Raw genomic sequence first — 54,984 nt, 5'->3', positions numbered from 1 at the left:
ACCAGCTGAGCTATGCTCCCTTTTTTAAACCCGCCTTTCAAATAGCGTGGTTGATTTTGGGACTGCAAACATAGGCACTTATTTTATTTATTCAAAATAATTTTTCAAAATTAATGTAAGGCGCTGATTAGGTTTCATTTATTTTTTACTGACATATTGCAGCCAAATAAAACATCCTTTACCGTTGTTATGTTATCTGACTAAACACTGCACTTATGACTGATACAACCAATAATAGCACAAATGGCAAACAAGAGTTTACCATTAATTATTCTGAGCGTGAGTTAACCTGTTACGTAGAAAGAGAAGGTAACACCCTGCATCTGCACATTGATAATAACATCAATGCAGATCTGGAAATACAATCAGATGGTTCGCTGGAGCAAACTTCTGGTCCAACCCTGCCTCCTTCTACATTAGAATTCATTAAAAAAGAAGTACTCGGTCAATCATAAACCGGGCCCATGCTTTATTTATACAGGCAAGGTTAATAGTAGCCTTGCCTTTTTTCATTTTCAACTATTTGCTATGCCTTATTTATCACGCACGCTTCGTATTCTAACCTTGTTTCTTTTATCGGTTGTACTTTTATATTTGGCCGCACCGGTACTTATACCCCTTACTTTTGGTGCCGTATTGGCTATGCTGCTTATTCCTGTAAGCCGATGGTTAGAGAACAAAGGTTTAAACCGGGTTTTATCTTCTTTTTTAAGTATTTTCTTTTTTCTTATCCTGGTCGCAGCACTGGTAGCTTTACTACAATGGCAAATTGGCGACTTGGTTAAAGATTTTTCTAAAATTGAAGCACAATTACGCTCTTTGTTAGGCCAGGTTAAAGATTACGTTTATGAAAAGTTTGGCGTATCGGGCAGGCAACAGCAGCAAATTTTACAAGAGCAGCAATCGGGTGGTATGGAAAAGGCGGCCGGCATAGCGTTAAGCACGCTTACTTCTTTTTTTGGTTTGGTGGTAGATACCGTGCTGGTAATGGTATATGTATTTCTGTTCATTTACTTCCGTAGCCATTTTAAAAATTTTGTATTACGATTAGTAGCGGTTGAGAACCGCCTTACTGCCGAAAAAATTATTTACAGATCTACCCGTGTTACACAGCAATACCTTACCGGGCTGGGGATGATGATTGTGCTTTTGTGGGTGATGTATGGCATCGGCTTTTCCATAGTAGGTATCAAAAATGCGGTGTTCTTCGCTATTTTATGCGGTATACTCGAAATTGTACCTTTTGCGGGTAATATTACCGGTACTGCCATCACGGTTTTGATTGCGCTAGGTCAGGGTGGTAACAGCAATTTGGTTGTTGGTGTGCTGATTACTTATGCCATTGTACAATTTGTGCAAACTTACGTTCTGGAACCACTTGTAGTAGGTAATCAGGTAAATATCAACCCGTTGTTTACCATCCTGATTATTGTAGTAGGCGAGGCGGTATGGGGAATTGCCGGTATGGTACTGGCTATACCGGTGCTGGGCATGTTTAAGGTAATGTGCGACTACATCGAACCACTTAAACCCTATGGCTACCTCATTGGCGCCCAGAATGCCAAGGAGGACAAGAGCATATTCAAGAAACTATTTGGCGGAAGTGCTGATGATTAACTCAGCACTTCTTCTAACACCTCGTGCGATTGGATATAGCCAAAACCTTCAATATGCAAGGCATAGTACTCCAGTATACGAGAGATCAGGTACCGGCGTTCATCGTTAGAAAGGTTAATACTAGTCAAATTATCAAAGCCAAGGGCAAGCAGCTGGTAAAAGTTATAAGTATGCGGAGGCGACAAAAACTGGTCACTTTCGGGTTTATAACGGGTAAACACGCCATTACGCATGTCAAAATAATCAGCATTTGTAATACTGGTAACGTCCGGGTAAAATCCTAAATAACGGGTAAGGCCAATCAAAAATAATAAGTGAAAGTTGGCTAAACCCTCAGTTATGTTATCCAGCAGCTCTATCCCCTTAAATACATATTCAAACAGCTGCTCATCGGCGGTTTGTTGCTTAACAGCCTTATATAGCACTTCGTTCAAAAACAGGGCAATACTGCTTTTTACCACCTCGTAAGGAATATGCAACAGCAACGGCGAATTCTTCAGTTCCCGAATACGTTGTACGGCACCACTATTTTTGTAATATACTATCAAATCCAGTAGATGTAGCGGCTGCAGCATATTACGGGTAATTCTAGCTTTGGGCTTTTTTACGCCGTTGATAATGTACGATTGCAGCCCGAATTTTTCGGTAAATATTTGAACAATGACACTGGTTTCGCCATAATCGGTCACTTTAAGCACTATTCCCCGTGTTTTATGCAGCATGATGAATGAGGTTTAATAATTTAGGTAAAAATATAACCAAGCCGGTTATCAGCGCAAATATGGCTGCAAGGAGTACAGCCCCGGCGGATACATCTTTCACAATACCTGCCTTTACATTATAATCGGGCGATACCAAATCTGTCAGTGTTTCAATAGCAGTATTAATCAGCTCTACTACCAACACCAAGGCTATACACAAACCTATCCATAGCCATTCTTGCTGCGATATATGCAGCGCATAGCCCATAAAAGCAACCGTAAGCATAGCCACCAGGTGCACCCTGAAATTCAGTTGGGTAGCCGTAGCATATCGCAAGCCTTTAAATGCATAACCAAAACCACGGATAAATTTTTGCATAGCAGCCACTAAAGTACAATAACCGCCCGAACGGTTAAAATTACCATCATCATAACAGTAAACAATTTAATTGGTTAGCAGGTACAAACAAGTCATATATTTTGAGCCAATCTTAAAGCAGTTTTGACATTACAACAAAATTGCACTTACAGCTGTTTTCACCGTATACATGCTCAATCCAACCGAGATACAATACTACTTAAAGGCGTTTGAAGGCCTGAGCTTACCAGATGTAATGGAGCTATTGCAAATGGCCCACACCCGGCACTTATCGGCCGGTAGTATTTACATCAGGGAAGGTGCCGATACCCAAAAGCTGGCTTACATCAGCAAAGGCCTCATCAGGGTATATAAGCTGAAAGAGAACGGTGATGAAGCTACCCTGATGCTACGCTGGGAAAACCAGTTTATTGCCTCGCATGATAGTATTATCCTTAACCAACCTTCCCGCTTTATTTATCAGGCGCTGGAAGATACCGACCTGCTGGAACTGGATTATAGCAAAACACTGCCGCTAATGGATCATAACCCGCGCCTGTCATCATCACGCAACTCCTTTTTACTGCACATGCTGGCCGAGGCACTGGATAGGGTAGAGTCGTTTGTGCTGCTATCACCCGAAGAACGCTACCTGCAATTATTGCATAATAAGCCTGATATTTTAAACCGGGTACCTAATAAGTATCTGGCTACGCTATTAGGCATCACGCCAGTATCGCTTAGCCGCATCCGCAAAAGAATTGCCTCGCCAGTTAAGCGTTAATTATCTTTTGTTAATTTTAAGCCGTGCCTTGCCTGCTAACTTTGCGTTGTTGAAAGGATAAGGAGAACACGATAATGATACCCATAATCAAACAGTTAATGCAACTTTTCAGCATGTCGGCTATTCGCTATTTTGTGATTGCCGGGGTGCCTTTTATAATATTTTACAAGTTACTGGCTAACTGGTTCAGCCAGTCAAAAATTCAGAACCGTCAAGCCAGCCGCAAAGATTTTATTCGAGAAATTTTGCACTCTATGCAAACCACAGCCGTGTTTGCTGTTATTGGCTATTTAGTTTTATTTACGCCGCTTAAAAACCATACGCTGGTTTATACTGATATAAATGCTTATCCACTGTGGTGGATTCCGGTAAGTTTAGCCATCAGCCTGGTTATACACGATACTTATTTTTACTGGATGCATCGTTTGCTGCATCATAAAAAGCTATTCCGCTACACTCATCTAGTGCATCATCAATCTACTAACCCATCACCGTGGACCTCATACTCTTTCCACTTTTTGGAAGCATGGACCGAGGGCGCTGTTTTATTTGTGATTGTACTGCTAATGCCGGTGCATCCGCTTACCATTGTGCTGTTTACCATTATTGGTTTTATGATTAATGTATACGGGCACTTAGGTTACGAAGTAGCGCCGCGCTGGTTTAGGCATACGTTTTTGTTCGAAATCCTGAATACATCAGTGCACCATAATATGCACCACAGCAAATTCAAAGGCAATTACGGGTTATATTTCCGCATTTGGGACAGGGCGCTGGGTACAGAACACCCCGATTACGTAAAGGATTATGACCGCATTCAGCAAAACAGATTCGGTGTAAACACTAACCAAGCTATTAAAGCCTAATTTTTCTCAGATTGAGTAAAGGAATAAGCCTTTGGCACTGATTATGAAGGTTTATTTATGCAGTACAGTTTTATTGCAACTCTTTGTGCTGATTATCAGTACAAAGGAAACTAACTATTGTGTATTATAAACCCTAATACTATGATTGAACCATTACCAATGCCAGTAAACGAAATGGACAGGTTACTGGCCTTATCTGATTTTGACCTGGACTATTCTAACTTAGAAGAAAATTTTAAAGACTTAAGTAAGCTGGCGGCTAAAGTGGCTGGTGCCGATATATCAATGGTAAACCTGATTGATACTTTTACGCAATGGACCGTATCTAGCTATGGTTTAGATATGGAACAAATGCCGCGCGAAGAATCTGTTTGCCAGTATACTATCGTAGAGCAGGATAGCTTTGAGGTACCCGATTTGTCGGCAGATACCCGCTTTATGGATAAGTTTTATGTGGCCGGCAATCCGCAACTGCGTTATTATTTTGGCATACCGCTACGGGTAGATGGAGGTCATCATATAGGCGCTTTATGTGTTTTGGACACGCAATCGCGTGTACTTACTCCCGAAAAAGTAGAGTTACTCAGAATTATTGCCGATGAAATTGTTACCCGCCTAAAAACGGTAAAAGCCATTACCTCTTTGCGCAACCGCATGAGCCAAGCTGCCGAAACACAACGCCGGGTAGCACATGATATTCGTGGCCCATTGGGCGGCATTATCGGCTTGGCACAAATCATCAGCGAGCAGGGCGATGAAAATCAAATGGATGAAGTGCTGGAATTTGTGAACCTGATTCATAAAAGCGGCCGATCCATTTTAGAACTGGCCGACGAGATACTGACGGCCAATAAGCCAGCACAGCTCGAAGAAGTAAAACTAAGCAGCAATGAATTTAACCAATTGGTGTTAAAAGAAAAGCTGGAAAAGCTTTATGCACCGCAAGCCGTTAACAAGAAGATAAATTTCACCGTGACGGCAAGTCCGGAAAATCAGGTAGTACCTTTTTCTAAAAATAAGCTGCTGCAAATTATCGGCAACTTAGTATCAAACGCTTTAAAATTCACACCGGTTGGCGGCCATGTGGCCGTACGCCTGATGTTAAAGCTAAACCACCCTGAAAACTTGCTGCAAATACAAGTAGAAGACAGTGGCGTAGGCATGGGGCATGACAAAATTATGCAGATATTAACGGGAAAAGGCGAATCAACCACAGGTACAGGGGGCGAGCAAGGCTACGGCTTTGGCTTGGCGCTGGTTAAACATCTGGTGGATAGTTTGAAAGGAACGCTGGATATTTATTCGCAGCCTGAAAAGGGAACAACTTTTACTATCAACTTGCCGCAAAGCAAAATTTCAAAATAAACAAGCGAAGGCACATCAGGCGTTATATCAATGGCTGATGTGCCCTTCTTTATACCATATTTCGCTGCGCTCATCTTTAAAGTTGCGGGTAGATACGGCTACCAGCGTGCTATCATCTTTTAAAAATAAAGAATTGAAGTAAGCGCCATCAGTAACCGGCAAATTAGGCCAGGGATATGACTTCTGACTAAAATTTTGTGCCATGCTGTTACCTACCAATACCAGCATGGTGCTTTTTTTCCATCCTTTAAAGCGGTCAATTTTGCGACCGCCGTCATCTTGTACCGAAATAATAGTTTCGCCGCTTGGTAGTTGCACCAAGTAAGGTGCGCCGCCCCATACATTACTAGTACCGCACCAGCGTCGTCCGTTTTGCTCGGTTGCCAAGCTATCATACTTAAACTGCGCTTTTTCAGACGACCATATAAAGCATGGCGATTTAGGGTTACCCACCGATTCGAAAACCGCTACAATACCTTTATGGTTTTTAAGCACCACGGGCACCGGCATACCATCCCTGCGCCCTTTTACAAACGCCACCGGTTTGGGCTGCTGCCAGTGCCAACCATTATCATTTGAGGTCATAATCATCAGCTTTTGCTCGTGCCTGCCGCCAGCCCCTTTGGAGCTAACTAATTCGGTTGAAAAAAACAGTTGAATTTCGCCGTTAGGTAATTGTACCATGCCCGGCTCCCATGATCGGCCAATGGCTATCATCTGCGGTTTACTCCAGGTGTGGCCTGCATTTTTGCTGATGCAAACCTGGATGTTATTATGCGTACTATCATCTGGCCTTCCGCGTCCGGTAAAGGCCAGCAGCATCCAGCCGTTGCGCAAGCGCAACAATTCGGGGGTTGAAAAACCGTAGTACCGGCGCGGAATGCTATCCGGCACAACCACTTTAGGCTTTTCCCAACTTTTGCCGTTGTTAAAACTTCGACGCAGCACAATATTATCCCACTCGTTGCCTTTGCTGCCACAGTGATAAGTAAGTAGCAAAGTATCTTTATTTAAGCGACTGATACGACCGTACTCAGCAAAGTATACATCGTGTGATATTTTTTTTCCAATACTATCCCACCTTATCTTCAACTCGGGTCTGGATTTGTCTCTCGGTGCAGCCTCGTTTGCTGCATTACTATGCCGGTTACTTTCACGACATGAAGCAACAGCAAATGCGAATAAAATAAAAATGAGCCATCGAAAGTTTTTCATAGCAGGTAATTGGCACTTGTATAAATACTTATAACACCGTTTTGTTTCTATTTACCAGTAAGCTATTACCACAACTATTCATTAACACGAACGCTATATAACAGAAAAAGCCCTGCACATATGCAGGGCTCTTTTTGTTATTAAAAAATTTTTACTGGTAATTTTCTGTTGTAGGTTGTGCTTGAACCGGCTGCGTTACTTTAGATAAAGTTTCATCACCAAACTTTTTGGCTTTTTCCATCCACTCTGGTGCTTTTTCATTCAAGTCGTCCAGTATTGATTTACCATCGCTTTCGCGTTTTTTAGTTACGTATTGGATGCCGTAAGCTGCTGCTGCGCCCAAAATTGCATATCTTAACAAACTCATAGTGTGTAGATTTAAATTATTTACGCTGAACAGGTTACAAGTATGATGCCATAATGTATTTTTGAGGCCGAATATTTATGCCCTTTTATTTAAACCAGCCAGGCGCTCTTAAACAGCGAGTTATCTATAGCGGGCTTGCTTTACTTACTATTACATTAGGCTTACTTTCCAGGCATTACAGCATTTTTCCTTTATGGATAGGCAGTGCCTTATGGGGGTTGATGGTCTATTATATAGTACGCTTTATATCACCAGCCTTTTCCCTTTCTAAAGCAGCCATATGTAGTTTGGCTTTTAGCTATGCTATAGAGATTTTTCAACTCTATCAGGCTCCTTGGATCAACGCCATTCGTCAAACTCTTTTTGGTCGTTTAGTTTTAGGCCAAGGTTTTGAATGGGGCGATTTGGCGGCTTATACTTTGGGTATTGCTATTGGTTTATTGGGTGATAAGTGGGCGAACAGGTAAATTATTTTAATACTTCAACTGAGTAATTAAAAAGTTCACATATTAGCAGCCTTACTTCAGCTTTTCATTATTCCGGTGCCTGTCAGCATCCCGAATACTTTTCTTTTCCAAGTTTTTTTGCAAGGCCTCGGTTAGGTTGATACCGGTTTGGTTGGCTAAACAAATCAGCACAAACAGCACATCGGCCATTTCATCAGCCAGGTTTACTTCTGTGTCCGACTTCTTGAAAGACTGTTCGCCATATTGCCGGGCCATAATACGGGCTACCTCGCCTACTTCTTCCATTAAAATGGCGGTGTTAGTCAGCTCGTTAAAATAACGGATACCTGTGGTATTAATCCATTGGTCTACCAACTTTTGGGCTTCTTCGATAGTCATGCCAGATAGTTAATTAGTGATTTTCTTTATCCTTTGTGTCCATAATGATAGTAACCGGCCCGTCATTCAGGAGGTTAATTTTCATATCGGCACCAAAAATTCCTGTAGCGATATCCTGACCTGTTAATACTTTAAGGGCCTCAATAATCTGCTCATATAACGGAATGGCCTTATCAGGTTTAGCCGCACGAATAAACGATGGCCGATTTCCTTTTTTAGTTTGGGCAAATAAGGTGAATTGTGAGATGAGCAAAATGTTGCCGCCTACATCGGCCAAGGCCTTGTTCATCATGCCGTTTTCATCGCCAAACACGCGCATACCTACTATTTTTTGCGCCAGCCATTGTACATCTTCGGCGGTGTCGGCATCTTCAATACCTAACAGAATTAAAAAGCCAGTATCTATTTGCCCGGTAATATTGCCTTCTACAGTACAGCTGGCTTGGGTAACACGTTGTATAACTGCTCTCATTATTTATCAATCCTAATTTATGCTTGCAGCTAATATTATGACCTTGTATCGTTGCCGTTATAGATACTCAAGTAGCTTTCATATCTTGAAGGTTCAATTTCGCCATTTTCCAAGGCATCTAATACAGCGCAGCCGGGCTCGTTAATGTGCCGGCAATTATTAAAGCGGCAGTCATGCATACGGCTCCGCATCTCCGGGAAAAAGTGGCTCAGCTCCTGTTGCTCAATGTCAATAATACCCAATTCACGAATGCCGGGCGTATCAATGATATGCCCCCCTCTGGGTAAGTCATACATTTCGGCAAAGGTAGTGGTATGCATACCCTTGTCGCTCCATTCGGACACTTCCATGGTACGTAATTCCAAATCGGGCAGTATAGCATTCATCAGGCTCGACTTACCCACGCCGGAATGCCCGGAAAACAGGGTAATTTTATCTCTTAGCCGTTCTATGAGCTGTGGTATGTTCGTGCCTTTTAGTGCCGATACCTGATAACACGGGTAACCTAAATTTTCATATATGGCTTTGTATTCGGCCAGTATTTCCAAACCCTCATCGCTGAACATATCCAGTTTATTAAACACCAAACTGGCAGGGATATCGTATGCCTCGGCCGTTACCAGAAAGCGGTCGATGAAACCTAGTGAGGTTCGGGGGGAAGCCAGCGTTACCACCAGAAAAGCCTGATCCAGATTAGCTGCAATAATTTGTGCCTGTTTAGACAGGTTGATGGATTTACGGATGATATAATTTTTGCGATCGTAGAGTTTGTTAATTACGCCCGATTCTTGTTCGGGTTCCAACTCAAAATCCACTTTATCTCCCACCGCTACAGGATTTGTAGTAGTAAGGCCTTTGATGCGGAACTTGCCTTTAATACGGCAATCGTACCGCTGCCCGTTGGGTCCTTGAACCTGGTACCAGCTGCCGGTTGATTTAGTGACGAGTCCTTGCATAATTGAGCATGTAAAATTATAAAAGTTTATGGAGCCGTTATTATTTAAAGTAATTTGCTGCCACAAACCCAAGTATCACTAACAAACATATTTTCATAATTGTTATCTGCACAACATGATTAACACTATAATTTTCGACTTAGGTGCTGTTTTAATTGACTGGAATCCTAATTACTTATACGATAAGATTTTTACTGATATAGAAGAACGCAATCAGTTTCTAGCCAACATTTGTACCCCTGCCTGGAACGAAGAGCAAGACGCTGGCCGCACCTTAGCCGAAGGCACCGAACTATTAGTACAACAATTTCCGGAACATGAGGAAAATATCCGGGCTTTTTATGGACGTTGGGAAGAAATGCTGGGTGGCGTTATTGACGGCACCGTTGAAATATTTAAAGAATTAAAAGAAAGCGGGAAATATAAAATTTACGCATTAACCAACTGGTCGCATGAAACTTTTGAGATAGCTAAAGGCAAATACGATTTTTTAGGCTGGTTTGATGGCATTGTGGTATCTGGCGAGGAAAAAACCCGCAAACCGTTTCCCGAGTTTTACCAGATACTGTTAGACCGTTATCAGGTAAAACCGCAGGAGGCGGTGTTTATTGATGATAATTACCGTAATGTGGTTGCTGGTGAGAGGATGGGTATTAATAGTATACACTTTACCTCGGCACTTGAGCTGACCGAAGAGCTAAGAAAACATGGTGTAACTGTAAGCTTGTAAAAGAACAATAGCTTAGAGCTACTACAGATTATCTTACTGCTGTATCTCTAAGTTGTCTATTAAGATTTATTTATAAAAGAAGTAGTGCAAACCAGCACCATATATTTTGTTAGCTATCGAAAAGTTACCATAAGTTGTGAAGGCAGTAAAACCTGTGTAATAAGTAAATATATCTATTTTTCTGCCAATGGTTGCCCCAGCCTGTACCGGAAAATTAACCCAAAAATGTGCTAAAGAATACCCCATATCTGATGAAGTATAACTTGAGTAGGCCGAATAGTAATTAGCTTTTTGGTTGCTGTAAAATGAGTAGTTAAAGCCCGCCCCAGCACCGATAAAAACCTTAAACTTGTCTTTATTATACAAGCTGTAAACAAGTTGTGGCGTAAAGGTTATTGTTTTTTGGCTGAAATAATAATCTGCCTTAGAATCTTGATTACTCGAGTAAAAAGAAGGACTGATAGATATAAACGATAGCTCTGCCCGTATATAATTTTTTTGCGTGTGCTTATTAAACAGTAAATCCACTCCGGCACTAATTCGTGGAAAATTGGTGGTGTATGGTTGATTAGCAAATCTGTTTGTCCCATCAAACTGCGTGACGATATGGGCAAAAGCGGCGCCTGCAAAAAGCCTGCTACCAAAGTTACCTGTCCCTGTTTCAGATTTATCATTATTGATTAACTTAAGTATTTTGCTGACATCACTTTCGGTATAACTAATGAAGCGTACAGGTTTAGTTATTTCTTGAAAATTAGCGCTATTATATTTTTGTGCTAATCTCAGTAAACTCGTACGGTAAGCATTTACCACTTGTATATTGCTACGTCCATCCAATCCGGTTTGAATATATTGGTAATATTTAAGCTCTTTAGGTATCTCACTTTCTTCTTTAACAAATAGTCTGCGTTTAACATCGTCTTGATGAGACAGCAAGCTCAACGGTGTCCCCTGATATACCACTTCCATAAATACCGTATCTTGTCGTGTGGTCGTGTCCAGATAGTTAGGCAAGTCGGGTAAGTCGTTTTTATCCGCACTAAGCGAACCGGTATAAGTGATATACTTATCCATATTCTTTACTTCGAAACTGCGTAACATAGCCGGTAAAAACCTGCTTACCTCAGGCTGAGACAAAGCCGGCTTAAAATCAATAAATTTAGGAGATGTCCTCCATTCCTTGTAGTTAATGTATCCCTTTAAGGTATCACCATTGGCTTTAACAACATAGCCAGGTTTATAATTAGATTGTGCTAATGCACCAAAAACAAACGCTACTGTAACCAGTAGCGTTAATAAAATACGTTTCATTATCTGCGATCAGGTTGAGGCCGCAAATATAATATATACTGCTAATGTTGTTATTAAAAAATCGCCTGTGCAATACGCTTGGTAGGCTCGGCATTACCCATCGTGTAAAAGTGCAACACAGGCACACCAAAGTCAACCAGTTCTTTGCATTGGTTAATCATCCATTCAATACCTACTTCTTTAACTTCCTTGTCGTTTTTGCAGGCATGTACCGCATCACATAAATCTTCGGGGATATCAATATGGAATATTTTGGGAAGATTGATCAGCTGTTTGGCCGTAGTTAACGGCTTTAAACCCGGGATGATCGGAATGTTGATACCATTCTCCCGGCACTGATTCACAAAAGCTTTGTATTTGCTGTTGTCAAAAAACATTTGTGTAACCATGAACTGAGCACCGCCATCAACCTTTTGCTTTAAATATTTAAAATCTGTTTTCAGATTAGGCGCCTCGAAATGCTTTTCGGGATAAGCGGCCACACCAATGCAAAAATCACTCTTCATTGAAGAATCCTGATACTCGTGCAGGTATACACCGTTATTCATATTAGCTACCTGCTCAAGCAGTTCCGTAGCATAGCAGTGACCACCGGGTGTAGGTATAAAGCCAGGATCGGTTTTACGGGCATCGCCACGCAGTACCAGTACATTATCAATTCCCAAAAACTGCAAATCAATTAAGGCATATTCGGTTTCTTCTTTCGTAAAACCACCGCACAGCAAATGCGGAACAGCATCCACCTTATACTTATTCATGATAGCCGCACAAACAGCTACCGTACCTGGGCGCTTGCGGTAGGTCACTTTTTCCAGCAAGCCATTAGGTTGCTCTTTATAAACCAAATCCTCACGTGAAGAAGTTACGTCGATAAACGGCGGTTTAAATTCCATCAAAGGGTCAATGGCATTATAGATGCCTTGCAAGCTTTGACCCTTGATGGGTGGTAAAAGCTCGAACGAAAAAAGTGTCTTCCCTTTTGCGTTTTGAATGTGCTCTGTTATCTTCATTGTAGTCCCTAAAGGGGCTCTTTATAATTTATCTAAAATATAAACTTGTATACTTACGGCTGTACCTAATACCAAAATCAATAATTTAAATTCGGGCTTAGCCATCTCTCCACCGTTTCAACCGACATGTTTTTCCGTTTAGCATAATCCTCAACTTGATCTTTGCTGATTTTACCCAAGCCAAAATAACGTGATTGCGGATGGGCAAAGTAAAAACCGCTTACCGAGGCGGCCGGTAGCATGGCCAAGCTTTCGGTTAGATGCATGTGGGCATTGTCTTCTGCTTTCAGCAATTCAAATAATGTCGTTTTTTCAGTATGGTCGGGGCACGCCGGATAGCCCGGTGCCGGGCGTATACCCTGGTACTGTTCCTTAATTAGGTCCTGGTTGGTGAGCTGCTCCTCTTTGGCATAACCCCAGTATTCGCGGCGTACCAGTTCGTGCATTTTTTCGGCAAAGGCTTCAGCTAAACGGTCGGCAATGGCCTTGGCCATGATGCTGTTGTAATCGTCGTGGTCTTTTTCAAACTGGGCTACCAACTCGTCGCAACCAATACCTGCCGTTACAGCAAATCCGCCAAAATAGTCGGGCACGCCGCTGTCTTTTGGGGCGATGAAGTCTGATAACGCATAATAGGGTTCGCCGGCTGCCTTTTCGGCTTGCTGGCGCAACGTATGTATCTTGCTTAGCAATTGCGTGCGGCTTTCGTCACTGTACAATTCAATATCATCACCCACACTATTAGCTGGCCAAAAACCAATTACGCCGTTGGCCTGCAACAGGTTTTCTTTGATTACCCGGTTAAGCAAAGCCTGCGCATTATCAAACAACTCGCGCGCTTCCTGACCCACGTTTTTATCCTCAAAAATTTTTGGATAACTGCCGCGCAGCTCCCAAGTATGAAAAAACGGTGTCCAATCAATATACGGTACCAGTTCTTCTAATGGGAAAGCCTCGAATACCTTTGTACCGGCAAACGTTGGTTTAGGTGGCACAGAACCATTCAAGTCGATTTGGCAACGAAGGTTGCGGGCATCATCTATAGATACAAAACGCTTGTCTGACCGTTTATTCATGTGCGCTTCACGGGCTTTGGCATATTCGTCTTTAATAGATTGTATATAACCATCGCGTGCATCTTTATTCATTAAACTGCTGCACACTGTTACACTGCGCGACGCATCCAGCACATGAATGGCCGGACCGGAATAATTAGGCGCAATTTTTACGGCGGCATGAATGCGTGAAGTAGTAGCGCCACCCACAATCAGCGGAATAGTAAAACCTTCGCGCTCCATCTCTTTGGCAAAATGCACCATCTCATCCAGCGATGGAGTGATTAGACCACTCAAGCCGATGATATCTACCTGTTGCTTCTTGGCTTCTTCAATAATTCTTTGCGCCGGGACCATTACCCCTAGGTCAATCACCTCGAAGTTATTACAAGCCAGTACTACGCCTACTATATTTTTACCAATGTCGTGCACATCGCCTTTAACGGTGGCCATCAATACCTTACCGGCATTGCTGCGCTGACTGGCATCGGCATTCTTCAATTTTTCCTCTTCGATAAAAGGCAGTAAATAAGCCACGGCTTTTTTCATTACCCGGGCTGATTTTACTACCTGCGGCAAAAACATTTTACCTGAGCCGAACAAATCACCCACGATGTTCATGCCGTCCATCAGCGGGCCTTCAATTACTTCTAATGGGCGAGGGTATTTCTGGCGAGCTTCTTCCACATCATCATCCAGGTATTCTACAATACCTTTTACCAATGAATGCGATAGCCGCTTTTCAACTGGCTCGTTGCGCCAGGCTTCGTCCCGCACTATTTCTTTGCCTTTGGCTTTTACCGTTTCGGCAAATTCAACCAGTCGCTCGGTAGCATCCGGGCGGCGGTTCAGTAAAACATCTTCTACTCTTTCCAGCAATTCTTTAGGTACTTCCTGATAAACTTCCAGCATACCGGCGTTTACAATGCCCATATCCATACCGGCTTTAATGGCATGGTATAAAAATGCCGAGTGCATAGCCTCGCGTACCACGTTGTTGCCACGGAAAGAGAACGAGATATTACTTACCCCGCCGCTCACTTTGGCTAAAGGCAGGTTTTGTTTAATCCAGCGGGTGGCATTAATAAAATCAACCGCATAGTTATTGTGCTCTTCCAGACCGGTGGCAACGGTTAATATGTTGGGGTCAAAAATGATATCCTGCGGTGGAAAACCAATTTCGTTGACCAATATGTCGTATGATCGTTTACAGATTTCGATACGGCGCTCCAGGTTATCGGCCTGACCATTTTCATCAAATGCCATTACCACCACAGCGGCACCGTAGCTTAATATTTTGCGTGCGTATTCACGAAATTTATCTTCACCTTCTTTCAGGGAAATTGAGTTTACAATGCCTTTGCCCTGCAGGCATTTCAAGCCAGCCTCAATCACAGTCCATTTAGAAGAATCGACCATTATAGGCAGTTTAGCAATATCCGGTTCGGAAGCTACCAGGTTCAAAAATTTCACCATTACGGCTTCCGAATCAATCATGCCCTCGTCCATGTTGATATCGATTACCTGGGCACCACCTTCTACCTGCTGACGGGCAACGGTTAGAGCTGCTTCGTAATCTTCGGCCAAAATGAGTTTTGAAAACTTGGGTGAACCGGTGATATTGGTACGCTCGCCTACGTTCACAAAAATACTTTCAGGTGTAATGGTCACCGCTTCCAAGCCGCTCAGACGCAGATACGGTTCTACCTGCGGACGAACGCGTGGCCGATACTTGGCCGCCTTTTCGGCAATGCAGCGGATGTGGTCGGGCGTGGTACCGCAACAACCGCCTACAATGTTTACCAAACCGGCCTGCATAAAATCATCTACCTGGTGGGCCGTTTCATGCGGGGTTTCGTCATATGCGCCAAACTCGTTAGGTAAGCCAGCGTTAGGATAGGCGGAAATGAATACTTCGGCTTTTGTAGAAAGCTCTTCCAGGTAAGGGCGCATCTCCTTAGCCCCCAAAGCACAGTTTAAACCAACCGACAATAAGTTAGCATGGCGAATAGAGTTCCAGAAAGCTTCAACCGTTTGGCCTGATAGGGTACGGCCCGAAGCATCGGTAATAGTACCTGATATCATGATGGGCAATTGCTTGCCAGATTCCTGCGCATAGCGCTGTATAGCAAACAGGGCCGCCTTGGCGTTCAGCGTATCAAAAATGGTTTCTACCAATAATACGTCCGAACCGCCGTCAACCAATCCGCGTACCTGCTCGTAATACGCATCAGCTAAAATATCAAATGTTACAGCCCGATAGCCCGGATCATTTACATCGGGTGATATGGATGCTGTACGGTTGGTAGGCCCTACAGCACCGGCCACAAAGCGTGGTTTATCGGGCGTTTTCAGGTTATATTCGTCGGCAACTTCACGGGCCAGGCGTGCGCCTTCGTAGCTTAGTTCATAATCCAGCTCCTCCATATGGTAATCAGCCAGGGATATGCGCTGGGTACTAAAGGTGTTGGTTTCAATAATATCAGCACCTGCTTCCAGGTACTCGGCATGAATGGCTTTGATTACATCAGGCCGGGTCAGGTTCAACAAATCATTGTTGCCTTTTAAGTCCGACGGGTGATTTTTAAAACGCTCTCCGCGAAAATCCTCCTCTGACAGTTGATAGCGCTGTATCATGGTACCCATGGCGCCGTCAATTACCAATATGCGTTTTTGTAGTTGTTCTCTAATATCCATTTGATAGTATCAAGTAGTTAGTATCAAGTATCAAGACCAGCTTCATACTATTGGCTACTAAGCAATCAGCACCAAAAAACTTGATACCAATTAATTAATACTTGATACTAAAACGGCTTATATCGAAAAGTCGGTTGATAAATATTGACTCTCGCTTATCTGTCTTAAAACTTTACAGTGGCAGTTTTAAGTAGAATGTAGCACCTTGTAAGCACAGGTTGCCAAGACTTCGCAGGGTCCAGTCCCTCCATCTTTCTCTATAAGCAATGCAAATTTGCACAATAAGGCGGTCAATTGCAAGCGTGTATACTATAGTACTGTAAAATATTACCGTTGTCATAAATAAAGAAGCCGCATCATCCCTTGCGGATAATACGGCCTAAGATTAAACGGAATGAAGAACTTAAATTTTATAACCGGTAGCCTACGCCAAAGCCAACAACCCACGGGTTAATTTTAACATCGGCACCTATGTTGCGCAGCACCGGTGCTAATGATGGATTGCTAGCCGGTGTCAGGTTAGATGCATCAACTGTAACATCGGTAGACAGGAATATCTTTTTCACATCTACGTTCAGAAAAACCTTTTTGCTGATGTCATAATCGATGCCTAACTGGCTGGCAAAGGCAAACTTGTTTTTATAATCTATACCTTGTGCTACAGGGCCATGGTCGGCATTGTAAAAGATAGTATAGTTGGCACCGGCACCAATATAAGGCTTAAAAGCCGTACCGGTAGGTAGATGATATTGTAAAGTAAGGGTAGGTGGCAGCAGCCACACTTTGCCCAAGTTTACATCGGCTGATGATGGGCCACCTATGGCGCTCAAGTTAGAACCTTTAGTACTTACTTTGTGCTTAGAGGTGCCTAAAATCAGTTCGGCCGAAAAGTTTTTGGCGAAGAAATAGGTAAAGTCAAGTTCGGGAATGTAAGAGTTGGTGAGGTTGATATCGCCGCCAATTACACCAATATTGGCGCTCTCTTGCGGAAAGATGCCTAGTGCCCGCACCCGTATATTCCATTCATTTTTTTGTTGTGCAGCAGTTGTAAAGCCAGCAAGTATTAACACGGCAAATACTAGTAATCGTAAGATTTTCATAATACATTAGGGTTGATTTATGGCTCAAATGTATTATGACTTATTGGGCTGTGTATTGATAAGAAGCAGTATGAGTATTGATGTTCATCATTGCTAAACCTTGTAAAAATTGTTAAACTTCGCAGTGACGATAAGTGATTTTAAGCACAAAAACGAATTGTTATTAAACAACAAAGGCCATCCAAGCGGACGGCCTTTGCTGTTTTACATTATTTGCAATTAACCTCTGCGGCTACCAAATATTCTTAGTAGAGACAAGAACAGGTTAATAAAGTCCATATACAGGGTTAAAGCACCCATAATGGCCATTTTTTTAGCATCTGCCATGCCTAACTCTAAGCCTGCGCCTATACGTTTCAATTTTTGCACATCATATGCGGTTAAGCCCACAAAAACGGCCACACCAATATAGCTGATAGCTTTGCTTAAGCCTGGGCTTGCTAAGAACATATTTACCACCGAGGCGATGATTATACCAATTAAACCCATAATCATTAAAGAACCGAATTTGGTTAAGTCCTGATTGGTTGTATAACCGGCTACTGCCATAATACCAAACACAGCCGAAGCAGTTATAAATACGCCCAACACTGACGATGCGGTGTAAACCAACAGTATAAAGCTTAAGCTGGTACCCATCAGGGCGGCAAAAACTACAAACAGCAACGTAAGTACAGGAGCCGAAATTTTATTTAAGCCGAATGACATAATCATCACAAATGCCAAAGGGGCAAACATAACGATAGTACCTAAGCCAGTGCGGCGTCCGGTGTTTAAGTCAATCAGTTGACTCAATAAATTCATATTGCTAGCAAACAGGTAAGCGCAGAATGCAGAAATACCCAGTGCTACAAACATCCACATAAACACATTGGCAATAAATCTGCGGGATGACGCCTGGTCGTCCAGTTGCATTACCCGGTCGTATTGATAATCAAATTTGTTGTTTTCCATTTTTATTTATTAATCAGGTTAAAGGTATCCTTTGTTTAATATATTAGACGTAATATCGTCCAAAAAGTTTAAGCCAGCCGGCGCATTAATTGCTCTTCTACACGCTTAAATACCTGTAAGGGTTTCAAGGTGCGCCAGCTTAAATCATCCAAACCGCCGCCAAAGTTAATATAGTAGTCAATATTATTCTGTTTGAATTCATGGATCACATGCTCGCGAAAATTTACGCCCGCAATCCAACCATCTTCCACATCCTGAAACCACTCTTCGTAATAGCAGTCATCAGATGAATGAAAATTCAGAATATTCTCGCCAATCAATATAAATTTATTAATGCCCTGGTCAATCATCAATTCCATAATTTCGCGCTTAAGCAACATGATATCGTTATTGATGGCATCGTTCCACTCGCCAATAAATTCGATGATGGAGTACCCCCGGTCATAGTCGGCATATAGTACTTTTATATATAGGGTGTTCGATCCGAACGAATCCCATTGCGGGTGTAACAGATAGTTGTAAACCTGCTTATCAAACTCAAACTCATTGTACACCGTTGAATAAAAAGGCGAGTATTCGTCTTCTGCTGCGATGTAATCATCCCTCCACCTGTAATATGGCTCTATCTCGTGCATATCCCCTCCAAACCTTCTTTTCGGGAAGGCTTTTATATTTTTTATTATAGCAGCTTTCGCTTATGCTAATTTACCTTTTATCTGGCTCATTTATACATCACCCACGGCAAATTTAATATCATTTACCATAGGCTTCTGCTGCTTTGCGCACGCTGCCGTGCTGCTGCAATAGCGCCGATGCAGTTTGCTCGTCGGCACCGGTTTCTTGCATCACCATGCGGGTGGCGCGGTCAACCAGTTTATGATTAGTTAACTGCATATCTACCATTTTATTACCCTTTACACGCCCCAGTTGTATCATTACTGTAGTAGTCAGCATATTTAAAACCAGCTTTTGTGCGGTACCGGCTTTCATACGGGTAGAACCAGTTAAAAACTCTGGTCCGGTAACTACTTCAACCGGGTATTGTGCTTCAGTAGCAACCGGGCTACCGGCATTGCAAACCACACAACCGGTTATTAAACCATTTGCCTTAGCCTGCTGCAAGCCGCCAATAACATAAGGCGTACGGCCACTGGCAGCAATACCCACCACTACATCTTTATCGGTGATGTTATATGCCTGTAAATCTTTCCAGGCCTGTTCGGCATCATCTTCTGCAAACTCAACGGCTTTGCGAATGGCGCCATCGCCACCGGCTATGATACCCACTACCCAATCAAACGGAACCCCAAATGTTGGCGGGCATTCCGAAGCATCTACCACGCCTAACCTACCACTAGTACCTGCGCCAATATAGAACAACCGGCCACCTTCTCGCATCTTTTCGGTAACGGCCACCGCCAGCTTTTCTATTTGGGGCAAAGCCTTTTCTACCGCGTCCGGAACGGTTTTATCTTCTTGATTGATGTGCTGCAAAAGCTCAGCAACCGGCATTTGGTCCAAGTTGTTGTAATAGGAGTCTTTTTCGGTAGTGTTTTCCATTTTTAATATTACAAATCTGTAACAAAATTCGTTAAAAATCCGTCAATCACAAGAACTTGTTCAGTATTCAAATGTTTATTTTTGCCCAAGGGTTATATGAAACAAACAGCTGCTATTATCTTCAGGTCGGTTATATTTTTACTTGTTGGTATAGCTATTGGGTTGTTGATTAACAGCAGCCGCTCGGCCGACGACCTGAGCCTTGATGCCACAGGCAACAAGCTGGACAAGGTGATGAACCTGGTGAAAAAGAAGTATGTAGACAGTATTAATGTAGACAGTGTTGAGGGTGTAACCATCAACAACCTGCTGCAAAAGCTCGATCCGCACTCGGTGTACCTGCACAAACAACAAGCACAATCTTTATCCGAAAAATTACAGGGAGGCTTTGACGGTATAGGCGTAGAGTCGCAGTTGCTGCGCGATACATTGTTTATTACCCAGGTGCTGCCCAATAGTCCGGCTTCAAGGGCTGGTTTACCTAATGGCGCCCGTGTAGTGCAGGTAAACGGCGAGCCCTTTGCCGGTACACATTTAACTGACGACAAAGTAAATGAAGCTTTTTCGGGTAAAAATGATACCGATTTAGAACTGGGTGTTTTACAATGGCCCGGTAAAGAAATCAAAAAATACCATCTAAAACGCGGTCACGTTAACCTGAGCAGTTTGGATGTGGCCTACATAGCTGGGCCAGAAACCGGCTACATAAAGATCAGCAAATTTGGTGCAACTACCGACGAGGATTTCAGATTCGCGCTGCGAAAACTGAAAGGTGCAGGCATGAAAAAGCTGGTGCTCGATTTACGCGGTAATGGCGGCGGATACCTGAATACAGCTACTGCCCTGGCCGACGAGTTTTTACCTAAAGGCAAATTGATTGTATATACCAAAGGCAAGCACGAGCCCCGTACCGATTACTTTGCTACCGATTCGGGCGTATTTGAACAGGGCAAGCTGGCCGTGTTGATTGATGAGCATTCCGCTTCGGCCAGTGAAATTCTGGCTGGTGCACTGCAAGATCTGGACCGTGCCGTTATTGTGGGCCGTCGCTCATTTGGCAAAGGCTTGGTGCAGGAACAGTTTGAGTTTGAAGATGGCTCGGCCCTGAACCTAACTGTAGCCCGTTATTATACGCCATCTGGCCGCAGTATCCAAAAATCATACAAAGGTGGTACGGATAGTTACCGCAACGAATTAAGCGAACGCCTGCAAAAAGGCGAATTATATACTGCCCAAAACAATTTGGATGATAGCGTATTCAACACCTCAATACCTTATCATACCAGCTCCGGGAAGAAGGTGTATGGCGGAGGCGGAATTATGCCCGATGTTTTTGTACCCGAAGATGCTGCCATTAACAGCACCCTGATACAAGAACTTGGCCGCAATTATCTGTTTACCGCCTATGTGATAGACCGCCTGCAGCCCGTATTAAAGCAATACAACAGTGCTACCGATTTTTCTAAAACCTATGCCGTAACCGATGACGAGTTAACCCGTTTCATCGTCTATGCATCAGGCACACTTAAGGAAATGGACTCGCACGAGATTGCCGTTTGTAAAAATTACATCAGGCTTTTATTGAAAGCTCATGCTGCCCGTTTTAAATGGGGTAATGAGGTTTATTATCGTATATTAAATCAAAGCGATACGGCGGTAATGAAAGCTATTGAGGCGATGGGATAGATACACATTAAAGGTCTTTTACACTTTTCNTAATGAAAGCTATTGAGGCGATGGGATAGATACACATTAAAGGTCTTTTACACTTTTCCTGTCATTTCGAGCGATAGCGAGAAATCTTTTTACATTTGTTATAAAAGCTGCTTTGGTATCACAATGTGGAACTACAACTTTTACCTATATATCACTACAAACCCGACACAAACATCCCTATATGTTGGAGTAACCAATGATCTAGCTAGAAGATTGCAAGAACATTTTGAAAATAAGGGAAACCCTGTTACATATGCAGGAAAATATCATTATTGAACATGCTATTGCTCGTGAAAGGGAAATTAAAAAATGGCGGCGAGAAAAGAAATTAACACTTATTAAGACGCTGAATCCCGAGTTTAAATTCTTAAATGATGAGGTAGCTGATTAGCCGCATATTGGTATTAGCAATTTGAATATCAATGTAAAAAGATTTCTCGCTATCGCTCGAAATGACAGAATTAGAAGGATATGAACTTTATAAAGAATAAAAAAAGCCGCTCAATTGAGCGGCTTTTTTTATTCTTCAACAACCTCACTGTGGGGGCTGCTTATTTCTTCTTCCTGCTTTTTAAAATATCGGTTCTGGTAAATCAGAATCATAATTACGCCTACCGAAATGGCCGCATCAGCCAGGTTAAATATCGGGCGGAAAAATTTAAATTCTTCACCCGGACCTGCCCATGATGGAAACCAGCTGGGAAAGTGCCCCTGAATAATGGGAAAATAAAACATATCTACCACCATACCCTGAAACCACGGGCGGTTTTGAAACCACACGCCATAAAAGGTCGAATCTATTATATTGCCTAATGCACCGGCAAATATCAGTGCCACATTCATGGTTAAACCGCGATGATACTTGTGGCGTATCAGATACACTAAAGCATAACCAATACCCGCCACGGCAACAATTCGGAACAGTGTTAAAGCCAGCTTACCAGCTTCGCCACCCAGTTCCCAGCCAAAAGCCATCCCATTGTTAAGGGTATACAGCAACATGCCCCTATCGCCCAGAAAATGAATTTCCTGACCTTGGTACATATTCGTGCGCACCCATGTTTTAATGAGCTGGTCGGCCAGTACAATTAAAGCCGCTATAATAAAAGGCTTGGTATAAGTAACTTTCATCCTTACTGTTTCAGTTTGGCTTCCATGCTCAACGTAGTGTGCGGCACGGCGCGCAGGCGCTCCTTTTGTATCAGTTTACCGGTTTCGCGGCATACGCCGTATGTTTTGTTCTCAATACGTACTAAAGCAGCTTCCAGTTGCTCTATAAACTTTTTCTGACGGGCAGCCAGCTGGTTAATCTGCTCTTTTTCAAGGGTAGCCGAACCGTCTTCCAGTGTTTTGTAAGTACCGGCGGTATCATCTGTACCGTTCAGGTTAGGATTGCTTAGAGATGATGCCAGTGCATTCAGCTCTTCACGTGCTACGCGTATTTTTTCCAGAATAATCTCTTTGAATTCTACTAATTCTGAGTCTGAGTATCTTGTTTTTTCGTTCGGTTGTGTGCTCATTATACTTTACTTATTGCAATTACAATTTCGTTATCATCAATAACTGTAGTTTCTCCTTCAAATGGTTGGCTATCCAGTTGAATGTCAGTAGCTAAAATTTCGGCGCAAATATATGATAAATTGTTTTTTATAGCGCTGCTAATCAGTGGGTGATCGCTCAGGCGTACATTTATCTTATCAGTAACTTCGAAATCATTTCCCTTGCGCAGGTTTTGTATGCGATTGATCAGTTCGCGCGAAATACCTTCTTGTTTCAGTTCTTCGGTTAGGGTAACATCTAAAGCAACAGTTAGTTTTCCTAAATTTGCCACCTGCCAGCCCGGAACATCCTCAGCCGTAATTTCAACCTCAGTAGCTGATATCTGGTACTTATTATCAAGTACGGAGATCTGACCATCTTTTTCTAGCTGCGCAATATCTTCCTGTGATAGTTCGGTAATCGCTTGCGCAACTGCCTTCATGTCCTTACCTACTTTTTGGCCTAGTGCCTTAAAGTTGGGTTTTATTTTGCGTTTGATAAAACCAGCGGTGTCGGTAATATACTCAATAGTTTTGATATTGGTTTCCGACAGAATCAGGTCTTTTACTTCCTCTACCTGATGCTCAAAGTTTTTATCCAGTATCGGTAACAATATTTTACTCAATGGCTGACGAACGTTGATACCTACCTTTTTGCGCAACGACAGGGTTAGGGATGAGATATCCTGTGCCAGCTGCATACGCTCTTCCAGTTCTTTATCGACCAGTTGGGTATGATAAACCGGAAAATCGGCCAGGTGTACAGATTCAAACTGCTCTTTACCGGTAGCCGTGTTCAAATCGTTATACAAACGCTCGGCAAAAAACGGCGCAATAGGCGACATCAGCTTGGCGATGGTCACTAAACAGGTATATAACGTTTGATAGGCCGAAGTCTTATCTGCCGAGTTATCTGATTTCCAGAAACGGCGGCGGCTCAGGCGTACATACCAGTTGCTCAGGTGTGCATCCACATAATCCTGAATGGCACGGGCTGCTTTGGTTGGCTCAAAATCAGCATAATAACCGTCAACCTCTTGGGTTAAGGTGTTCAGCAGGGATAATATCCAACGGTCAATCTCCGGGCGCTGACTCGGTTCTACGTCCGGTTCGCTATAATCAAACTTATCAATATTGGCATACAGAGAAAAGAATGAGTAGGTATTGTATAACGTACCGAAGAATTTACGACGCACCTCATCCAAACCCTCAATGTTGAATTTCAGGTTATCCCAAGGTGATGCGTTGCTGATCATGTACCAGCGGGCTGCATCGGCGCCGTATTGCTCAATGGTTTCGAACGGATCAACAGCGTTGCCTAAACGTTTAGACATTTTGTTGCCGTTTTTATCCAGCACCAAGCCGTTTGATACTACGTTTTTAAACGCGATGCCCCGGTTGCCTACCTGCTCATTAACGGCTTTCACCTCATCGCTGGCTTCGCTCAGCATTACGGCAATGGCATGCAGAGTAAAGAACCAGCCGCGGGTTTGGTCAACCCCTTCGGCAATAAAATCGGCCGGGTAGGCGTTGGCAAACGCTTCTTTATTCTCGAACGGAAAATGCCATTGTGCATAAGGCATAGCACCCGAATCAAACCAAACGTCGATTAAGTCCGGCTCGCGGAAGTAGTATTGAGTATTATTATTATATACCTTATGTAAAATGATATTATCAACATAAGGCCTATGCAAGTCCAAAGAAAGGCCTTTCTTTTTAAAGAAAGCTTCTATTGGATCAGAGAATCTAGCAATTAAGTTATCTCTATTAGGGCAATTAGATACAAAATGCTTTAATTCAATCCAGTCAATATCTAATTTAATTTGCTCAAGAATACTCCAATCTTCTTGACTTACCTCCTTATAATCTATATTTAATAGTGTAGCAATTGCAGGAATATCGTTTTGCTTAAAAAAAGCTTTTGCTTCATCAAAATAAAAGTATGTTCCTTGAGATAGAATTTCTTGTAAACTGCCAATACAAATCTCGGGCTTAAAGTCAGGAGCTAAAAAATCACTCCGCCAGATAGGCAGCGGAGTACCCCAGTAACGTGAACGCGAAAGGTTCCAATCTACCAGATTTTCCAGCCAGTTACCAAAACGGCCGGTGCCAGTAGCTTCGGGTTTCCAGTTAATGGTTTTGTTAAGCTCAATCAGCTTATCTTTAACGGCAGTAGTTTTGATGAACCAGCTATCCAGCGGATAATATAAAATAGGCTCATCTGTACGCCACGAATGCGGGTAGCTGTGCTCGTAACGCTGTACGTTAAAGGCTTTGTTATCTTCTTTCAGCTTAATGGAGATAAGCACATCGGTGGCTTTAAAGCCAAGCTCATCACGTTCGGCTTGGGTGTAGTATTCTTCTTTTACATAGCGGCCGGCAAAGTCGGTTACTTCATCTACAAAGCGGCCTTGTTTGTTAACCAGCGGTACTTCTTTGCCGGTTTCATCCAGCACCATTACCGATGGCACGTCGTTTTCTTTACAAGCTCTAAAGTCGTCCGCACCAAAAACAGATGCGGTGTGTACGATACCTGTACCATCGCCAGTGGTTACAAAATCAGCTGGAATAACGCGGAAAGCTTTTTGCTCCAGTTCATCATTGGTAACATATGGCATCAGTTGATGATAGCGTAAGCCTACCAAATCAGAACCTTTAAAAGAAGCTTTCACCGTCCAAGGTATCACCTTATCGCCCGGCTTGTAATCTTCAAATGAAGCATTCTCACCTTCGGCTTTAAAGTATTTGTTAACCAGCGCCTGCGCCAATACTACGCTTACCGGTTTGAAGGTGTATGGGTTAAGGGTACTGATTTTTACATAATCAATATCCTCGCCAATGGCCAGTGCACAGTTGGATGGTAAAGTCCAAGGTGTAGTGGTCCAGGCCAGGATAGCAGTTTCTTCACCCGGTTCACTGAACAGTACCGGCATCAACGGATGCTGCTGATCGTTCTTTAAAAAGAACTGGGCCGTAATGGTAGTATCTTTCACCATTTTGTAAGTACCCGGCTGGTTCAGCTCGTGCGAGCTTAAGCCTGTACCCGATTTAGGTGAGTACGGCTGTACAGTGTAACCTTTATACAGCCAGCCTTTGTTGTACAGCTGTTTCAGTATCCACCACAGGGTTTCAATATAATCGTTCTCGTAAGTGATGTACGGATTTTCGAGGTCGACCCAGTAACCCATCTTTTCGGTCAGGTCGTTCCAGATGTCGGTATAACGCATTACCTCCTTGCGGCAGGCTTCGTTATAATCTTCGATAGAGATTTTTTTGCCGATATCATCTTTGGTAATGCCCAGTGATTTTTCGACAGCCAGCTCAATAGGCAAACCGTGGGTATCCCAGCCGCCTTTGCGTTTTACCTGGTAACCTTTAAGGGTTTTGTAGCGGCAAAAAATATCTTTAATAGAACGGGCCATAGCATGGTGAATGCCGGGCATACCATTGGCTGATGGCGGTCCTTCGTAAAAAGTGTAAGGGTTGCTGGCCGGGCGGCTACTGATACTTTTTTCAAAGATGCCGTTCTGTTTCCAGAACTCCAGCACATCCTTGCCCACCTGCGATAAATTTAATTGTTTATATTCCTTGTACATCAGTGTTTTCCACAAATTTTAAGAGGGTGCAAAAATACAGATTTTTAAAGTAATAATTTAACCGTAAAAAATCAAAGAAATATTAAGCTATTGTGAAACAAGGAAAGCATAAAGCACAAAGGGCTTGTACTACAGTTTAATGCAGTGCAAGCCCTTGGATAATAATAAGGTTAAAATACCTTACTGTAAGCTCATTTACCTTTAAGCCATTTTAAAGCCGCATTTATTTTGGCATCATTAGCCGGGTGGTTAAAATCATCGCCGGCTATTGCTTCTATATCAGGCAATACATTTTCATAGTATGGTGTGCCGTTCCTGTCGGCCTCGGTTGATGTGGCCATGATCACATTAATATCGAAAATGCGAAAAGAGTCATTGGCAGTAGTATAACCAGCCGTTTTTTCGCCAATCAGTATAGCATTCTTGCGTCCTTTAAATGTGATGGCGGTAGCTTCGCCCGAACTTGCCGTCATAGGGCCAATCAGTAAGGCCACCTTAAGTTTTGTACTGGCTTTGCCCAATGTTTTGAGGTGGCAGACTGTATCTAAGCCACCATAAATAGCCTTGCCTTTGATACCCCAGGCCTCCTGCTGCTTTGTAACAGGATCGATAAATGAACCAAACTGACCATTCCCCAACAGGTTGCCTACTCCCAAAATCATGGGATACATATTACCGCCTGGATTAGCACGCAGGTCAATAATTAAACCCTTCAGTTTTTCGGGATGTAGTTTGGTGAGCGAGTCCTGAATTTGCTGGGCCAATAAATCTGATTCGCCGGGATGAGTAGGGTTGTTACCGGGGATAAGCAGATAACCATAACTATTTTGTAGCATACGGCTTTCTACAGATGGCTTTTGTTTCATTTTGGCCCGAAGGTTACGATATACTACAGTGTCCAGCTTGGCTTTGGTTGTCCACCACTTATAGTATTTACCATCGTGAATAGCAAAACCATGAAAATCGCCTAACAATTGATAAACTAACCCCACCGAAGGCATTACTTCTTTGACAGACCGGGCATTTGCGCTGTGCTTTTTTACAGAATCTGTTAACATTGTCCAGTTTACTTTACCGCGGTAAATGGATTTGTGACGGGCATAATTAAGCACGCTATCAATTATCATCCGGGCACTATCTGCGCCCGACAAAGGCTGCTGGGCCAGTAACAGACATGGAAAACTTAAAGAGACAATTAGGGTAGTTATTTTTTTTAACATGCGTAAGGTTGATAAAGCCGGGTTAATGTTTAAAAAGCGACTAAAGATAATGATAAATTACATTCTGCCTTCCTCGGCACTGCTGCCGGTTTGGCGGTTACGGGCGGCTTTTAGCTTGGTGTTACCAAAATTGTAAGTGAAGCCTAAAGTAAAGCGGCGGCTTTCCCACTCATTGTTCCAGCGGGTGTTTACGTTATTGTACTGTTGAATGCTGCGGTAACGGTTGCCAAAAAAGATATCACGCACTTTAAAGCTCAACGTAGCGCGTTTATCCATAAAGGTTTTGCTAACGCCGGCATCAATCTGCGAGCCGGATAAGGTACGGGCCAAGCCGGATATAGAAGGTGAATAGTATTGTGCAGAAAGCTGTATTTTAAAGTTTTGCGGCAAAAAGAAAGTTTGATCCATATTGCCCGACCATGAGAAACGACTGCTGTAAAAAGGCGTGCCTTGTACCAAGGTATTTACCCGATCGTAAGCACCATCCAGCTCAGCATTTACGTTCCACCATTTAATTATGTTGAAGCTGCCAGCAGTAGTAGCACTTAAGGTACTGCTACTACCCAGATTTTCGTAACGGGCAATACTTTCTTTAGTCTCATCATTTTGATAAATAACGGTATTCTCTACATTTTTTACCCGTAAGTAACTTAAGCTTAACACTTGGAAGCTTTTGTAAGTATAATTAAACACGTACGACTGCGAGGTAGATGGCTGCAGGTAAGGATTACCCTGCATGGCGGTATATGGATCGGTATACCGGATAGCCGAGTTCAAATTGCTATATGATGGCCTGCTGATACGGCGACTTACCGACGCGTTGAGCTGGTTGTTTTCATCAACCTTGTAGGTTATAAAGGCGCTGGGGAATAACTTCCAGTAATTGCGTTTTACCACCTCATTGCGCGTAAGCGAGTTAGCGGTTGATACGGTTTGCTCTGCACGTAGACTGGCTTTGATATCCCACTGTTTGTTGAATGTTTTACTTAGCGTTACATAAGTAGCATTGATATTTTCATCATATTTAAAATTGTTGCTTCGTTTGGGGTCAATCATCCAGCCGTTCATTTTCAATGAATCGAACATTACGTTGCTGGCAGTATTTACCCAGCTGCTTCTTAAACCGGCTTCAAACTGCCATTGATTACCCAGCGGCAGTATGTAATCGGCCTTTATAGCTTTAATATTGTAGTTAACCGGCGAGCTGTTGCGCAAGCGTACTGGTGTATCAATTACGGCCCCGTTTGCATTAAAATAAGTGTTGGTGTACTGATGATTGTCGGTAGCGGCACTATGCACATAATCGGCATCTATGTTTAGTTTTTGACCGGCCGAATCGATAGCAAAGCTATAGTTCAGGTTAACGTTGTAAGTATTATTATCTGCCTTTTGCGGACTTAAGCCAACCACGCTTCCGGTTTGCTGACCAAAGCGGTTTAAAGTTACCGACTGGCTGGTAACAGCGGCATCCATAGGCGAATTATAGCCTTTAAACATAAACCCTAGCGTATGTCTTTTACCCGCATAATAATCGGCACCTACGGTATAGCTGGTAGCATAAGTTTTTGGCCGCCATAAGTTGTATTGGTTGTAAACTTCATTATCAATCTGGCGGCTCAGGGTCAGTTTATTATACGAATCGTAATAACCAGAATTAGCACGGGTGAATAAACTTAGCTTGCCCACATTATAATTGAAATTTAAGCCGCCATACAATTTAGGATATTTGCCATAGCTGGCGTTTATATTGGCAGTACCATTATAACCCTGCAGTTTATTTCTTTTCAAGATGATATTCACAATGCCGGCTGTGCCTTCGGCATCATAATTACCTGGCGGGTTGGCAATCAACTCTACTTTGCTTAATGCACTTCCAGGCATCGATTTCAGGTAATTACTTAATTCGCTACCGCTCATGTAAGTACGCTTGCCATCAATCATTACTACCACGCCGGCATTATTGCGGTACAAAATGTTATCATCCTTATCCAAACGAATACCGGGAGCTTTTTTCAGTACCTCCAGTGCATTATCGCCAGTGGTGTTCAGCTTTTCTACATTGACTACCAAACGGTCACTTTTTTGCTGGAGTTGTGGCAGGGTGGTGGTTACGGTTACTTCTTTCAAAGCATTTTTTTGTCCGGTTAAAATCAATACCGGCACTTCCATGCTTTCACCCTTAAAGTTAATTGTAGTATAAGCCGCTTGAAAACTTACCATGGCTGCCTTTACGATATATTTGCCTGCCGCCACATTGTTAAAATGATAAACCCCACTGGCATTAGCGGCTTGCCCGCCTACCTGGACAGAATCAGATGAACGTAATAGCAATACGGTGGCACCGGTTAAGGCTTGATGCTGCGCATCAGTAACTTTACCGCTGATATTGCCGGTTTGAGCTAAGGTGGTGCCGCAAATAAATAATAGTAAAAGGAGGCTGAACAGATTTTTCATGACTTGTTTTTGTTGACGAATCAAAAGTGCAGTAAGCCTATCGCGCATTAAATAAATTGATACCAACCCCACCAAATATTATCCCAAGCACCAAAGCAACACATAAAGCGACCTTTCATATGGTTTTTATGGGATTGGTATCAAAAACGAGGGTGTTGAGATAAAACTTTTAAGCTGACACTGGTTTTGACGTACTTTTATACAGCATGAAAAAGAAGGAGATTTACTACCATATAGCCGGCTGGTTGCTTTATGTATTGTACCTTATTTTAGGTGAAGTTTTAGGTTTCACGGGCAATAAGGTATCTATATTCAACTACACCTTTGTATTGGTAAAAATAATAGAGTTTTATATATGCTACTTATGGGTATACCCTAGGTTTTTAAACAAAGGCAATATACCCAAGCTCATCGGCGGAATACTAGTTGCGCTAAGCTGCTTTATTATGTTACGCTTTTTGTTAGAACAGGTGGTTACTGATTACCTGTTTAATATGACTAACTATTTTGGTTATACCATTTCATATTACATTGTAGACAATATTTACTTTGGCACTTCTGGTATTGTACTAAGTGCAGCCATATACAGCAGTTTTAGTTCGCTCTACAAACAAGAGGAAAATAAATCACTGCGTGAAGAAAAAATACAAGCCGAACTGGCTTTTTTAAAAACGCAGATTAATCCGCATTTTTTGTACAATACACTTAACTATATCTACTCGCTGGCTTATCCGGTATCCGAAAAGTTGGGTGATGCCGTTATTAAGCTTTCGCAATTAATGCGATATATGCTTACCGAAAGTGCAGCCGGTGATGTGGATTTACAAAAAGAGGTAGATTACATTGAAAACTATATCAGCATTTACCAACTGCGCTTTGCCGATGCTTTTTTTGTGGATTTTAAAGCCGAGGGTGATATTGCCGGCAAGCGTGTAGCAGCCTTACTGTTAATACCTTTTGTAGAAAATGCCTTTAAGCATGGCATTGTAAATGACCCCTCGCGCCCGGTGCGCATCCGCTTAAAAATTACAGGCAACCGTTTGGCATTTACCGTAAGCAACCAAATTAGTCGTGGGCAAAAAGACCATTCTACCGGTGTGGGCTTACCCAATATTCGTCGAAGACTGGAACTGATTTACCCCAACCGCCACGAGCTATTGATTAGCGAGAATGGGCAGACTTATAAAACCACGCTGAATATTCAATTAGATTAGTGGTAATTTTTATTTTTATAGCATGATACGTTGCCTTGCGGTTGATGATGAAGCCTATGCGGTTAAAATAATTGCCGACTATATACAAAAAATACCTTTTTTAGAACTGGTAGGTACTACTACCAGTGCCATTGAAGCTTTAACCTGCGTGCAGCAAGGCGGCATTGACCTGGTTTTTTTGGACATACAAATGCCCGACTTAACGGGTATTCAGTTTTTAAAACTGTGTGGCAGCAAGTGTAAAGTAATTTTAACAACCGCTTACCCCGAATATGCTCTAGAAGGCTACGAGCACGATGTGATTGACTATTTGTTGAAACCCATCGCATTTGACCGCTTTTTAAAAGCCGCTCAAAAAGCGTTCAATATACTGCAACCGGCATCTATACCAATGCCACCAGTTCTTAATACAGCACCAACTGTTACCGAACAAGCAGCCACGGCCGAGTATATGTTCATTAAAGGTGAGAGTAAAAACAAGTTTTTACGAGTAGAGTATGATGATATACTGTACATCGAAGGCTTAAAAAATTATGTATCGGTATTTACACCGCAACAACGGCTGGTAACTTATCAAACCCTGCGCGATTTAGAATTGCAGCTACCGCAACCCCCGTTTTACCGGGTTCATAAATCGTATATTATATCGGTTGATAAAATAAGGATGGTAGATGGCAATACAGTGTATATCCAAGATATAGCTATCCCTATAGGAGAAACCTACCGTGACGGCTTTTTGAGAATGATTAGAAATGAATGATAGCTGCAACTGGCTATTACAACTTATTCTCGTCCAGAATCACTATAAATTCCATTTGATTATCAGTAATGGCATGGCAATGCATGGTGCCATAAAATAGGTAAACCAACGTATTCAACGCTTCTTTTAATGACCGTTCACAGAAATCTGATGTAGTAAAGTCCACTTCTGACGGTTCTAGTTCAAACCGGCTGGTAACTAAAATTTGCTCGCCTTTACGATTAATATCCAGCTCAAAAAAAGCTAATGGTGTACCTGCAAAATAACTCAATGCTTTTTGTACTACCCTAAAAATAGCCGTTTCTGCATGGCTGCTCATATTTTGGGGTAATTTGTGCAAGCTGATAGCAAAACGATTGGGATGCTCTGTAAAGCGCTGCATAAACAGCCCTGTTAATGCCTCGGCTAAATCAAGTTGCTTTAATGCGTCAGGCTTTAACTCAAAAATGAGTGTACGCAGTTTGGATAACGCCATAGACAGTTTAGGACTCACCTGCGTTGCCAGCTCGCCGGCAAGCTGCATGTTGGCAATAGAAATCAGCTGTGCTATATCATCCTGCAACACATTAACAATCTTTTCGCGCTCGTCTTCCAACAGTTTAAACATATCCCTGCGGATATCCGTACCCTGTTCTTCACCGCTGCGTATGGCTGTTCGTATGCCCTGAACAGATAACCCCGCATTGCCCATTTTCATCTTGTAAGTAAGATTATTCACTATTAAAAAGGTTTAATGTTTACAGTAATTAAGCAGTTAATACTTATGGGCTAGTATGCTGGCTGGAGCTGGTATAAAGAATTTTATACGGAGAATATAAGCGCTCGGTTCTATTAATAGGCTAATATAGTTTATTGTTTCGGAATTTCGATATAAAAAGCACTGCCCTCACCTTCATTACTTTTAAATGAAATTTTACCATTATGCAAATCTACAATAGTTTTGATGATAGACATGCCCAGGCCTACCGGCTGTTCGCCACGCAGGCCATTGCGCCGGGCCCGTGTAAACTTATCAAAAAGGTAAGGCTGCACATCCTCAGGAATACCAATGCCATTATCACGTACCATGATAACAGCGGTGTCCTTCAAATCCTGAATTTCTATCTCGATAACGCCATTATCTGGGGTAAATTTTATTGCGTTAGATATCAAATTGTTGACCACCTGCATAAATTTTAAGGTATCAACATATAGGTACAACTTCTCGGTAGTGGTATTTAATATAAACGTTTTGGCTAAATTATCTTCATGCCTCTTATAATTCTGTATCACATCATTTATTTCCCACACTAAGTCTGTACGTTCCTTCCGCAGATCCACTTCGGTTGATTCTAAAAACTCCGAATTAACCAAGTTACGTATTAAGGCAATATTCCGGTTACACATATCCTGGATATATTGTACCGATTGTAAAATACCGTCTTTACTATCGGCAAGGGCTTCGCGCTGTATACTGGAGGCCAGCAGGCTTATCATGCCCAAAGGGCCTTTTAAATCATGCGCTAAAATTTCGAGTGTTGAATTTTTGCGGGCATTTATTTTTTCCATGTAAAAAATATTCCGCTTTAATACTGTTATATCTTCGGCAATGCCTGCTATTATATTAGAGGCTGGATTGCCGATCGGATAAATACTTATACAGATATACTTTTTGGTTTCATCCGGACACAAAATGCGAAATTCATATTTACGCGGCTCGCGTTCTTTAATACATTCTTCATAACACTCCTGTACAAGCTCCTTGTCTTCGGCTAAAATGGTATTGTAAATTAATACAGGTGTAGTTAAAACATCAACTTGTGATATTTGCCATATCGACTCAAAAGCTGAATTTAAGTATACAAATTTACTTTGAGATACGTCAAACAGAAAGTACACGTCTTTTGACTGATCTCCTATTTGCCTGAAAATATCAACATCGGCTTTTTGCATAAATTACAGGATGTAGTTAAGGTTATATATTGATAATAGGTTTTTAACAAGGTTTAACCAGTATTGTTGCGTAACAAATACACAGCTTTGCAACAAACGTAAAAGGCTGATTATAAAGCATAAGTAAGCTTAAAAGAATTAGTACAACACTTGAACCAAACAAAACCCTTATAAAAAGCAAAGCCTCCTGATGGGCAGGAGGCTTTTACTAACCAATTATAAACCTAAATTATGAGAAGAGCTGTTGGGGAAGGACTCGAACCTTCACAGAGTGGTTAGCCCTTTCGGGTTTCCCATAATTCTCCGCCACCGGGACAAGGAGGTGTGTCTGCCAAAAATTTCACCACCCAACATTGTTTTGTTTTTAAGAACGATCCAAACTTTTATCGTTTGCTTGATACAAATTTAAAGGGCGTATCAATTCCTTGCAAATATTTCAACAAAATATTTTTATTTTTATTCAATTTTTAATTATCCTTGTGTATAAATAGATAAATATAAATTTATGCCTCACAGAAAACCCCATAATTTAGAAATTGATAATTTGGATATCCAGATTTTATCAATTCTGATGAAAAATGCTACCACACCGTATACAGAAATTGCCAAAGACTTAATTGTATCGGGCGGAACCATACACGTGCGCATGAAAAAGCTGGAGGAGATGGGTGTAATTAAAGGTGCCAGCCTGGAAGTTGACCCGCAAAAGCTGGGCTATGATGTTACCGCTTTTTTAGGCATTTACCTGGAAAAAGGTTCACAGTACAATGAAGCGGTTAAAAAGCTTAAAGAAATTAACGAAATTGTAGAGTTGCATTACACTACCGGCGGCTGGAGCATTTTTGCAAAAATTGTATGCCATGATACCAATCACCTGCGCGAGGTTCTAAACGAACGCATTCAAAGCGTACCGGGCATACAGCGTACTGAAACTTTCATATCATTAGAAGAAAGCATTAAGCGCCAGATTAGCCTGGAGTAAACTTTACAACCTAAACTTTACTTATAAATACTACCGCTTAACTTTATAAGCAGGGGAATTGATGTGATGTGCCCATATATAAGCGTTTAAAAGCTGATTTAGTACTTCTTTACAATCAGCTTAAATAAAGAGGCGTTAGTTAAAGCCCTTGAATTAATCAAGAGCTTTAACTAACGCCTCATCAGCAAATATCTATTTTATCTTATTTAAACTTTGCTTTAAGCGCAGCCAGTTTGGATTGCATATCCATTTCGGGCTCTCTTTTTTGCCGGTTGTTTGAACCGCCAGACGGTACCGGTTTCCGGGCGCCGTTACTACTAGCACCTGTTTTTTCTGCCGCTGCTTCTTTCATGCTTAGCGATATGCGCTTGCGGTTTACATCTACCTCGGTTACCATTACTTCTACCTGCTGGTGCACTTTCAGTACCTCATTCGGATCTTTGATATACCGGTTAGTGATTTGGCTCAGGTGAACCAAGCCGTCCTGGTGTACGCCAATATCTACAAAGGCGCCAAAGTTGGTAATGTTGGTTACAATGCCGGGCAGTTTCATGCCTACTTTCAGGTCACTGATTTCGTTTACCCCTTCGGTAAAGCTAAAAGCCTCAAATTTTTCGCGCGGGTCGCGGCCGGGTTTGGCCAATTCAGCCATAATATCGTTCAGAGTAGGCAAACCCACCTTGTCTGACGCATACCGTTGCAGCGGAATACTTTTACGCAGCTTATCATCGCTCATCAAATCGCGTACAGAACATTTCATATCCTGTGCCATTTGTTCCACCAAGCTATAGCGCTCGGGGTGAACACCGCTCGCATCCAGCGGATTTTCTGCTCCGTGTATGCGTAAAAAGCCTGCGGCTTGCTCAAAAGCTTTATCGCCCAAACGAGCCACTTTTTTCAGTTGCTCGCGGCGCTTGAAGGCACCGTTCTGGTTGCGGTAATCTACAATATTTTGTGCCAGTTGTGGCCCCAAGCCCGATACATAGGACAGCACCTGTTTAGATGCGGTATTCAGTTCTACACCTACAGCATTCACACAACTAACAACGGTATCATCCAATGAGGCCTGCAGCTTGCTTTGGTCCACATCGTGCTGGTACTGGCCAACGCCGATAGATTTCGGGTCAATTTTTACCAGCTCGGCCAATGGGTCCATCAACCTACGACCGATTGATACGGCACCACGCACGGTTACATCTTTATCCGGAAACTCCTCACGAGCGACTTCGGATGCGGAGTAAATAGAAGCGCCGCTCTCATTTACCATTACCATAGTAACGCCCGGCAATTGCAGGTTGCGTACAAAGGTTTCGGTTTCGCGACCGGCAGTACCGTTACCAATGGCTATAGCTTCAATTTTGTAGGTATCAAACAAATGCTTTACCGTTTTTTCTGCCTCTCGGGCCTGACCGGCACCGGTATGCGGAAAAATAGCGGTATATTCCAGCAACTTGCCTTGCTCATCCAAACAAACCACCTTGCAACCGGTACGGAAACCGGGATCAATAGCCATTACACGTTTTTGGCCCAGCGGTGCTGCTAATAATAATTGGCGGGCGTTTTCGGCAAATACACGGATAGCTTCTTCGTCGGCTTTCTTTTTAGTCAGCAAACGAGCCTCCGTTTCCATGGATGGTTTCAGCAAACGTTTGTAGCCATCAATAATAGCCAAACGCACCTGATCTGACGATGGGTTGCTGGCTTTTACAAAGTTCCTGTCAAGTAAAGCCATTGCTTCATCTTCAGGCGGCGTAATATCCAGATATAAAATTTCCTCTTTTTCGCCACGGCGCATAGCTAGTATACGATGCGATGGAGCGGTTTTAACCGGCTCGGTCCAGTCAAAATAGTCTTTGTATTTAATACCGGCTTCCTCTTTACCAGGTGCCACTTTAGATTGGAAGGTGCCTTTTTCGATAAACAGATCGCGCATGCCGGCACGCACTTCAGCATTTTCGCTGATGGTTTCGGCAATAATATCGCGGGCACCGGCTAAAGCTTCTTCCAACGTGCTTACGCCTTTTTCGGCATCTATATATTTTTCGGCCTCGGCTTGCAGGTCGGTTTTGCCTTGCTCCAGTATTAGGTCGGCCAGTGGCTGCAAACCTTTTTCGCGGGCAGCAGTGGCACGGGTTTTACGTTTAGGGCGATATGGCAGGTATATATCCTCAAGGGCCACCATCGTTTCGGCCTCGTTGATTTGCTGCTCCAGTTCGGGTGTTAGTTTACCCATATCGGTCAGCGATTTTAGAATGGCCTCGCGGCGTTTGTCCAGATCGCGCAATTGCTGTATACGGTCGCGGATATCGGTGATCTGAACCTCGTCTAAACTGCCGGTCAGCTCTTTACGATAGCGTGAAATAAAAGGAACAGTAGCGCCTTCGTCTAACAGGCCCACAGTAGCCGTTACCTGTTTGCTGGAGATGGATAACTCCTGCGCAATTTTAAAGTGATGATCAATCATGCTCACAATTTCAATTAGAGAACGCGAAGTTGGGAAAATTTTATCAGTTGTGACGGGTGAAATATGAGTTGTTACATAGCATTAAAGATTGCAACAAACTTACCATCAATCAATGCTCCCCGCTCCAAATCCTCCGCTCACTTTCGTATATTTGGGTATGGATTCTTTCCAAGTGCGGAAGTTTGAGTTTAAGCTGGAAGAGATTTATAACCAGACCGGATGGATACAGGATGAACTACCACTTAATGAATTTATTGCCAAATTTCCAGTAGAATTTAAAGACGGCGTAGCCCAGCGCCCAGAACAACCCGAAGATTTTGATTTAGACCGTGACACAAGACTAGCAGTGCTGGTGGCATTTAGGGAGTCGTTTAGTTGATTTGGTAAAGTGTAGTAAGGAGATAATTATACGGTATATTGCACGCACTCGTCAATACTAGGTTTAAAATTATTATTGCCATGAAACATTACTATTACAGTACCATCAAAGTGTCGGCTATAATTTGGCTGCTATGTTTGTTATTCTTAGGTATCACAGGGGGAATGATTATTCGGCACGAATTAAGCGTAATAGCGTGCATGCTACTAATTCTTTTAATTGGCGAGCTTCGTAGTTATTCTCGCTATTACATTGCTGCTAAAAGACGTACACCAGCTTTAAGCATTTCAGCTAAATATATATTTGATCACCAATCAGAACGAAAGTTTTATTGGAACAATATCAAATCTTATGAGCTATATAGTGGACTAAATCGAACCGTTATTTATATTGATTTAAAGGAATCAAGTACAAGGCAAGATAACACTTTGGCAATCCCATTTATTTCTAAGTTGTGGTTGACATTGTATAACAATACGACCAACAAATTTAGTATCAGCTTACTAGAAGATGGCAATACCATAATGCAGCAATTGCAAGCGTATGAACCAGAAGGTCAAATTATGGCGCAAAATCTATAAACGAAAAACGCCGGCTACAATACAGCCAGCGTTTTCGGTTGAAATTTATCTGCTCATTACATCACCAAAGCAGCCAAAGCTTCTTTCGTAAAACCTTTCAAATCATCGGTGCGGCCTTCGCGGATTTTTTGTACCCAGAAAGGGTCTGACAATAGCGGGCGGCCAACGGCTACCAGATCAAAGTCGCCACGGTCCATACGGCGCAACAGTTCATCTAATGAGCTTGGGTCTGAGCTTTCGCCGGCAAAGGCAGCCAAAAACTCACCGGTTAAACCTACCGAGCCTACGGTAATGGTAGCTTTACCGGTTACCTTTTTAGCCCAGCCTGCAAAGTTCAGGTCGGTACCCTCAAATTCATCTTCCCAGAAACGGCGTTGCGAGCAGTGGAAAATATCTACTCCGGCATCAGCCATCGGGTTCAACCAGGCTTCCAACTCTTGCGGTGTGTGCGCCATTTTATTGGTATAGGCTGTTGGTTTCCATTGCGACAGGCGCAGTATTACAGCAAAATCATCACCTACACGTTTGCGCACCTCTTTAATCACCTCCAAGGCAAAGCGGCTACGCTCAGGCAGGGTTTTGCCACCGTAAATATCGGTACGCAGGTTGCTGCCTTCCCAAAAAAACTGATCTATCAGGTAACCGTGTGCACCGTGAATTTCTACACAGTCAAAACCCAAACGTTTGGCATCAGCAGCAGCCTGACCAAAAGCCGCAATGGTATCAGCAATATCAGATTCAGTCATGGTACGGCCGTTGCTAAAACCGGGACTGTTCAGGCCCGACGGACCTTCAAATGGCTCGGCCGGTGTCCAACCCGACTGGTGGTTTGGCATTACGCCCATGTGCCATATCTGCGGCCCCATAGCGCCGCCAGCCTCGTGTACGTTGTTAATTACGTTTTGCCAACCAGCTAAGGCTTGCTCGCCATAAAAATGTGGAATGTCTTTATCGTTTGATGATGACACACGGTTGATTACGGTTCCTTCTGACAGGATTAAGCCTACTTCACCTTCGGCACGCTTACGATAATAAGCGGCTACTTCTGGCGTAGGTACGCCATCTGGCGAAAAAGAGCGTGTCATGGGTGCCATCACCAGGCGGTTTTTAATATTCAACGATTTCAGCGCAAACGGCTGAAATAAGCTATCGGTTTTCATATGTCAATTCTGTTATTAAATTTCTGTTTGTACAAGTTCACTAAGGGCAGCAAAGGCATCCTCGTTACGTTGGTAATAAGTCCACTGCCCTACACGGGTAGATTTTACCAGGCCTGCGCGTTGTAAAGTAGCCAGGTATTCGGACACGGTAGATTGTGTTAAGCCCACTTTCATTTGAATTTGCCCTACGCATACGCCATTACCATAGCCATACACAGCTTGCTCCGGAAAATTCAACTCGGGCTGCTTTAACCAGTTCAGTATTTGTAACCGGGTTTTGTTAGAAAGTGCTTTAAATACTTCTACCTGATCCATGATGCAAATATATATCGGCTTTTTCCGATATGCCTATAAACAATTAAGAAGTGACACTGTAGTGAAGATCGATTGCTTGTACAGCATGTATTCAGTAACTTACACCAGCTTATCTTTAAATAATGACTTTTTATAATCAGCAAGTGCAGGCTATCACCAAAAGCTGTCTTCCACAACCGGAAGTAACCAGTCGTATTATTAAAGCCAAAAGACTAATGGATAACTGCTGCAATGAAGACATTGATCTGGATTATTTAGCACAGGCAGCTTACCTGTCCAAGTATCATTTCGTGAGGCTGTTTAAACGATGTTATGGTGTAACACCTCATCAGTATTTAACATCTGCAAAAATTAAAAAAGCCAAAATTTTACTCAATCAAGGCTTATCGGTTAGGGCAACCTGTTTGGCTTTAAACTTTAGCAGTATACCATCCTTTACAGCTTTATTTAAAAAGCAAGCCGGACAAACGCCCTCTGCATTTTTGCAAAAGCGCAATTTTCAATAACAGGTGTTTGACTGATATCGCTTACTTTACAACTAAAACAACATCATCATGAAAGTAAGTTTATTAAGTGTTACCGTAAATAACCAAGACAAAGCCCTTGCATTTTACACCGAAAAACTAGGCTTTATTAAAAAGACCGAAGTGCCCTTGGGCGAACACAAATGGCTAACGGTTGTATCGGCCGAAGAACCCGACGGGCCGGAAGTAGTATTGGAACCGTTAGGCTTTGAACCGGCTAAAATATTTCAAAAAGCTTTGTATGATGCCGGTATTCCTGCTGCAGCTTTCACCGTTACTGATGTAGAAGCCGAACATCAGCGGCTAACAGAGGCAGGCGTAACCTTCAGTTTGCCACCAACGCAAATGGGCACGGTTAAGCTGGCAGTATTGGATGATACCTGTGGTAACCGGATTCAGTTGCTTGAAATATTGTAAATAGTGGTGGTGCCTTAAACCGAATTTGCAAGGTACCCCCATTATTTTAAATTATAACTTAGCTTTTGCTGTTTCTAGAAAAGTTTTGAGCTTAGTTAAATCATCAACAGACAAATATGATTGCTCTCGGAAATTCCCCATACTGATATTCCATTTCCGTTTGCTTTGAAAAAGCCCTTGTGCTGCGGGGTTTTTAAGCACAAGTTTGACGCCTCCGCGGCTGATATAGTAATATTCTACATCATTGGTAGGAACTGTTTTAACGGCAACAAACTTCATCACATGGCTTATTGCATTTAATAAGCCAGGGATTTCATCACTATCCAAATAAGCTTTACTTCGGGCGTAAACGCCCGGGGTAGAACTACTAATGTAAACAAATAGAGCTGTTCGGGCTTGGTTATTAATCACATCCGTAACTTCAACCCTTTTAAACCCTATGTTTTTAACATATCCTAAATCAATACTTTCCTTTTTAAGTATCAATCCGGGCGTATGTGCAAACAGTTGCAAGCTACTTTGAGGTAATGAGTCTAAGTAACCATAATTAGGGATAGGATTTGAGTTAGGATCAACATTTTGAGCCAGTGAGGCCAAGGCAGTAGCAAATACAATAATAAAAGTAAGTAAGGTTTTCATGTGCGGATTGGTTTAAATTGGTACTAAGTAACAAACGGTGTTTTTTGCCATGCTACTATGCTATATTGGACTATTAAAACTATAGTATGTTTAATACTGCAATGCTATTGTTACAATCCGATAAAACCAAAGCAAACCGGCTAAACCATTACTATCCACCTATTTCTTTTTAAGCTGCGATTTATCAATCACCACATAAATAGTATCAATTACATGGCCTACAGGCGCCTGATTTTTATTACTGAACAAGGTGGCCATGTTTTTATCCAACACTTCAACTTTATTTATGAAGTGATCGGTTTGCCCACGGTTGTTGAAAAAATTCTTGCCTTGGGTTTCATGATAAATTAGTTTCACTTTCCAGCCATTTTCTGCCGCCTTGGTTAAGGTGTTAATAACGGCTGTATCTTCATGATCATTGTCTATCGAAAAGTCGAACGGTACACTGCTGTTCATACCGGTTTGGGTAACATTCAGGTGCCCTTCGTACGATTTCCAGAAAACGCCGGTACGCGACAATTGGGTAATCACACCGATGCGCTCGCCGTTAGAGTAATTTTCGGTACAGGAAGAGAATGCAAGTACAATTAAAGCTAGTGATAAGAGTTTTTTCATGAATTAAAGATAAAGCACCTATTAGATGTTGAATACTATAGATTGTTACAAGCTTTGGCAGAGTCAGAACAAGATTAAAACAGAAGCATAATAGCGAACAGCAGTTTAATTGCAGGCTACCTTAATAAATTTCTTTTACTACGACATCCCTATATTTTATATAAGCATTATTTTCATTCAATCGCTGTAGAGAAAGAACTTGGTGTAAATTCTTGTCAACTATAAATTCGTACAGGTTGTGCCGCTTTGAAGCAGAACTAAACTCGTGCGACATCCTATATACTTTCAGTTTTTGATTTGGGTCAAGAACAGAATCAAGGAATGTGAAACTGCCGGGCTGATAACCCGGAAACTTGCTACTCGCATAGCTTGAAATTACTTCATGAACTTTCAATTCATTTACTGCGTATGCAGATAGCTTTGGTTGCGTACATCCGAGCAAAAAAATATATAAATTGCAGCTTATAACAGACAGATAGGATTTCCTAAAGTTGAACATGTACTGTTTCTTTTAAGCAAGTTATCATTTAAATCACCACAAAACCAAAAAAGCCCCGCTAATGCAGGGCTTTCTACTATTTAAGTTTACAATTACTTGGTTACGTACATAACTTCCTTAACGGCTTTGATTACGCGCTCAGGATTTGGCAGGTATTCAGCAATCAGGGTTGGTGCGTATGGCAGGGGCACGTCGCCACCCATTACACGCAGTACTGGTGCGTCTAAGTAATCAAACGCATCTTTTTGTACTTTGAAAGCAACCTCGGTGGCAATAGCCGCTAAAGGCCAGCTTTCTTCTACAAACACCATACGATTGGTTTTCTTAACCGATTCAATTACGGTTGCGTAATCGATAGGACGTACAGTACGCAGGTCAATTACTTCAGCGTTGATACCTTCTTTTTCCAGCTCGGCAGCAGCGGCGTTAACCACTTTCATGATTTTACCATAACCTACCAAAGTAACATCAGTACCTTGTTTGGTTACGGCAGCTTTACCTAATTCAATATAATATTCGCCTTCCGGAACAAGGCCTTTATCACCATACATTAATTCCGATTCCATAAAGATAACCGGATCCGGATCCAAAATTGATGATTTTAATAAACCTTTAGCATCGGCCGGGTTTGATGGCACTACCACTTTTAAACCAGGGCAGTTAGCATACCAGTTTTCAAAGTTTTGGCTGTGCTGAGAGCTTAACATACCTGCGTTACCAGTTGGGCCACGGAATACGATTGGCACAGAAAACTGGCCACCGCTCATGCTCATGATTTTGGCTGCACCGTTAATGATTTGGTCAATTGCCACCAACGAGAAGTTGAAGGTCATGAACTCGATAATCGGACGCAGGCCATTCATGGCCGAACCGATACCGATACCGGCAAAACCCAGCTCAGAGATAGGGGTGTCAATTACACGTTTGGCACCAAACTCATCCAGCATGCCCTGACTTACTTTGTAAGCACCGTTATATTCGGCAACTTCTTCACCCATCAGGTATATATTCTCATCCTTGCGCATTTCTTCGACCATGGCCTCACGAAGCGCTTCTCTGAACTGTATTTCTCTCATTATATATATGTAAATGAAAATTTTTCGTCGCAAATATAGCTAATGGATATTTAAAAACAACTGGCAGTAGGGGATATAAATGTTGTTACATAAAATTTATGATTAAGAAGGAAGAATTAAACATTAAATAGGCTTTTATATTGATGGTTTTGCAGCTCGTTTATGTGCTTTCTTTTGTTGGCTTGTGCGGTTAGTTTAACTTCTTTTAGTGGTCATTTACTTACTTCGTCTGCTCATTGCCGCAGGGGCTAGATACTTTTGTCATAGCCACAAAAGTATCCAAAAAGGCCTAGCTCTCGCGATCCCCTGTCTGCCCACATCACCCAACGCTGGCCCGGGCGCGATAGCGGGCCTTTACGCTTCTTTTCTTTTTCTATCACCATTCAATGTGAAGCACTGCCAGAAGATAACAGACAAAAAGAATCGGCATTCCGCTTTTCCGGCTACCACTGTCTTAAGTTAAAGTACAGGCCGAACATAGGAAAAGGTGCGGCCGAGAGCTTTTCTTTTTGGTTACTTTTTCTTTTCCGGCAAAAGAAAAAGTAACATCCACAGGATGTGGTTTAAGGAAATCCTTATCCTAACAGGGCACAACCAGAAGTCAAAGCACTAACAAAAATCAAACGAAAACAAAAAAGCGGACTCTCATCCGCTTTTACATTAATTCTTTCTTTCTCCTTTAACCTTCCCTGCTATCAGCACCGCATCATAAGCATTTACGATGCCGCCAGATTTGCTGAGGGTTGTAAAATCTACTTTATCGGTTTTGCTGCCAGGCAACAAAACTTGTTTATTAATGGGTTTGGCCGATTGCAAAATGATTTGCTTAAGCTGACGAGCGCTCAAGTTAGGATAATACTCGAGCAACAGTGCCGCTACACCGGCTGTTATAGGGGAGGCAAAGCTGGTACCATCGGCTGTGTTAAACTCGGCATCTTTATCTACTGATGTTACCTTTACACCAGGTGCAAATACATCCACATTGCGTTTGCCATAATTGCTGAAAGAACCAGCCAGCGTTTCATCCGCGCGCGAACCAGACGCGCCTACGCAAATTACATTGTCGGCATCAGTAGCCGAGCCATCTTCGAAAGTATCATTCGGGAACTGCGGCTTAGTGTCCACATCCTGGTTATCATTGCCAGCAGCTTGTACCAATAACACATCGTGCGCGGCAGCGTATTTAAAGGCTTCATCAACCCAAGCTTTATGGGGCGAAAGCTTTTTGCCAAAACTCATGTTTATGACTTTGGCACCATTGTCTACCGCATAGCGGATGGCACGGGCAATATCCTCATCGTATTCATCCCCGTTGGGCACTGCTTTAATAGCCATAATGCGCACGTTATCGGCTACACCATCAATACCATATTTATTGCCGTGCAATGCACCAATCAAACCGGCTACGCCGGTACCGTGTGAGGCATCTTCAAACTTGAGCAGATTGCTGCCATGGGTTGTGCTTTCCCAAACATTGGGATCGTCGCCTACAATGCGCTGGCGAGCTTCCAGATCGGGATTGATATCGTTGTTTAGCTTGGCCAGGTATTCGGTCAGTTCTTTGATAATCTGTGCGCTGGTAGTGGTTGCGCTTTCTTCCTGCATCACTAATTTCCAAAAATCGCGGGCTTTCTGTACCGATTCATCCGTGCTCTGCAGTTTACTAACCGAAGCGAGTGTAAATGAATCGTTAGGTTGCAAATTAAGCGCACGCTTTAAGTACGCACTACTAGCAACCAATGCATTTAAAAACTCCGAATAATCTTTCAGCTCGCGGGCTGATTTAGCAATGGTCGAATCATACGTCATTTTTACCTGCTGCCAGTAAGCAAAAGCTTTCTTGTCGGTTGCAGTAGCCTCTGTTAATGGTGCATACTGGGTACGCAGGCGGTTGTATTCGCGCACTTCTTCGGTGGTTTCAGTAAAATCGCATTTACCGCCGGGGCCGCCTAAAAAGTTCCAGCCATGTATATCATCTATATAACCATTGCCATCATCATCCTTACCATTGCCGGGAATTTCTTTCGTGTTTATCCATAAAATGCTGCGCAAATCTTTTTGCAGGGTATCAATACCACTATCTATAGTAGCTACTACTACTGGTTTGCTGCGTTTACCTTTCAAAGCAGCATAAGCTTTGTGTAAGCTGATGCCATAAAAACCCTCGGTTTTTAAATCGAGCACATGCCAGTTTTTTGGCGGATCGGGCTGGGGTATGGTAACGGTTTGGGCTGATACTGTGATGGCGCTTAGTAAAGCACTGCAAAGTATCGCTTGGGTAAAGTAAATAGGAAAACGTTTCATTCGTATTATTGGTCGGCAAGATAAGGACAAAACCGCCTTATTTGTTTAGCCGAATCATCAATTTACATAAAATTGCCAGCCCTACAGTGTGGCTTAAACAGGTCAGGCAATAAGGTATATCAATGTCTCGTTCATATATAACTAACCGACACATGAAATATTGGCAGGCATCAGGTAAAAATTCATTAACCGCAGTGTAATATTTTAGTTTCAAAACTTACTAACGCCGCTTCCAAAAGCCTATTCATAATCAATATGTTACCAAATACTTATCCACACTGCCTGTTTGTGGAAAACTTATTTACTTACGTACGCCTTATAATTGTACCTTAAACTTGGTTAGCGCTTTCATATTAGCTTACTTTTTGCTATATTGATAGAGTAACTGTAATAATGATTGAATGGAAGAAGAATATGATTTTGGTTTTAGCGAAGATCCTAAGTTTTCGGTAGAACGATATGAGGAAATGATCCGTAATCATGATCAGTACTTTTTTGATGCGCAGGCATTTGAAAACATTATTGATTACTATATTGAAAAAAACGACCCGGTTAAGGCCTTGCAGGTGGTAGAGTACGCCAAAAACCAGCACCCTTTTGCCGCCGTGTTCCTGATAAAACAAGCCCAGTTGCTGGTAGTAACCAACCGGGTTTCTGAGGCTTTTGCCGCGCTGGATAAAGCTGCGCTGCTGGAAGCGTCAGATGCTGATATATACATCATCCGCGGCAACCTGTACGAAAGTATGGACCGTTACAATGAGGCGCTCGAAAACTATGAGAAAGCCTTAGGCATGGCCGAAGAAACAGACGACATACTGCTGCATATGGCCTACGTTTACCAAAACATGGGCGATTATGATCTGGCTATCCATCACTTAAAACAGTGCCTGGAACAGAACATGGAAAATCAGGATGCCCTGTACGAACTGGCCTTTTGCTATGATGTAATAGACAATCAGCAGGAAAGCATCCAGTTTTACCAGCAGTATATAGATAACGAGCCATACAGCTACGCCGCCTGGTATAATCTGGGCAACGCTTATACTAAGCTGAGCCTGTTTGAAAAAGCGATTGATGCATATGACTATGCTATCCTGATTAAAGACAGCTTTGCATCAGCCTACTTTAATAAGGGTAACGCCTTGGTGAACCTGGAAAAATATGCGGAGGCTATTGAAGTATACCGCCAGACGTTTGAGTATGAGCAGCCTAATGCCGATACTTATTGTGCCATTGGCGAGTGCTACGAAAAGCTGGAGCAAATGGACGAGGCGCGCTCTTTTTATAAAAAGGCTGTGCGCATGGACAGCAAACTGGCCGACGCCTGGTTTGGTATTGGTGTAACGCTCGATTTTGAAGAACGCTATTTTGAGGCCCTGCATTTTTATAAAAAAGCACTGGACTTAGATGCACTCAATGCCGACTACTGGTTTGCCATTGCCGATGCCGAATACAAGCTGGGTCACTTAAACGAAGCGGAGATTGCTTATGACCGTGTGGTGGAACTAAACCCGCTGGATGTAGACGCCTGGCTGGATTATTCGTCTATTTTATATGAGCAAGACCGACTGATGGATGCCATTGAGGTGATAGCGGATGCCATTAAACATAACCCCGATGCAGCTGAGCTGTATTACCGAATGGTAGCCTACCTGTTTGCCAAAGGCGATTACAACGAGGCTTTATCTAATTTGGAAATGGCTTTAACGGTTGACCCTGATAAACACTATATCTTGTTTGATTATCTGCCACAATTACAGAAAAACAAGATTATTTTGGATATCATTAACCGCTATACCAAATAAGCGATATTACTAACCAATTATATAACTGGCCAGCGCTTTATAAGCGCTGGCTTTTTTTATGCTTTTTGATCAGTATCGGTATCGGGGTTATTGGGTTTGATGTACAATTCATCAACCAAAACCATAGTGATAGCCAGCATTGGCGTAGCCAGAATAATACCTAAAGCGCCCGATAGTGTTCCCATTAATACCTGTCCGATGATGAGCAGTGCCGGTGGCAGGTTAATCATGCGTCGCTGAATGGTTGGGGTAATCACATTACTTTCCAGCGTTTGTATTAATATATATAAGGCTGCTACAATAATTGCGGTTTGGGTACTTTCGGTTAAGCCCAATAATACGGCCGGCACCATGGCCATGATAGGGCCAAAGTTGGGTATAAAGTTAAGTATACCGGCAATTACCGCCAGTGCCAGTGCCATAGGTATGCCTATGATGGTAAGACCTGTAAAAGTTAAAATAGCAATGAGCACCATAGCCACCATCATTCCCTTTAGCCAGCCTTTTAAAACTACACTTAACCTGTCCATTACCTGCCGTGCTTTAGGCTGGCCGCTACGAGGTATAAGCTTTATCACGCCGTTTTTATAAACCGATGGCTGCAGGGTAAAAAATATACCCAAAAACAAAATGATATACATATCGCCCAGTACGCCAAAACTGGTTCTGAAAAAGCTTTGTGCAGTATTGGCTATTTTTTGCGAGTTATCACCTGATATATTATCCAGCATTTTTTGACCCAGCGGATAGTGCTTTACCTGTGCTTCCAACTTACTGACCAGTGCTGGAAAATCCTGACTCAGCGCACTTACCTGCTGCTGAATTTTGGTTCCCATAAACCAAAACAAGGTACCGATAATAGCAAATGTACCCAGCACCGAAATAAACATACAAACGCGCCTGCTTAAAGGTGTGCGCCGTTCAATAGCATCGGCCAGACCATGAAAGTATACGGCTATCAAACTGCCGGCCACCACCATCAGTAACACATTAAATGCTACTTTAATGATAAAGATAACAATAACCAGCAGTGCCACGCTTCCGGCAGCCATCCACACTTTTTGCAGATAAGTATAATGGTTATCGGATGATGGCTGGTTGGAAGAGTTTTCTATTAGAGGCATAAGCTAATTGTAAGTATTCAGTTACAAAGCGTATAAATAGCTCTATTGTTTGTGATAAATAAAACCTTACGGCATATCAAACCACTAAATTGTACCGTAACTATCTTTAAGCAAGTACTAAATTTAACATGGCACAGACATCCAAAAACATAAAATTTTGCAATCTTTGCAACATTAAAACTTTTGGTTATAGTCTATAACTAATTTGCGATACTATGAACTATTCTTTAAACAACATACCCGACCGCACCATAAAACCACGCACCAACGGCATGACAATGGTGATGGACAAGGGCTTAAGCTTGCGCCAGGTGGAAGATTTTTTAGAAGTAGCAGGCCCATATACAGATATTGTGAAACTAGGGTGGGCAACATCTTATGTTACGCCTAATCTTACAGATAAGTTAAACTTATACAAACAGGCAGGCATTCCAGTATATTTTGGCGGTACTTTGTTTGAAGCATTTATCATACGCAACCAGTTTGACGACTATTGCCGCATACTGGACAAATACCAGTTGCAACACGCCGAAGTATCTGATGGTTCTATCACTATTGAGCACGATATTAAATGCGAGTACATTCGTAAGTTAAGCCAGCAGGTAACGGTTATATCCGAAGTAGGCTCTAAAGACGTGCAAAAAATATTTGCCCCTTATAAGTGGATACAATTGATGTCGGCCGAGTTAGAAGCCGGTGCCTGGAAGGTAATCGCTGAAGCTCGCGAAAGCGGCAACGTGGGCATCTACCGCGATTCGGGCGAGGTACGCCAGGGTTTGGTTGATGAGATACTAACCCAAATTAAAGACGAAAACATTATTTGGGAAGCGCCGCAAAAAGCGCAGCAGGTGTGGTTCATCAAATTGCTGGGTAGCAATGTGAACCTAGGCAATATTGCCCCGGCTGATATTATCCCGCTGGAAACTTTACGACTGGGTTTGCGCAGCGATACTTTCGATCATTTCTTAAATCAATAATTACCCTTGCCTGTTACAAAGTAAAACAGCACCTTCGGGTAAATATTGATTATACCATGAAACAGTACGGACTGATTGGCTATCCGCTATCGCATTCTTTCTCTAAAAAATACTTTACTGAGAAGTATGAGCAGCTGGGGCTAACCGATCATGTTTATGATTTATTGGAGATTAAAAACCTGAGCGATTTTCCGGAGCTGCTTCGGGCCAACCCTAAGTTGTGCGGTTTAAATGTTACCATTCCGCATAAAATTGGTGTAATGTATTACCTGGATTGGGTGCACCCCGATGCCAAAGAGGCCGATGCCGTTAACTGCATACGCATTACATCCGAAAGCCCAATTGCTGCCGTGTTTGACGGCGAGGTTGGGATAAAAGACCACGAGTTTAGACTGGAAGGTTTCAACACCGATATTTACGGATTTGAAATGTCGCTTACGCCTTTGCTTAGCAAAGCCATTCATAAAAAAGCATTGATACTGGGCACCGGCGGTGCGGGCCGGGCTGTTAAGTTTGTACTGAAAAAACTGGGTATTGATTTTACCTATGTATCACGCGAGCCTGATAAACACCAGTTTCAGTATAAAGATTTGACGGCCGATATTATGGATGAGCACAAACTCATTATCAACACTACGCCGCTGGGCATGGCCCCCAATGTAGATAAGTGTCCGGACATACCGTATGAGCATATCACGGCCGACCATGTATTGTACGATTTAATTTACAATCCCGAAGAAACCCTGTTTCTGCAAAAAGGACGGGAGCAGGGCGCCGTTACCAAAAACGGTCACGAGATGCTGATTTTACAAGCCGAAAAATCATGGGAGATATGGAATTCGAGAGAAAAGCATCCGTAACAATACTTTCGGCGCTACTGCCCATTCTGCTGTTGCTATCCGCTTGCAACAGCACGCCCGACTATGCGCCTAAACCACGCGGCTATGCCCGCATTTATTTCCCGAAGCACGAGTATCAGCAATACAATACCGATTGTCCATACACGTTCAATTATCCTACCTATGCCGTGGTAGAACCCGATAAATCGCGCGAGGCTAAGCCTTGCTGGATTAACCTGCAACTGCCACAGTTTAACGGTACCCTGCATTTAAGTTACCAGCCCGTTACCTCCAAAAAAGTATTTAACGAACTGGTGGAAGATGCACACACGTTTGCCTTTAAGCATACGGTAAAAGCCACCTCGATAGATGAGGGTATCATCCGCTACCCCGACCGTAAGGTATACGGCATTTACTATACCATAGACGGCAATGCAGCCTCATCGGCCCAGTTTTTTTTGACCGACAGCACCCACCACTACCTACGCGGTGCCCTGTACTTTAATACCCAACCCAAACTGGATTCTATTCAGCCCGTACTGGACTTTGTGAAGAAAGATATTGCGGTGCTGATTAAGAGTTTTAAGTGGAAAGGGTGAGTGAGGGGTTGATTCTTCGCCGACTTGTCATCTCGAACGCTTGTGAAAAACCTTTGGAATTTATTTATAAAGCCACTTTCTAAATATTGCAACAATAATTAGCCCGATATTTTATCGAGCTAATTTAAGCAGTGCGAAATCATTTTTTGTTTAAGCTGGCTGATCTTCTGAAGAATTGGTAGTGCGTCCTTCTTTTCGATATCCTCTTTCCACATTAAGGTCGTAAAATGCCAAAAACAAATCCATTGGGGAAGCCCCTTGGGCAACCCATTTAACAACTATGTCATATGCTATTTTAAGAAAGTCAGGTATATATGCCTGCCTCTGGTCGCTACCCCGCCTGCCGTTTTTATCAACTTCTTTACCTCTATTTAAAAACAGTGACTTCTCAGCAAATATTTTTGAATTAAAATCCTTAATCACATCGTTCGACTTCTTGCGCTCAAGCGTCATTGGCTTCCTATTATCGATTCTTGGTAGATTGTTAATCATCATTTGTTGCATTGTATACCACAAACGGTGAGATACGTCAGGATTAGCTACTAAATTTGGAGCGTCATTTTCGTATGATGTTTCCAAATCTTCTTCGCCAAGATCTGCTTCAAAATTCAATAATTGCTGGTTAGCTACATTTTTTTTGACTTCTTCGGATAATCTTTTCATATCTGCCAAAATATCCTCTTGGGACTTAACTTCTTTGTTCTGATGGTCACTCATACTAATTAGGTTTATTATAAATTATAAGACTGCTTTTTTTCTTCAACTTCTTCGTTGATATTCTCCCGCTGCCAAGGAGTGTACTTTATTGCATTTATAGATTTTTCGCTTTTACCAAAAAAATGTTGGTATAGTCCGAATTCACTTTTTTTGTCAGGCTGTGCATATAAGTCTTCACAATAAGCAGCGTAAATAATGCCAGGATGCACCATGTTGTCTTTAGCGAAAGATGCAATAGTACTTTCACTTCTTATCATATGCTTGACATATTCTCTCTTATCTTTTGGCAATAGCATATCCCAACTAAATATTTCTGCATATTCTTCATTAAAAGGGAACATCGGACTTTGAGGATCGCCGGTTAAATGATATGAAGTTGACTTAATTAAGTCAAATTCATAGAGTACATGAAATAATTCATGCATTAGTGCTGCCCATAAATGTGGGTACGAATTACGGTAATCAGTCAGAACTATACATGGCTTATTATTTATACTGAATGTGCCACCTCTAACTTGAGTCTTGGTTAAATAACCTTGTACAATTACGGTTACTCCAATGTTATATAAAGCCTGTATTACATGCTGTAATCCCTTTTCTACATACCGAGTGTAGGGGTGAATCTTAGGTATTAGCGAAGCTAATATATCTTTCTGATATTCATTAGGATTATTAATTTTTTCAAAATGAAAAACAGCTGCTCTTATCCAAAACTCTCGCATCTTATCACTTGATAAGATTTTTGTCCTACTAAAAGCAACCGCACCTATATAACTGTTGTATTGAAAAATTGAATCGAGGTTGAAAAAAGTCGTAATACGCTTTTCTATAGCATCAAAATCAGTCGTTGATTTAATAAAGCCAATTTTGTGCAGGCCTTGCAAATCGAAATTGCGTAAGATATAGTTGGCGGTTCGTGCTCTATCTAAATCGCCAATAATCTCTGGTTTTAAGGAGGCGACATAAATTTGTAGCACTTGAGTAGTATCTAAACCTAAAAAATGACAAAGTTTGATTAAGGAGAACAAATCAACTTTTTGTGTTTCTCCATCTATAATACGAGGAAGTGTGTTTTTATCAATTCCGGTTAACTTAGCCAGCTGCAAATCAGAATTAATAGCCAACTCTTTTTTCTTTTGCTCAACTAATTCTCTAAATGATGTTGTTTCACCAGAATCGAGCATCTTATAAATCTCATTCAATAATATATCAGACATATTCCCCTTTTTTGAGTAATAGAACAATCAAATATACCTAATAAATTTAATTATTCCCCAAAAATGGGGAATAATTAAATAGCAGTTGGAGTGTTTAAATCGACTTTTACCAGAGGTAGTTATGAGATTTTATTGTAGACACAATTAGACAACATATAATTTTGACAAATCATTAAAACTAGAATTCCCTCGCTGTTTGTAGCCTTCCCAACTGCCTGCTTTTCTTAGTTGCCACACTAAGAACCCCTATGTTCACAGACTTCAAGTCTGCCATAAAATAATAACAAATTCCCAATTCCCAAACCAAAGCCCTACTTTTGGCTATGGCTAAAATACAGGCATTTACCAACAACCCTTACCAGGAAAACACCTACTTACTGTACGACGATAGCGGCGAATGCGCCATCATCGACCCCGGCATGTACACCGGTGCCGAGCAGGATGTGGTGGTTAACTTCATAAAAACCAACAACCTGAAACCTGTACTGCTGCTCAATACCCATTGCCATATTGACCATGTGTTGGGCAACAAATTCGTGTTCAACCAATACGGCCTTAAACCGCAGTTTCACGAAGGCGAACTGGTGGTATTGCAAGCCATGCCGGTATGGTCGCAGCAGTCGGGCATACGCTACGAGCTATCGCCCCTGCCTGATACTTATCTGCCCGAAACCGGAAGCATCAGCTTTGGCAATACTACACTGCAACTGATATTTGCCCCCGGCCATTCGCCAGCCCACCTATGCTTTTATGATGAAGCCGACCAACTACTGGTAGGCGGCGATGTACTATTTAGAGGCAGCATTGGCCGTACCGATTTACCGGGTGGTAACCATACACAGCTGTTAACTAATATTCAGGAGAAGTTATTTACTTTGCCGGAGAATGTGGTAGTCTATCCGGGCCATGGCCCGGAAACCACAATTGGGTATGAAAAACAAACAAATCCATTTTTTTAAGTTAGTTGTGTGTTGTCTGTTGTGTGTTGTCAGTAAATAATGCAGAACGAATATAAAAGGTTTACAGAACTAAATGTTTGGATAGAAGCCAGAAAGTTGGTAGCGGATATCTATGTGTTAACAAAACTCTATCCCAAAGAAGAACAGTTCGGCTTAGTTAACCAGATAAGGCGTTGCGCCGTTTCAATACCGTCTAACATTGCTGAAGGTTGCGGACGAAATCATAAAAAAGACAGTGTGCAACTTTTCTTCATTGCCAGAGGTTCTTTATATGAGTTAGAAACTCAAGTATATTTGAGCCATGATTTGAATTATATAACCGAAACTGCCTTTAAAGAACTTTTAACTAAGTTAGAAGTTGTAAGAAAGCTACTAAACGGATTTATCAGATACTACAAC

Annotated in this window: 53 protein-coding genes, 1 tRNA gene and 1 riboswitch (1 of these 55 running past the window's edge); of the genes, 22 read left to right on the top strand and 32 right to left on the bottom strand. The window is 42.3% G+C overall.

Annotated elements, in window-relative coordinates:
- Positions 1-215: 215 nt before the first annotated feature.
- A complete protein-coding gene (locus GPM24_RS07040) occupies positions 216-455 on the top strand; it encodes a hypothetical protein (protein ID WP_158826005.1) in 240 nt (79 codons plus the stop codon).
- 73 nt (positions 456-528) lie between these two features.
- Entirely contained in the window at positions 529-1,617 is a 1,089-nt protein-coding gene (locus GPM24_RS07035; protein ID WP_158826004.1) for an AI-2E family transporter, read from the top strand.
- Here GPM24_RS07035 and recO read toward each other — a convergent pair.
- Both recO and GPM24_RS07025 read right to left on the bottom strand, forming a co-directional pair.
- The gene (gene recO, locus GPM24_RS07030; protein ID WP_158826003.1) at positions 1,614-2,339 is read right to left on the bottom strand and encodes a DNA repair protein RecO; all 726 of its coding nucleotides are present in this window, start codon (positions 2,337-2,339) and stop codon (positions 1,614-1,616) included. The two genes, GPM24_RS07035 and recO, sit on opposite strands and share 4 nt — an antisense overlap.
- Complete coding sequence (locus tag GPM24_RS07025) at positions 2,329-2,697, bottom strand: diacylglycerol kinase family protein (protein WP_158826002.1); 369 nt, start codon at positions 2,695-2,697, stop codon at positions 2,329-2,331. Before GPM24_RS07025 ends, recO begins: the two co-directional genes overlap by 11 nt.
- A 169-nt stretch (positions 2,698-2,866) precedes the next feature.
- On the opposite strand from GPM24_RS07025, the gene GPM24_RS07020 reads away from it, so the two are divergent.
- The 3 genes from GPM24_RS07020 (at position 2,867) to GPM24_RS07010 (ending at position 5,691) form a co-directional block, all read left to right on the top strand.
- A complete protein-coding gene (locus GPM24_RS07020) occupies positions 2,867-3,460 on the top strand; it encodes a Crp/Fnr family transcriptional regulator (RefSeq protein ID WP_158826001.1) in 594 nt (197 codons plus the stop codon).
- Positions 3,461-3,534: 74 nt separating this feature from the next.
- Positions 3,535-4,326: a sterol desaturase family protein gene (locus GPM24_RS07015; RefSeq protein WP_233268750.1), complete on the top strand. Its 792-nt coding sequence runs from the start codon at positions 3,535-3,537 to the stop codon at positions 4,324-4,326.
- Positions 4,327-4,467: 141 nt separating this feature from the next.
- On the top strand, positions 4,468-5,691 hold the full coding sequence (locus tag GPM24_RS07010; protein WP_158826000.1) for a GAF domain-containing sensor histidine kinase: 1,224 nt from the start codon (positions 4,468-4,470) through the stop codon (positions 5,689-5,691).
- A 27-nt stretch (positions 5,692-5,718) separates the two neighbouring features.
- Here GPM24_RS07010 and GPM24_RS07005 read toward each other — a convergent pair whose 3' ends face one another.
- Both GPM24_RS07005 and GPM24_RS07000 read right to left on the bottom strand, forming a co-directional pair.
- Positions 5,719-6,906, bottom strand: a complete 1,188-nt coding sequence (locus GPM24_RS07005; RefSeq protein WP_158825999.1) for a sialidase family protein — start codon at positions 6,904-6,906, stop codon at positions 5,719-5,721.
- 151 nt (positions 6,907-7,057) lie between these two features.
- On the bottom strand, positions 7,058-7,273 hold the full coding sequence (locus tag GPM24_RS07000) for a YtxH domain-containing protein (RefSeq protein WP_158825998.1): 216 nt from the start codon (positions 7,271-7,273) through the stop codon (positions 7,058-7,060).
- Between the two features lie 77 nt (positions 7,274-7,350).
- On the opposite strand from GPM24_RS07000, the gene GPM24_RS06995 reads away from it, so the two are divergent.
- The gene (locus GPM24_RS06995; RefSeq protein WP_158825997.1) at positions 7,351-7,740 is read left to right on the top strand and encodes a ribosomal maturation YjgA family protein; all 390 of its coding nucleotides are present in this window, start codon (positions 7,351-7,353) and stop codon (positions 7,738-7,740) included.
- A 51-nt stretch (positions 7,741-7,791) separates the two neighbouring features.
- On the opposite strand, the gene GPM24_RS06990 is transcribed toward GPM24_RS06995, so the two are convergent.
- From GPM24_RS06990 to rsgA, 3 genes are read right to left on the bottom strand one after another with little or no spacing between them, the layout of a single operon-like run.
- A complete protein-coding gene (locus tag GPM24_RS06990) occupies positions 7,792-8,118 on the bottom strand; it encodes a nucleotide pyrophosphohydrolase (protein WP_158825996.1) in 327 nt (108 codons plus the stop codon).
- Between the two features lie 13 nt (positions 8,119-8,131).
- Positions 8,132-8,590, bottom strand: a complete 459-nt coding sequence (gene dtd / locus GPM24_RS06985) for a D-aminoacyl-tRNA deacylase (RefSeq protein ID WP_158825995.1) — start codon at positions 8,588-8,590, stop codon at positions 8,132-8,134.
- 35 nt (positions 8,591-8,625) lie between these two features.
- Positions 8,626-9,546, bottom strand: a complete 921-nt coding sequence (gene rsgA, locus GPM24_RS06980; protein WP_158825994.1) for a ribosome small subunit-dependent GTPase A — start codon at positions 9,544-9,546, stop codon at positions 8,626-8,628.
- A 115-nt stretch (positions 9,547-9,661) separates the two neighbouring features.
- Here rsgA and GPM24_RS06975 point away from each other — a divergent pair, with 115 nt between their 5' ends.
- Positions 9,662-10,276 (top strand): HAD family hydrolase, encoded by a 615-nt coding sequence (locus GPM24_RS06975; RefSeq protein ID WP_158825993.1) that lies wholly within the window; start codon positions 9,662-9,664, stop codon positions 10,274-10,276.
- 66 nt (positions 10,277-10,342) lie between these two features.
- On the opposite strand, the gene GPM24_RS06970 is transcribed toward GPM24_RS06975, so the two are convergent.
- The 7 genes from GPM24_RS06970 to murQ all read right to left on the bottom strand — a co-directional run bounded on the left by GPM24_RS06970 (position 10,343) and on the right by murQ (position 19,963).
- Positions 10,343-11,587 carry a hypothetical protein gene (locus GPM24_RS06970; protein WP_158825992.1) on the bottom strand — a complete coding sequence of 415 codons (1,245 nt, stop codon included), beginning with the start codon at positions 11,585-11,587 and terminating at the stop codon, positions 10,343-10,345.
- 53 nt (positions 11,588-11,640) lie between these two features.
- Positions 11,641-12,597: a methylenetetrahydrofolate reductase [NAD(P)H] gene (metF, locus tag GPM24_RS06965; RefSeq protein WP_158825991.1), complete on the bottom strand. Its 957-nt coding sequence runs from the start codon at positions 12,595-12,597 to the stop codon at positions 11,641-11,643.
- Positions 12,598-12,674: 77 nt separating this feature from the next.
- Positions 12,675-16,349, bottom strand: a complete 3,675-nt coding sequence (gene metH / locus GPM24_RS06960; RefSeq protein WP_158825990.1) for a methionine synthase — start codon at positions 16,347-16,349, stop codon at positions 12,675-12,677.
- Between the two features lie 152 nt (positions 16,350-16,501).
- Positions 16,502-16,615, bottom strand: a riboswitch (SAM riboswitch).
- Positions 16,616-16,759: 144 nt separating this feature from the next.
- A complete protein-coding gene (locus GPM24_RS06955) occupies positions 16,760-17,449 on the bottom strand; it encodes an OmpW/AlkL family protein (protein WP_158825989.1) in 690 nt (229 codons plus the stop codon).
- Positions 17,450-17,668: 219 nt separating this feature from the next.
- Positions 17,669-18,403, bottom strand: coding sequence for a Bax inhibitor-1/YccA family protein (locus GPM24_RS06950; RefSeq protein WP_158825988.1), 735 nt, complete (start codon positions 18,401-18,403; stop codon positions 17,669-17,671).
- Between the two features lie 68 nt (positions 18,404-18,471).
- The gene (locus GPM24_RS06945; RefSeq protein WP_158825987.1) at positions 18,472-19,038 is read right to left on the bottom strand and encodes a hypothetical protein; all 567 of its coding nucleotides are present in this window, start codon (positions 19,036-19,038) and stop codon (positions 18,472-18,474) included.
- A 118-nt stretch (positions 19,039-19,156) separates the two neighbouring features.
- Positions 19,157-19,963, bottom strand: coding sequence for an N-acetylmuramic acid 6-phosphate etherase (gene murQ / locus GPM24_RS06940; RefSeq protein ID WP_158825986.1), 807 nt, complete (start codon positions 19,961-19,963; stop codon positions 19,157-19,159).
- A 96-nt stretch (positions 19,964-20,059) separates the two neighbouring features.
- On the opposite strand from murQ, the gene GPM24_RS06935 reads away from it, so the two are divergent.
- On the top strand, positions 20,060-21,649 hold the full coding sequence (locus GPM24_RS06935) for a S41 family peptidase (protein WP_158825985.1): 1,590 nt from the start codon (positions 20,060-20,062) through the stop codon (positions 21,647-21,649).
- A 153-nt stretch (positions 21,650-21,802) separates the two neighbouring features.
- Positions 21,803-21,955, top strand: coding sequence for a GIY-YIG nuclease family protein (locus GPM24_RS22190; RefSeq protein WP_233268749.1), 153 nt, complete (start codon positions 21,803-21,805; stop codon positions 21,953-21,955).
- A 243-nt stretch (positions 21,956-22,198) separates the two neighbouring features.
- Here GPM24_RS22190 and GPM24_RS06925 read toward each other — a convergent pair whose 3' ends face one another.
- From GPM24_RS06925 to GPM24_RS06905, 5 genes are all read right to left on the bottom strand, one after another.
- Positions 22,199-22,810, bottom strand: a complete 612-nt coding sequence (locus tag GPM24_RS06925; RefSeq protein WP_158825984.1) for a lipoprotein signal peptidase — start codon at positions 22,808-22,810, stop codon at positions 22,199-22,201.
- Between the two features lie 2 nt (positions 22,811-22,812).
- Positions 22,813-23,199 carry a TraR/DksA family transcriptional regulator gene (locus GPM24_RS06920; RefSeq protein WP_158825983.1) on the bottom strand — a complete coding sequence of 129 codons (387 nt, stop codon included), beginning with the start codon at positions 23,197-23,199 and terminating at the stop codon, positions 22,813-22,815.
- Positions 23,199-26,813, bottom strand: coding sequence for an isoleucine--tRNA ligase (gene ileS, locus GPM24_RS06915; RefSeq protein ID WP_158825982.1), 3,615 nt, complete (start codon positions 26,811-26,813; stop codon positions 23,199-23,201). The genes GPM24_RS06920 and ileS overlap by 1 nt, the downstream gene beginning before the upstream one ends.
- A gap of 191 nt (positions 26,814-27,004) precedes the next feature.
- The gene (locus GPM24_RS06910) at positions 27,005-28,033 is read right to left on the bottom strand and encodes a S41 family peptidase (RefSeq protein WP_158825981.1); all 1,029 of its coding nucleotides are present in this window, start codon (positions 28,031-28,033) and stop codon (positions 27,005-27,007) included.
- 57 nt (positions 28,034-28,090) lie between these two features.
- Positions 28,091-30,487, bottom strand: coding sequence for an outer membrane beta-barrel family protein (locus tag GPM24_RS06905; protein WP_158825980.1), 2,397 nt, complete (start codon positions 30,485-30,487; stop codon positions 28,091-28,093).
- A gap of 206 nt (positions 30,488-30,693) precedes the next feature.
- Between GPM24_RS06905 and GPM24_RS06900 the strand changes: the two genes are divergently transcribed.
- Together GPM24_RS06900 and GPM24_RS06895 are read left to right on the top strand one after the other, a co-directional pair.
- Complete coding sequence (locus tag GPM24_RS06900) at positions 30,694-31,701, top strand: sensor histidine kinase (RefSeq protein ID WP_158825979.1); 1,008 nt, start codon at positions 30,694-30,696, stop codon at positions 31,699-31,701.
- 22 nt (positions 31,702-31,723) lie between these two features.
- Entirely contained in the window at positions 31,724-32,461 is a 738-nt protein-coding gene (locus GPM24_RS06895) for a LytR/AlgR family response regulator transcription factor (protein ID WP_158825978.1), read from the top strand.
- Positions 32,462-32,477: 16 nt separating this feature from the next.
- Here GPM24_RS06895 and GPM24_RS06890 read toward each other — a convergent pair whose 3' ends face one another.
- The 3 genes from GPM24_RS06890 to GPM24_RS06880 all read right to left on the bottom strand — a co-directional run bounded on the left by GPM24_RS06890 (position 32,478) and on the right by GPM24_RS06880 (position 34,746).
- Positions 32,478-33,179: a sensor histidine kinase gene (locus GPM24_RS06890; RefSeq protein ID WP_158825977.1), complete on the bottom strand. Its 702-nt coding sequence runs from the start codon at positions 33,177-33,179 to the stop codon at positions 32,478-32,480.
- Between the two features lie 131 nt (positions 33,180-33,310).
- Positions 33,311-34,393, bottom strand: coding sequence for a PAS domain-containing sensor histidine kinase (locus GPM24_RS06885; RefSeq protein WP_158825976.1), 1,083 nt, complete (start codon positions 34,391-34,393; stop codon positions 33,311-33,313).
- Between the two features lie 241 nt (positions 34,394-34,634).
- Positions 34,635-34,746 (bottom strand) — tRNA-Asp (locus tag GPM24_RS06880).
- Positions 34,747-34,898: 152 nt separating this feature from the next.
- Between GPM24_RS06880 and GPM24_RS06875 the strand changes: the two genes are divergently transcribed.
- On the top strand, positions 34,899-35,375 hold the full coding sequence (locus GPM24_RS06875; RefSeq protein WP_158825975.1) for an Lrp/AsnC ligand binding domain-containing protein: 477 nt from the start codon (positions 34,899-34,901) through the stop codon (positions 35,373-35,375).
- Positions 35,376-35,577: 202 nt separating this feature from the next.
- Here GPM24_RS06875 and GPM24_RS06870 read toward each other — a convergent pair whose 3' ends face one another.
- Positions 35,578-37,839, bottom strand: coding sequence for a Tex family protein (locus tag GPM24_RS06870; protein ID WP_158825974.1), 2,262 nt, complete (start codon positions 37,837-37,839; stop codon positions 35,578-35,580).
- A 112-nt stretch (positions 37,840-37,951) separates the two neighbouring features.
- On the opposite strand from GPM24_RS06870, the gene GPM24_RS06865 reads away from it, so the two are divergent.
- Positions 37,952-38,218, top strand: a complete 267-nt coding sequence (locus GPM24_RS06865) for a hypothetical protein (RefSeq protein WP_158825973.1) — start codon at positions 37,952-37,954, stop codon at positions 38,216-38,218.
- Positions 38,219-38,418: 200 nt separating this feature from the next.
- Positions 38,419-38,799 carry a hypothetical protein gene (locus GPM24_RS06860; RefSeq protein WP_158825972.1) on the top strand — a complete coding sequence of 127 codons (381 nt, stop codon included), beginning with the start codon at positions 38,419-38,421 and terminating at the stop codon, positions 38,797-38,799.
- A 56-nt stretch (positions 38,800-38,855) separates the two neighbouring features.
- On the opposite strand, the gene GPM24_RS06855 is transcribed toward GPM24_RS06860, so the two are convergent.
- Together GPM24_RS06855 and GPM24_RS06850 are read right to left on the bottom strand one after the other, a co-directional pair.
- Positions 38,856-39,959, bottom strand: a complete 1,104-nt coding sequence (locus GPM24_RS06855) for an NADH:flavin oxidoreductase (protein ID WP_158825971.1) — start codon at positions 39,957-39,959, stop codon at positions 38,856-38,858.
- 15 nt (positions 39,960-39,974) lie between these two features.
- Positions 39,975-40,274, bottom strand: a complete 300-nt coding sequence (locus GPM24_RS06850) for an ArsR/SmtB family transcription factor (RefSeq protein ID WP_158825970.1) — start codon at positions 40,272-40,274, stop codon at positions 39,975-39,977.
- A 122-nt stretch (positions 40,275-40,396) separates the two neighbouring features.
- Here GPM24_RS06850 and GPM24_RS06845 point away from each other — a divergent pair, with 122 nt between their 5' ends.
- Positions 40,397-40,780 (top strand): helix-turn-helix domain-containing protein, encoded by a 384-nt coding sequence (locus tag GPM24_RS06845; RefSeq protein WP_158825969.1) that lies wholly within the window; start codon positions 40,397-40,399, stop codon positions 40,778-40,780.
- Positions 40,781-40,828: 48 nt separating this feature from the next.
- Positions 40,829-41,215 carry a VOC family protein gene (locus GPM24_RS06840; RefSeq protein ID WP_199269692.1) on the top strand — a complete coding sequence of 129 codons (387 nt, stop codon included), beginning with the start codon at positions 40,829-40,831 and terminating at the stop codon, positions 41,213-41,215.
- Between the two features lie 51 nt (positions 41,216-41,266).
- On the opposite strand, the gene GPM24_RS06835 is transcribed toward GPM24_RS06840, so the two are convergent.
- From GPM24_RS06835 to GPM24_RS06820, 4 genes are all read right to left on the bottom strand, one after another.
- Positions 41,267-41,854, bottom strand: coding sequence for a hypothetical protein (locus tag GPM24_RS06835; RefSeq protein ID WP_158825968.1), 588 nt, complete (start codon positions 41,852-41,854; stop codon positions 41,267-41,269).
- Between the two features lie 159 nt (positions 41,855-42,013).
- Positions 42,014-42,469, bottom strand: a complete 456-nt coding sequence (locus GPM24_RS06830; RefSeq protein WP_158825967.1) for a hypothetical protein — start codon at positions 42,467-42,469, stop codon at positions 42,014-42,016.
- Between the two features lie 591 nt (positions 42,470-43,060).
- Positions 43,061-44,044: a pyruvate dehydrogenase complex E1 component subunit beta gene (locus GPM24_RS06825; protein WP_158825966.1), complete on the bottom strand. Its 984-nt coding sequence runs from the start codon at positions 44,042-44,044 to the stop codon at positions 43,061-43,063.
- A gap of 660 nt (positions 44,045-44,704) precedes the next feature.
- A complete protein-coding gene (locus tag GPM24_RS06820; protein WP_158825965.1) occupies positions 44,705-46,348 on the bottom strand; it encodes a S8 family serine peptidase in 1,644 nt (547 codons plus the stop codon).
- Positions 46,349-46,749: 401 nt separating this feature from the next.
- Here GPM24_RS06820 and GPM24_RS06815 point away from each other — a divergent pair, with 401 nt between their 5' ends.
- Positions 46,750-48,153, top strand: a complete 1,404-nt coding sequence (locus GPM24_RS06815; protein WP_158825964.1) for a tetratricopeptide repeat protein — start codon at positions 46,750-46,752, stop codon at positions 48,151-48,153.
- Positions 48,154-48,209: 56 nt separating this feature from the next.
- On the opposite strand, the gene GPM24_RS06810 is transcribed toward GPM24_RS06815, so the two are convergent.
- Positions 48,210-49,277: an AI-2E family transporter gene (locus tag GPM24_RS06810; RefSeq protein WP_158825963.1), complete on the bottom strand. Its 1,068-nt coding sequence runs from the start codon at positions 49,275-49,277 to the stop codon at positions 48,210-48,212.
- Positions 49,278-49,492: 215 nt separating this feature from the next.
- Between GPM24_RS06810 and GPM24_RS06805 the strand changes: the two genes are divergently transcribed.
- Genes GPM24_RS06805 through gldD form a run of 3 tightly spaced genes read left to right on the top strand, consistent with a single transcriptional unit; the run spans position 49,493 to position 51,692 of the window.
- Positions 49,493-50,254, top strand: coding sequence for a phosphosulfolactate synthase (locus GPM24_RS06805; protein ID WP_158825962.1), 762 nt, complete (start codon positions 49,493-49,495; stop codon positions 50,252-50,254).
- 56 nt (positions 50,255-50,310) lie between these two features.
- Positions 50,311-51,114 (top strand): shikimate dehydrogenase family protein, encoded by an 804-nt coding sequence (locus tag GPM24_RS06800; protein WP_158825961.1) that lies wholly within the window; start codon positions 50,311-50,313, stop codon positions 51,112-51,114.
- Entirely contained in the window at positions 51,087-51,692 is a 606-nt protein-coding gene (gldD, locus tag GPM24_RS06795; RefSeq protein WP_158825960.1) for a gliding motility lipoprotein GldD, read from the top strand. Before GPM24_RS06800 ends, gldD begins: the two co-directional genes overlap by 28 nt.
- A gap of 150 nt (positions 51,693-51,842) precedes the next feature.
- On the opposite strand, the gene GPM24_RS06790 is transcribed toward gldD, so the two are convergent.
- Together GPM24_RS06790 and GPM24_RS06785 are read right to left on the bottom strand one after the other, a co-directional pair.
- Positions 51,843-52,409, bottom strand: a complete 567-nt coding sequence (locus GPM24_RS06790; RefSeq protein WP_158825959.1) for a hypothetical protein — start codon at positions 52,407-52,409, stop codon at positions 51,843-51,845.
- Between the two features lie 14 nt (positions 52,410-52,423).
- Positions 52,424-53,626, bottom strand: coding sequence for a helix-turn-helix domain-containing protein (locus tag GPM24_RS06785; protein WP_158825958.1), 1,203 nt, complete (start codon positions 53,624-53,626; stop codon positions 52,424-52,426).
- A gap of 323 nt (positions 53,627-53,949) precedes the next feature.
- Between GPM24_RS06785 and GPM24_RS06780 the strand changes: the two genes are divergently transcribed.
- A complete protein-coding gene (locus GPM24_RS06780) occupies positions 53,950-54,585 on the top strand; it encodes an MBL fold metallo-hydrolase (protein ID WP_158825957.1) in 636 nt (211 codons plus the stop codon).
- Positions 54,586-54,624: 39 nt separating this feature from the next.
- Positions 54,625-54,984, top strand: the 5' portion of a protein-coding gene (locus tag GPM24_RS06775; RefSeq protein ID WP_158825956.1) for a four helix bundle protein. Its footprint extends 15 nt past the window's final position; 360 of the gene's 375 nt are visible here — the first part of the coding sequence; it begins with the start codon at positions 54,625-54,627; its stop codon lies off the right edge, out of view.

This window comes from Mucilaginibacter lacusdianchii (assembly GCF_009770985.1).
GTDB lineage: Bacteria > Bacteroidota > Bacteroidia > Sphingobacteriales > Sphingobacteriaceae > Mucilaginibacter > Mucilaginibacter lacusdianchii.
The sequence above is the reverse complement of the archived record's forward strand: the minus strand, read 5'-3'. Positions and strand labels throughout refer to the sequence as shown.

Bases quoted from the DNA above. Each gene is read 5' to 3' on its own strand.
- GPM24_RS07040 (WP_158826005.1), top strand. From the start codon at position 216: ATGACTGATACAACCAATAATAGCACAAATGGCAAACAAGAGTTTACC.
- GPM24_RS07035 (WP_158826004.1), top strand. From the start codon at position 529: ATGCCTTATTTATCACGCACGCTTCGTATTCTAACCTTGTTTCTTTTA.
- recO (WP_158826003.1), bottom strand. From the start codon at position 2,339: ATGCTGCATAAAACACGGGGAATAGTGCTTAAAGTGACCGATTATGGC.
- GPM24_RS07025 (WP_158826002.1), bottom strand. From the start codon at position 2,697: ATGCAAAAATTTATCCGTGGTTTTGGTTATGCATTTAAAGGCTTGCGA.
- GPM24_RS07020 (WP_158826001.1), top strand. From the start codon at position 2,867: ATGCTCAATCCAACCGAGATACAATACTACTTAAAGGCGTTTGAAGGC.
- GPM24_RS07015 (WP_233268750.1), top strand. From the start codon at position 3,535: ATGATACCCATAATCAAACAGTTAATGCAACTTTTCAGCATGTCGGCT.
- GPM24_RS07010 (WP_158826000.1), top strand. From the start codon at position 4,468: ATGATTGAACCATTACCAATGCCAGTAAACGAAATGGACAGGTTACTG.
- GPM24_RS07005 (WP_158825999.1), bottom strand. From the start codon at position 6,906: ATGAAAAACTTTCGATGGCTCATTTTTATTTTATTCGCATTTGCTGTT.
- GPM24_RS07000 (WP_158825998.1), bottom strand. From the start codon at position 7,273: ATGAGTTTGTTAAGATATGCAATTTTGGGCGCAGCAGCAGCTTACGGC.
- GPM24_RS06995 (WP_158825997.1), top strand. From the start codon at position 7,351: ATGCCCTTTTATTTAAACCAGCCAGGCGCTCTTAAACAGCGAGTTATC.
- GPM24_RS06990 (WP_158825996.1), bottom strand. From the start codon at position 8,118: ATGACTATCGAAGAAGCCCAAAAGTTGGTAGACCAATGGATTAATACC.
- dtd (WP_158825995.1), bottom strand. From the start codon at position 8,590: ATGAGAGCAGTTATACAACGTGTTACCCAAGCCAGCTGTACTGTAGAA.
- rsgA (WP_158825994.1), bottom strand. From the start codon at position 9,546: ATGCAAGGACTCGTCACTAAATCAACCGGCAGCTGGTACCAGGTTCAA.
- GPM24_RS06975 (WP_158825993.1), top strand. From the start codon at position 9,662: ATGATTAACACTATAATTTTCGACTTAGGTGCTGTTTTAATTGACTGG.
- GPM24_RS06970 (WP_158825992.1), bottom strand. From the start codon at position 11,587: ATGAAACGTATTTTATTAACGCTACTGGTTACAGTAGCGTTTGTTTTT.
- metF (WP_158825991.1), bottom strand. From the start codon at position 12,597: ATGAAGATAACAGAGCACATTCAAAACGCAAAAGGGAAGACACTTTTT.
- metH (WP_158825990.1), bottom strand. From the start codon at position 16,349: ATGGATATTAGAGAACAACTACAAAAACGCATATTGGTAATTGACGGC.
- GPM24_RS06955 (WP_158825989.1), bottom strand. From the start codon at position 17,449: ATGAAAATCTTACGATTACTAGTATTTGCCGTGTTAATACTTGCTGGC.
- GPM24_RS06950 (WP_158825988.1), bottom strand. From the start codon at position 18,403: ATGGAAAACAACAAATTTGATTATCAATACGACCGGGTAATGCAACTG.
- GPM24_RS06945 (WP_158825987.1), bottom strand. From the start codon at position 19,038: ATGCACGAGATAGAGCCATATTACAGGTGGAGGGATGATTACATCGCA.
- murQ (WP_158825986.1), bottom strand. From the start codon at position 19,963: ATGGAAAACACTACCGAAAAAGACTCCTATTACAACAACTTGGACCAA.
- GPM24_RS06935 (WP_158825985.1), top strand. From the start codon at position 20,060: ATGAAACAAACAGCTGCTATTATCTTCAGGTCGGTTATATTTTTACTT.
- GPM24_RS22190 (WP_233268749.1), top strand. From the start codon at position 21,803: ATGTGGAACTACAACTTTTACCTATATATCACTACAAACCCGACACAA.
- GPM24_RS06925 (WP_158825984.1), bottom strand. From the start codon at position 22,810: ATGAAAGTTACTTATACCAAGCCTTTTATTATAGCGGCTTTAATTGTA.
- GPM24_RS06920 (WP_158825983.1), bottom strand. From the start codon at position 23,199: ATGAGCACACAACCGAACGAAAAAACAAGATACTCAGACTCAGAATTA.
- ileS (WP_158825982.1), bottom strand. From the start codon at position 26,813: ATGTACAAGGAATATAAACAATTAAATTTATCGCAGGTGGGCAAGGAT.
- GPM24_RS06910 (WP_158825981.1), bottom strand. From the start codon at position 28,033: ATGTTAAAAAAAATAACTACCCTAATTGTCTCTTTAAGTTTTCCATGT.
- GPM24_RS06905 (WP_158825980.1), bottom strand. From the start codon at position 30,487: ATGAAAAATCTGTTCAGCCTCCTTTTACTATTATTTATTTGCGGCACC.
- GPM24_RS06900 (WP_158825979.1), top strand. From the start codon at position 30,694: ATGAAAAAGAAGGAGATTTACTACCATATAGCCGGCTGGTTGCTTTAT.
- GPM24_RS06895 (WP_158825978.1), top strand. From the start codon at position 31,724: ATGATACGTTGCCTTGCGGTTGATGATGAAGCCTATGCGGTTAAAATA.
- GPM24_RS06885 (WP_158825976.1), bottom strand. From the start codon at position 34,393: ATGCAAAAAGCCGATGTTGATATTTTCAGGCAAATAGGAGATCAGTCA.
- GPM24_RS06875 (WP_158825975.1), top strand. From the start codon at position 34,899: ATGCCTCACAGAAAACCCCATAATTTAGAAATTGATAATTTGGATATC.
- GPM24_RS06870 (WP_158825974.1), bottom strand. From the start codon at position 37,839: ATGATTGATCATCACTTTAAAATTGCGCAGGAGTTATCCATCTCCAGC.
- GPM24_RS06865 (WP_158825973.1), top strand. From the start codon at position 37,952: ATGCTCCCCGCTCCAAATCCTCCGCTCACTTTCGTATATTTGGGTATG.
- GPM24_RS06860 (WP_158825972.1), top strand. From the start codon at position 38,419: ATGCTACTAATTCTTTTAATTGGCGAGCTTCGTAGTTATTCTCGCTAT.
- GPM24_RS06855 (WP_158825971.1), bottom strand. From the start codon at position 39,959: ATGAAAACCGATAGCTTATTTCAGCCGTTTGCGCTGAAATCGTTGAAT.
- GPM24_RS06850 (WP_158825970.1), bottom strand. From the start codon at position 40,274: ATGGATCAGGTAGAAGTATTTAAAGCACTTTCTAACAAAACCCGGTTA.
- GPM24_RS06845 (WP_158825969.1), top strand. From the start codon at position 40,397: ATGACTTTTTATAATCAGCAAGTGCAGGCTATCACCAAAAGCTGTCTT.
- GPM24_RS06840 (WP_199269692.1), top strand. From the start codon at position 40,829: ATGAAAGTAAGTTTATTAAGTGTTACCGTAAATAACCAAGACAAAGCC.
- GPM24_RS06835 (WP_158825968.1), bottom strand. From the start codon at position 41,854: ATGAAAACCTTACTTACTTTTATTATTGTATTTGCTACTGCCTTGGCC.
- GPM24_RS06830 (WP_158825967.1), bottom strand. From the start codon at position 42,469: ATGAAAAAACTCTTATCACTAGCTTTAATTGTACTTGCATTCTCTTCC.
- GPM24_RS06825 (WP_158825966.1), bottom strand. From the start codon at position 44,044: ATGAGAGAAATACAGTTCAGAGAAGCGCTTCGTGAGGCCATGGTCGAA.
- GPM24_RS06820 (WP_158825965.1), bottom strand. From the start codon at position 46,348: ATGAAACGTTTTCCTATTTACTTTACCCAAGCGATACTTTGCAGTGCT.
- GPM24_RS06815 (WP_158825964.1), top strand. From the start codon at position 46,750: ATGGAAGAAGAATATGATTTTGGTTTTAGCGAAGATCCTAAGTTTTCG.
- GPM24_RS06810 (WP_158825963.1), bottom strand. From the start codon at position 49,277: ATGCCTCTAATAGAAAACTCTTCCAACCAGCCATCATCCGATAACCAT.
- GPM24_RS06805 (WP_158825962.1), top strand. From the start codon at position 49,493: ATGAACTATTCTTTAAACAACATACCCGACCGCACCATAAAACCACGC.
- GPM24_RS06800 (WP_158825961.1), top strand. From the start codon at position 50,311: ATGAAACAGTACGGACTGATTGGCTATCCGCTATCGCATTCTTTCTCT.
- gldD (WP_158825960.1), top strand. From the start codon at position 51,087: ATGGAATTCGAGAGAAAAGCATCCGTAACAATACTTTCGGCGCTACTG.
- GPM24_RS06790 (WP_158825959.1), bottom strand. From the start codon at position 52,409: ATGAGTGACCATCAGAACAAAGAAGTTAAGTCCCAAGAGGATATTTTG.
- GPM24_RS06785 (WP_158825958.1), bottom strand. From the start codon at position 53,626: ATGTCTGATATATTATTGAATGAGATTTATAAGATGCTCGATTCTGGT.
- GPM24_RS06780 (WP_158825957.1), top strand. From the start codon at position 53,950: ATGGCTAAAATACAGGCATTTACCAACAACCCTTACCAGGAAAACACC.